The organism is Streptomyces caeruleatus, assembly GCF_001514235.1.
Lineage (GTDB): Bacteria > Actinomycetota > Actinomycetes > Streptomycetales > Streptomycetaceae > Streptomyces > Streptomyces caeruleatus.
This window is the reverse complement of the sequence record NZ_KQ948937.1, coordinates 59,870-117,540: the sequence shown is the minus strand read 5'-3', so window position 1 is coordinate 117,540 and position 57,671 is coordinate 59,870. Positions and strand designations below refer to the sequence as shown.

The window sequence follows — 57,671 nt, the reverse complement described above, 5'->3', positions numbered from 1 at the left end:
CGGCATGCTCGTCGAGATGCTGTCCGGGGACGGCCCGATGAACTACCACCGGGTCTCCTCGGTCCGGATCGGCGCCGCGGAGCCGTTCTCCCGCGAGCCGCTGCAGCGGGCCCTGCGGGAACTGGTCGCCCGCCAGGAGGCGTTGCGCACCGCCGTGGACACCGAGTCGTACTCGGTGCCCATGCAGCTGGTGCACGCCGCGGCGGAGGTCCCGCTGCGGGTCGTCGACCTGACCGCCGCGAGCCCGCAGGAGGCGGAGCGGGCCGTGCGGGAGGCGACGGAGGCGGAGAGCCGTACCCCGCTGGAGCACGCGGCGGCGCCGCTGCTGCGGCTGGTGGTGCACCGGTTCGCCGACGGGGACTGGCAGCTCACCGTCACCCAGTCGCATCTGATCATGGACGGTTGGACGTTCGGGGTGTTCCGCGCCGAACTGCTCGATCTGTACCGCACGTTCCGCGACGGCCTGGACCTCGCGCCGTACACGCCGCCGCCCGTGCGGTTCGCCGACACCGTCGCCGCCGAGCTGCGCGCCCTGGCCGACGCCGAGGACCGCGCCTACTGGAGCGGCGTCGTCGAGGAGCACACCCGGTTCGCCCTGCCCGCCGGCTGGGGCGACCCGGACGGCCCGGACGACCGGCACCGGGTCCATGTCCCGCTGCACGACCTGCTGGAGGGTCTGCGCGCGGTGGCGTCCGACGCCGGGGCGCCGCTGAAGAGCGTCCTGCTCGCCGCGCATGTGCGGGTGCTGGGCCGGCTCACGCCCGAGCGCCGGTTCTTCACCGGTCTGGTCACCCACTGCCGGCCGGAGGCGCCCGGCGCGGACCGCGTGTACGGCACGCATCTCAACCCGCTGCCGTTCCCCGTCGACCTGTCCGCGACGACCTGGCGCGAGCTGGTGCGACAGGTCCGCGACCGGGAGATCGAGGCCTGGCCGCACCGGCACTTCCCGATGCACGCCATCCAGCACGAGCTGGGCGACGGCAGCCCGCTCATCGACGTCCGCTTCAGCTACCACGACTTCACCGCGGCCGGTGCGGGCGTCGCGGCTCCCTCGGCCTCCGGCGACAGCGGCGGCTTCAGCCGTATCGAGGTGCCGCTGGGCGTCTCGACCGTGGAGGGAGGCCTGCAGCTCAACGCCGACAGCGCCTTCCTCGGCCGGGCCGAGGTGGAGCGGCTGGCCGCCATGTACCGGGCGGTACTGGAGTCGATCGCCGCCGGCGGCGACGGTGACACCCGGACCGCCCTGCTGCCGCCGGGCGAGCGGGACCAGCTGCTCGGCCCGTGGGCGAGCGCCCCCGGGGAGCCGGCCGGGCCGGTCTCCTGGACCACGCCCGAGGCATGGCACGCCCAGCTGGCACGGACCCCGGACGCGGTGGCCCTGGCCACCGACGCCACGACGATGTCGTACGCGGAACTCGATGTCGCCGCCAACCGGATCGCGCACCGCCTGCGGGCGGCCGGCGTCGGCACCGAGACCGTCGTGGGGGTGCTGCTGGAACGCGGCACCGAGCTGATGGCCGCGCTGCTGGGCGTGTGGAAGGCGGGCGGGGCGTATCTGCCGCTGGACCCGTCGTTCCCCGCCGGGCGCCTGCGCGACATGCTCGCCGACGGCGGCGCCGAGGTACTGATGAGCACCGGCGGCCTGGCGGAACCGGTGGTGTTCGACGGGCCGCGGGTGCTGGTCGACCGGGACCGCGAGGCGCTCGCGGCCCTGCCCGGGACGGCACCCGAGCAGGTCACCGACCCCGACTCGCTGGCGTACGTGGTCTGCACGTCCGGGTCGACGGGACGCCCCAAGGGCGTCCAGGTCACCCACCGGGGGCTGGCGAACTACCTGCGGTGGGCACTGGAGGCGTACCTGGCCGGTGGCGGCGGTGGCGCCCCGCTGTTCTCCTCGGTGGCCTTCGACCTGGTGGTGCCCAACCTCTGGGCGCCGCTGCTGGCCGGACAGCCGGTGCGGCTGCTGCCCGAGGAGACGGATCTGGACTCCCTGGGGCAGCGGCTGCTGGACGGCGGTCCCTACGGGTTCGTCAAGCTGACGCCCGGTCATCTGGAGGTCCTCTCCCAGCAGATCGCGCCGGAGCGGCTGGCCGAGGTGACGGACGTCGTCGTGGTGGCCGGCGAGGCCCTGCCGGTGCCGCTGGCCGACACCTGGGCGCGGGCGCTGGGCGAGGGACGGCTGCTGAACTCGTACGGGCCGTCGGAGACGACGGTGGCGAGTTCCGGCTGCGCCGTGCACCCGGTGGCCGCCGGCGTCCGCGCGGACGGGACGGTGCCCGTCGGACGGGCCGTCCCCGGGGCCCGGATGCTGGTCCTGGACGCCGACCTGGAGCCGGTTCCGCGGGGGGCGGCAGGCGAGCTGTACATCGGCGGGACCGGGGTGGCCCGCGGCTACGCCGGACGGCCCGACCTGACCGCCGAGCGGTTCGTGCCGGACCCGTACGGCGAGCCCGGCGGCCGGCTGTACCGGACCGGGGACCTGGCGCGGACGCTGCCGGACGGGAGCGTGGAGTTCCTCGGCCGTGCCGACCACCAGCTCAAGATCCGCGGTTACCGGGTCGAGCCGGGCGAGATCGAGCGGGCCCTGACCGCTCGTCCGGAGGTTGCCGAGGCCCGGGTCGTCCTGCGGGAGGGCACGTCCCCGGGCGACGGACGGCTCGTCGCGTATCTGACGGCCGCGCCGGACGGGGAGCCCGACGGCGAGGCGTTGCGGAAGTGGCTCGGCGACAGCCTGCCGTCGTACATGGTGCCGACGGTGTTCGTCCGGCTGGAGCGGATGCCGCTGACCGCCAACGGCAAGCTCGACCGGGCGGCGCTGCCGGATCCCGACGAGGAGGCGTCGGCCCGCCGGCCGTACGTCGCGCCGCGCACCCCGGTGGAGCGGACGCTGGCGGCGATCTGGGCCGAGGTCCTCCAGGTGGAGCGGGTCGGGGCGCACGACCGGTTCTTCGAGCTGGGCGGTCACTCGATCGTGGTGTTCAAGGTGATCGCGGCGGCCCGCCGGGCCGGCGTCCCGCTCTCCCTGCTCACCATCTACCAGGACGACAGGCTGGAGGCGGTGGCCGCGGCCGCCGAGTCGGCGGAGGTCCAGGAAGCGCCCCCGGTCATGGAGGCGGCCCCGGGCACGGAGGCGTCTGCGGTCACAGAGGCGTCTGCGGTCACGGAGGCGCCGGTCAAGGAGGCGTCCCCGGCCCGGACACCGGCGGCCGAGCGGCCCGCCGCGTCCGCCCCCGCCCCGGCCCCGGGCCCGGGCCCTCTGCACGACATGCCGAACGTGCCCGGCGCGAGCGTCGCCGTGATCCGGGACGGCGAGCTGGTGTCCGTCGAGGCCCACGGTGTCCTGGCGGCCGGCGGCAGCGACCCGGTGACCCCCGAGACCGTCTTCCAGGTCGGGTCCCTGAGCAAGCACCTCACCGCGCTCGGTGTGCTGCGGCTGGTGGACGAGGGAGTCCTGGACCTGGACGAGGACGTCAACGCCCGGCTGCGCGGCTGGCGGATGCCGGACGGCTTCCGCGTCACCCTGCGGCAGCTGCTCGGCCATCTCTCGGGCCTGGCCCCGACACCGGTCGTGCACCTCCCGCGCGGGCAGCGCACCCCGTCGCTGACGGATCTCCTGCACGGCAGCGGGCCGGGGGTGAGCATGGGCGCCCGGGCCGAACTGGAGCCGGGACAGGTCTTCCGCAAGGCCAACGTCCACTACTCGGTGGTCCAGCAGGTGCTGGAGGACGCCACGGAGCGGCCGTTCGCCGAGCTGATGGACGACGTGCTCATGAAGCCGCTGGGCCTGACGGGCAGCAGCTTCGACCCGGCGTTCCCCGAGCGGACGGACCGGCCCGTGGCCCTCGGCCACGACCCGGAGGGCCGGCCGCTCGACGGGGGCTGGCTGGTACGGCCCGAGCTGGCCGCGGCCGGCCTGTGGACGACGGCGACCGACCTCGCCAAGGTCGCGCTGGAGATCCGCCGTGCCCGCCTCGCCCGGCCGCTCGCGCAGCTCACCGCCGGCTCGGCCCGGGAGATGCTCACGCCCCAACACCGCCACAGCTCCTACGGTCTCGGCACGGTCGTCGACGACCTCGGCGCCGACGTCCAGTTCGGGCACGGCGGCGGGGGCGCCGGCTATCACGCCCTGGCCATGTGCCGGGTGGGGCCGGGCCGCGGGTTCGTCGTCCTCACCAACGGCGAGTCCGGTGCCGAGGTGGCCAAGCGCCACACCTCGCTCCTGGAGCCGGACGCCTCCGCAGACCGGTCCCGGTGAGCACCGCCGACGGGCCGGCCCTCGCGGCCGGCCCGCAGCGGCCCCCCGGGCCGCTGCGCGCCAACCGTGACTACCTGTTGCTGTGGCTGGGCGCGGGCGTCTCGGTGCTGGGCGACCGCACCGCCGCCATCGCCTATCCGCTGCTGATGATCTGGCACGGCGGCTCGCCCACCGACGCCGGCTTCGTGGCCTTCGCCGGGCTGCTGCCCATGCTGCTCGTGCAGTTGCCCGCGGGTGTGCTGGTGGACCGGCTGGACCGGCGCCGGACGATGATCGTCTGCGATGTGGCGGCATTGCTGGCGCTGGCCAGCGTGGCGGTGGCGGTGATCGGCGACCGGCTGTGGCTGGCCCATGTCATGGCCGTGGCCTTCGTCAGCGGCACGGCGTCGATCTTCTACCGGCTCTCCGAACGGGCGGCGGTCCGCAACGTGGTCCACCCGGACCATCTCTCCCCCGCCCTGTCCCGCAACGAGGCCAGGTCCCGGGCCGCGGGCCTGCTGGGCCAGCCGCTGGGCAGTTCGCTGTACGGGGTCGCGAGGTGGTCGCCGTTCGTGTGCGCGGCGCTGGCCCATCTCGCCGCCTTGATAAGCCTGTTGTGCATCCGGCGGGACTTCCAGTCCGAGCGCCCGCGCACCCCGCTGCGGCTGCGGGCCGAAATGGCCGAGGGCTTCCGCTGGTTGCTGGCGCAGCGCTTTCTTCGTGCGGCGATATCACTGGTCGCGGTCACCAACATCCTGTTCCAGGTGCTGTCGTTGGCGCTGGTCCTGATCGTCAAGGAGAGCGGCGGCTCCCCGGCGACGATCGGCGTCATCGGTCTGGTGTCGGGTCTGGGCGGCATCGTCGGTGCCGTGTCCGGTTCGCAGCTGGTGCGGCGGCTGCGGCCCGGCCCGGTGATGATCTCGATCTTCGGGGTCTGGACGGTGCTGATGCCGATGGTCGCGCTGACGGACGAGGTGTACGTGCTGGCCGCGCTGTTCGCGGGCACGTCCTTCGCCGGGGCGGTCCTCAACCTGCTGGCCGGGGTCTACCAGGTGCGGATGGCCCCGGACGAGATGCAGGGCCGGGTGGGCGGCGTCGCGGGCCTGCTGAGTTCGGGGGCCGGTTCGCTGGGCTCGCTGGCCGGCGGGTTCGCGCTGAGCTCCGTCGGAGCGAGAAGGACGGTGCTGGCGGTCGGGGTCGTGATGCTGGCGACCTTCGTGGCCACGGCACTGATCCCGGCGGTGCGCGGCGCCCGGCGCATCGACGAGAACGACACACCGGCCGGGGACCCCGGCAAGACGATGACGGAACCGGCCGGCTCATCGTCCGATTCCGCGCGATAACCGCGATATAGCCGCAGTATTGGCCGGTTCAGCAAGATCTCCGCGTGGCGGGCAGCGGGCGACGCGGCCCTGCCCGCGGGGGTGCCCGGGCCCAGGTCCACTGCCGACCCATTGGGAGAGTCGATGAACCACCCGTCGGATCCGTCCGTGGCCGAGCCGCTGCACGAGGTCGTCGCGCGCCGCGCCACCTCGTCCGCCCACGCCCTCGCGGTGGTGGCCGGAGGGCGTGCGCTGACCTACGGCGAGCTGGAGCGTCGCGCCAACCGGCTGGCCCACCTGCTGTTACGCGCGGGAGCCGGGCCGCAGGCGCCGGTCGGTGTCCTGCTGCACCGCGGCACCCGCCTCGCCGTCGCCCTGCTGGCCGTCTGGAAGACGGGCGCGGCCTATGTGCCGCTCGACCCCGGCCATCCCGCGGCCCGTACCTCCGCCCTGCTGGCGGACACGGGCGCCGAGGTGGTGGTGACCGGGCCCGAGACGGCGGACCGCTTCGCGGGCGGGGCGGTGCGGACGGTGGTGCTCGACGCCGACGCCGCGGCGCTCGACGGCCTGCCCCAGCACACCCCGGCGGTCGAGGTGTCCGGCGCGCATCCCGCGTACGTCCTGCACACCTCGGGTTCCACCGGCCGCCCCAAGGGCGTCGTGGTCAGCCACGCCGGTCTCGCCAACCAGGTCGGCTGGCGGGTGCGCACCCACGGGCTCGGCCCCGGCGACCGCGTCCTGCACAAGACCCCGCTGACCTTCGACGCGGCCGGCTGGGAGATCTTCGCCCCGCTGGCCGGCGGCGGCACGGTGGTGATGGCGCCGGAGGGCGCCGAGCACGACCCCGCCCTGCTGGTCCGCACGGTCGACGAGCAGCGCGTCACGGTCCTCCAGGTCGTGCCGTCGGTGCTGCGCATGCTGGTCGACGAGCCGGCCTGGCAGGACTGCACGACCCTCCGGCTGCTCTCCTGCGGCGGCGAGCAGTTGCACGCCGAACTCGTCCGGCGTTTCCTGCGGGCCCTGGGCGAGCACGGGGCCGACGTCGAGGTGTGGAACACCTACGGGCCCACCGAGTGCACCAACGAGGTCACCGGTCACCGCTTCGACCCGATCCAGCGTTCCGGTCCGGTGCCCATCGGCACCCCCGTCGACGGCATCCGCACGGTGGTCGCCGACCCCGACGGGCATCCCGTGGAACCCGGCCGGCAGGGCGAGCTGTACCTCGGTGGCGTCGGGCTGGCCCACGGCTATCTGGACCGTCCCGGGCTCACGGCCGAACGCTTCGTGCCCGACCCGTCCGGCCCGGCCGGCGCCCGGCTCTACCGGACCGGCGACCTGGTGCGGCAGCGGGCCGACGGCTCGCTGGAGTTCTGCGGGCGGACCGACCACCAGGTCAAGATCAACGGCGTCCGGATCGAACCCGCCGAGATCGAGGCCGCCCTCGCCGGGCACCCGGGCGTCCGGGAAGCGGCCGTCGTGCCGTACACGACGCCCCGGGGGACGCGGCTCGCGGCCTATCTGCTGTGCCGCCCGGAGGCCGGTCCCACGGCCGCCGAGGAGCTGCGGGAGTTCCTCGCCGGGCGGCTGCCGAAGACCCATCTTCCGTCGCAGTACGTGGAGTTGGCGTCGTTCCCCAGGACGTCCAGCGGCAAGTTGGACCGGTCGGCGCTGCCCGCCCCCGACGCGACGGGCGACCCGGAGGCGGTGCCCGCCACCCCGGCCGAGCGACTGGTCGCCGAGGTGTGGCGGGAGCTGCTGCGCACCGAGGACATCGGAGTGCACGACGACTTCTTCCGGCTCGGCGGCTCCTCCCTGCAGCTCACCCGGCTCGCCAACCGGCTGCGCGCCGCGACCGGCCGGGACGTCGAACTGCCCGAGCTGCTGCGGGCGACGACGGTGGCCGCGCAGGCCCGCCTGGTCACGGCGGACGACGACGGCGCGGACCGGGACGACGCACCGCCGGTGCGTCCGGTGCCGCGCACCGGCGGTCTGCCGCTCTCCCTCGGCCAGCGGCGGCTGTGGCTGCTGGAGCGGATCAACCCGCGCGGCCGCGAATGGGTGACCGGTCTGTTCCTGCGGGTGCCCGCCACCGACGGTGAACCGCTGGTGCGCCAGGCACTGGCCGAGCTGACGGCACGTCATGAGGCGCTGCGTACCCGGTTCGTGCCCGACAGCGGCCCGGACGGTGAGCCGGCGCAGGTGATCGACCCGCCCGGCCCCATGGCGCTGCGCCGCATCACCGCGCCGCGGGCCAGGGTCGGCGAACTCGTCGAGCAGGACGCCGCCGAGGGCTTCGACCTGGAACGCGGCCCCGTCGCCCGCGCGCTGCTGATCGGCGAGGCCGGGTCCGGCCCCGACGAGCAGACCCTGGTCCTGCTGATGCACCACATCGTCGGCGACGGATGGTCGGCGACCGTGCTGCGCGAGGAGTTCCACGAGATCCTCGACGCGCTGCGCGCGGGCCGCCGCCCCGCACTGCCCGAGCTGCCCGTGCAGTACGCCGACTACGCGGTCTGGCAGCGCGAGCGGCTCACCGAGGACGTCGTGGCCCGCGAGCTCGGCCACTGGCGGACGGTGCTCGACGGGGCCACCCCGCTGGCCCTGCGCACCGACCGGCCGCGGCCGCCCGCCCGGGACGCCCGGGGCGCCGTCGTCACGTTCGCCGTTCCCGCCGACGTCGCGGACGCGCTCACCGAGCAGGGGCGGCGCGCCGGCGCGACCCCGTTCATGGTGCTGCTCACGGCGTTCACGACACTGCTGGCCCGGTACACCGGGCAGTGGGACGTGGTGATCGGAACCCCGGTGGCCGGCCGGGAGCGGCCCGAGGTCGAGGGCGTCGTCGGGTTCTTCCTCAACAGCCTCGTCCTGCGCTGCCGGCTGGACCCGGCCGCCCCCTTCGAGCAGGCGCTGGAGCGGGTCCGGGAGGTCTGCAAGGACGCCTTCGGCCACCAGGAGCTGCCCTTCGAGGAGCTGGTCGCCGAACTCGCGCCCGAGCGCGACCTGTCCCGTACGCCGCTCTACCAGGTGGCGTTCGACTACCACGGCGAGGAACTCACCGGCTCGGCCGCCGACGCCGACGAACTCGACGCCGTGACCGAGGTGTCGTCGATCGCGAAGACGGACCTGACCCTCTATATGCGCAGGCAGCCCGACGGCACCGTGGTCGGCGCCCTGGAGTACGCCACCTCGCTGTTCGAGCGTGCCACCGTGGAGCGGCTCGCGGGCCACTTCCGGCAACTGCTGACGTCGGCCGCCGCCCAGCCGCTCGGCCGCCTCGACACCCTGGATCTGCTGCCGGACGGCGAGCGCGACGCCCTCTCCCGCCCGGGGCGGCACAACCACACCCCGGCGCCCGAGGTGACGGCGTCGGTGCCGGCGCTGTTCGCGGCGCGGGCCGCGGCGGTGCCGGACGCCACCGCGCTGGTCGCGGACGGCGCGACGGTGACCTTCGCCGAACTGGACGCACGGGCGAACCGGCTGGCCCGGCTGCTCCGTGAACTCGGTGTGGGCCCCGAGTCGGTGGTCGGTGTCCTGCTGGAGCGCGGCATCGAGCTGCCGGTGGCGCTGCTCGCCGTGTGGAAGGCCGGTGCCGCCTACCTTCCGCTGGACGCGTCGTTCCCCGCCGACCGTGTCGGCGGCGTCCTCGCCGACGCCGGGGCACGGGTGCTGGTGACACGGTCCGGGCACCGGGAGCGGCTCGGCGATGTCTTCGCCGGGCGGTTCGTGACCACCGACGGCGACGCGGACCTGATCGCGTCCCGGCCCGCCGCACCCCTGGAGCACCCGGCACGGCTGGACCCCGAACACGGCGGCGACCTGGACCTGTTGGCGTATGTGATCTACACCTCCGGCTCCACGGGCCGGCCCAAGGGCGTGCAGATCACCCATCGCGGGCTGGCCAACCACGTCCGCTGGGCGGTCGAGGAGCTGGCCCTGAAGGGCAGCGGCGGCGGCGCGGTGTTCTCGTCGGTGGCCTTCGACCTCGTGGTGCCGAACCTGTGGGCGCCGCTGCTCGCGGGACAGCCGATGCATCTGCTGCCGCAGGACCTGGACCTGGCCGAGCTGGGGCCGCGGCTGGCGAACGCCGCGCCGTTGTCGTTCCTCAAGCTGACGCCCGGGCACATGGAGATCCTCGCGCAGCAGCTCGATCCGGAGCGGCTGGCGGAGCTGGCCGAGGTGGTCGTGGTGGCGGGTGAGGCGCTGCCGGTGCGCCGGGCCGATGTGTGGGCGCGGACGCTGGGCGCGGGACGGCTCATCAACGAGTACGGGCCCACCGAGGCCTCCGTGGGCACCTGCGTCTACCCGGTGACGGCGCCCGTGAGCGGTGAATCGGTGCCCATCGGACGGCCGTTGCCGGGCGTGACGATGCATGTCCTCGACGACTCGCTGCGGCCCTCGCCGACGGGTGTGGTGGGCGAGCTGTACGTCGGCGGTCTGGGCCTGGCCCGTGGTTACGCGGCCCGCCCCGAGGCGACCGCCGCGAGCTTCGTACCGGACCCCTACGGACCGGCGGGGGCGCGGCTCTACCGCACCGGCGACCTGGTCCGGCTGCTGCCCGACGGGCATGTCGACTTCGTCGGCCGGCGCGACGGGCAGGTGAAGATCCGCGGCTACCGGGTCGAGCCGGACGAGATCAGGGGCGTGCTGGACGCACACCCCGCGGTCGCGGAAGCCGTCGTGATCGCCGTCCGGGACGCGGACGGCAACACCGGGCTGGCCGCGTACTGGGTGCCGGCCCCCGGGAGCGCGGAGCCGGCGCTGATGCGGGAGGAACTCGCCGCGCACGTGGCCGAGCGGCTCCCCGAGTACATGGTGCCGCGCGCGTTCACGCCGATCGAGCGCGTCCCGCTGAACGCCAACGGGAAGCTGGACCGGGCGGCGCTGCCCGAGCCCCAGGACGCGACGGCGGACGACCTGGTCGAACCGCGCGGGGTCGTGGAGGAGCGGATCGCGGAGATCTTCGAGAAGCTCCTCGGAACCCGGGCGGGCGCGCACAGCCACTTCTTCCGCGGCGGCGGCAATTCGATTCTCGCGATCCGGCTCATCGCGGAGATCCAGCAGGCGTTCGACATCGACTTCCCCACCCGAGCCGTCTTCGAGGGCGGCACCGTCGCCGAACTGGCCGAGGTGGTGGAGGCAGAGGTCCGTGCGGAGATCGATCAGATGTCGCAGGAGGACCTTGCCGCGGAGGCACTGGAGTGGGACGAGAACCGCATAGAAAGCGAGAACCCATGACCGAAGAAGACTATGTGTCCGCGCTCGTCACGTTCATCGGGGAGGAATTCCTCCAGGGCGACGACCGGGACCGGCTGAACGATGTGTCCCCGCTCATGGAATCGGGCGTCCTGGACTCGCTGCGGGTCGCGCTCCTGCTGACCTATATCCGTGACGAGCTGGGCCTGTACGTCTCGCCCGCGAAAATCGACATCGACCATTTCAAGGACATCCGGACCATCGCCGGAATGCTGCACGAGCTGTCGCTGGAAAACAACGCCCAGAAGGAGAAGGCATGAAAGCCGACTTCGACGTCGCGATCATCGGTGGCGGGCCGGCCGGCTCGACCATGGCCTCCTATCTCGCCAGGGCCGGACTCTCCGTCGTCGTGTTCGAGGGCGAGACGTTCCCACGGCCGCACGTCGGCGAGTCGCTCGTCCCGGCGACCACCCCCGTGCTGCACGAGATCGGCGCCCTCGAGAAGATCGACGAGGCCGGGTTCCCGAAGAAGTACGGCGCCTCCTGGACCTCCGCCGAGTCACGGGACATACCCCGCATGGGATACAGCGGCCTCAGCCACGGCTGGACCGCCGACATCGCGTTCGTGGAACGCGACCAGCCCGGCGTCGACCGCGACTACACCTTCCACGTGGACCGCGGCAGGTTCGACGCGATCCTGCTGCGGCACGCCGACGAACAGGGCGCCACCGTCCTGAACGGCGCCCGGGTGCTGAAGGTGGACTTCGACGACCCCGAACTGGTGCGGCTGACCGTCCGGCTGGCGGCCAAGGAGACCGACTACACCGCCCGGATGGTCGTCGACGCCTCCGGCCGCGGCACGCTGCTGGGGCGCCAGCTCAAGGTGAAGGTCGCCGACCCGGTCTTCGACCAGTACGCCGTGCACACCTGGTTCGAGGGCCTGGACCGCACCGCCATCGCCGCCGACGCCGCCCAGGCGGACCACATCTTCGTGCACTTCCTGCCCATCAAGGACACCTGGGTGTGGCAGATCCCGATCACCGACACCATCACCAGCATCGGCGTGGTCACCCAGAAGAAGCGCTTCGCCGCCGCGGCCAAGGACCGCGAGGGGTTCTTCTGGGACTTCGTCTCCAGCCGGCCCGAACTGCGCGACGCGCTGGGGAACGCCGAGCGGATCCGGGAGTTCAAGGCCGAGGGCGACTACAGCTACGCGATGAAGCAGATCTGCGGCGACCGTTTCGTGCTCATCGGGGACGCGGCGCGCTTCGTCGACCCGATCTTCTCCAGCGGGGTGAGCGTCGCCCTCAACAGCGCCCGGATCGCGGCCCAGGACATCATCGCGGCGCACGAGGCGGGCGACTTCGCCAAGAAGCGGTTCGAGACCTACGAGACCAAGCTGCGCCGCGCGGTGCGGTACTGGTACGAGTTCATCTCCATCTACTACCGCCTGAACGTCCTGTTCACCGCGTTCGTCCAGGACCCGCGCTACCGCATCGACGTGCTGAAGATGCTCCAGGGCGACGTCTACGACGGGGAGGAGCCCAAGGCCCTCGCGGCGATGCGGGAGATCGTGGCGGAGGTGGAGGGCAACCCCGGCCATCTCTGGCATCCCTACCTCGGCACCCTCCGGGCCCCGGCGTCGGCACCCGGCTTCTGACCGAGCGGGCCGTCCGCGGGCGGCCCGCTCATCACCACCACCAGGGGCGAGCATGCAGAGAGTTCACTTCACCGCGGCGGACCTGGCCCGTACCCGGCTGCGGAGCACGCTCGGCCCGGTCGCCGAGGGAGCCTTCGCCCTCGGTGTGCTGACCGGATCCGGTCACGCCGACTATGCGCGATGGCGTGACGAGGCCCGGCGCCGACTGCCGTTGCAGAGCCCGCCCTGGACGACTTCGGCCCGGCTGCCGCGCACCGTCGACGCCCCGGACGACCTGCTGTTCCTGCTGGAGCGAAGGCCGGTGACGAGCGGCGGGCCGCCCGTGGGGCTGACCCGCGCGGACGCGTTCCGGCTGGCCGTGGACATGTGGCGGGCGGCGGTCGTGCCGTACTGGGACCGCATCGGCGAACGGCTCGAAGCCGAGTGCGAGGCACGTGGCCGGATCATCATGACCGGCGGCGTCGAGGAGCTGCTCGCCACCCTGCATCCCAGAATCGTGTGGACCGGCTCGGTCCTGGAGATACCCGACGGCCCCGACCGCGAGATCCGTCTCGACGGCCGGGGCCTGTTGTTGTGTCCGTCCGTGTTCCTGCCCGGCAAGGTCGGCCGGGTCGTCGAGTGCGAGCCGGGCACCGGCATGGCGGCGCTCGTCTTCGCCGCCCCGCCCGCCGGCCACCGGGCCGCCGACCTGTGGGGCGGCCCGGAGCCCGACGTACAGGCCCTCGGCGCCCTGGTCGGCCAGACCCGGGCGGCCGCGCTGCGGGTGCTGATGACGGCCGCCTGCACCACGGGCCAGCTCGCCGAACGCCTGGGCATCTCGTCGGCGGGCGCCAGCCAGCACGCCGCCGTACTGCGCCAGTCGGGGCTGATCAGCACGCGCCGGGTGCGGAACAAGGTGCTGCACACGGTGACGCCCCTGGGTCTGGCGCTGCTCGGCGGCCGGCTGCGCGGGCGGACGCCGGCGGTCAGTGCTCCGGCCATGGCCGGAACTGCCTCAGGCCGTACAGCAGCGGGATCCGGTCACCTCGCCGGGTGACCCTGCGGATCTCCCCGTACACCGTCACATGGTCGCCGACCGGCTGGGCCGAGAGCACCGCGCAGTCCGCGACGGTGTGCGCGTCCCGCAGCAGATGCGGCCCCGCGGCCTGCGGGTCCGTCTGCCAGGCGACCTTGGCGAAGCGCTGCGGATCACCGGAGGCGAACAGCTCGGCCGTCGGCCGGGCGTCGGCGCGCAGCAGGTTCACCGCGAAGGTACGGGACTCCAGCACACCCTCCAGCGTGGGGCTGCCGGCCCGCAGGCACACCAGCAGCACCGGCGGCTCCAGCGACACTCCGCACAGGGACGAACAGGTCATTCCGCGCTCTACGCCGGCCGCGTCGGTCGCCGTGACGACGGCGACCCCCGTGGGAAAGCCGCTCATCAGCGTCCGGAACGCGTCGGGGGTCGCCGAGAGCTCGGTCCGGATGGTCGATTCGCTCATCGCGCTCCGCTTTCTGCCGTACGGCCGCCCGTGGAAGGCCCGCCGTGGCGGGCCCGCCACGGTGCGTCAGCCCAGCTGGGTGAAGTAGTCGTAGGCCGCGGGCAACGTCCTGGTGAGCTGCTCGGTCTTCTCCCGGATCGCCTCGAACTCCAGCTGCGCCGCGGTGGGATCGGCCAGGGCGAGCGCGGGGGACGGCTTGACGTCGATGCCGCCCATGCCGAGCAGGATGCACATGTACGAGTACGGCGGCAGCCCGTGGTAGTAGGGGTACACCGTCTCGCTGTCCGGCAGTTGGGTCCGCCACTTCTCGATGCGCTCGGCGAGCCCGTCCGGCAGCGGGCGCGTCTTCGTGTCACGCCAGTACTGCGTGTCGGAGCGCTTGGCCGCGGCGTAGTGCAGGGCCAGGAACTCCCGCACGCCGTCCATGACATGGGCGACGGCGTCGTTGTACCGGTCGCGGTGGGTGGGGTGGAAGTCGGCGCCGGGGAAGTTCTTGGTGAGCTGCTCGATCGCGTGGTGGATGAAGAAGATGCCGGTCGACTCCAGCGGCTCGACGAACCCGCTCGCCAGCCCGACGGCTACGCAGTTGTTCACCCAGGAGTTGCGGCTGCGGCCGATGCGCATCCGGATGTGGTTGGCCTCGACGTCGGCCGCCGCGGGGCCGACGAACTCGCGCAGGGTGCGCTCGGCCTCCTCGGGGGAGACGTAGTCCTTGGCGTAGACGTAACCGGTGCCGACCCGGCCCGTCAGCGGAATCGTCCAGATCCAGCCGGCGTCCTGGGCGGTGGCCGTGGTGCACGGACGTATGCCGCGCCGCTCCATGTCCATCGGGACCTGGAGGGCGACCGCGCTGTCGTTGGGCAGCGTGTCCTGGTAGGAGATGAACGGCTCCTGAAGGGCCTTGTTCAGCAGCAGGCCGCGGAAGCCGGTGCAGTCGACGAACAGATCACCGGTGAGCTCGCCGTGCCCGGCCGTACGGACCGAGCTGATCCAGCCCCGCTCGTCGAGGTCCACGTCCTCGACGTCGTCGATCACATGCCGGACACCGCGCTCCACGGCGTACCTCGTCAGGTACTTGGCCAGCAGCGCGGCCTCGAAGTGGTACGCGTACGGGAACTGCGTCTTGCCCTGGTGCTCGGACATCGTCAGGCCCTGCATTTCCTCCGCGTTCTCGTCGAACGGGGAGTCCAGCAGGGTGCCGTCGAGCCTGCGGGGGCTCAGCCCGGCGTCGATGACCGAGGCCATCACGAAGCAGTCCTTGTCGAACCGCCCGGTCGGACCGTCCTGCAGCCACCAGTCGGTCAGCGGGTGGCCGTTGACCGACCGCATCTGCTCGAACGGGTGGTAGAAGTAGTGGCCCTTCTCGCGCCAGTTCTCGAACCGCACCGCCAGTTTGTACGTGGCGTTGCAGGCCGGCATCCAGTCCTTCTCCTTGAGCCCCAGGAACTCGAAGAAGTGCCGGATGTCGCTGAAAGTCGCCTCCCCCACGCCGATGGTGCCGACTTTCCCGGACTCCACCAGCGTGATGTCGATCCGGTCGCCGAAGGCGGCCTTGAGATAGGAGGCGGTCATCCAACCCGCCGTACCGCCTCCCACGATCACGACTCTGTTGAGCATGCGCGCATCCCCCATCCAGTTGGGCCACAGAGGCCGGACAGAATTCGAGATTAGGTTCACGGCTCAACCCCCGGAAGGCCCTTAAGCGACCCCTGAAAGTCGCAGGTGATACCCAGTGCATCGCCGACCGCAATCCGCCGCAATTCACCCGCCCGCGCCCGCGTATTCCAGAACTGGGGTTTACGATCCCGGCGCACACTTTCCCGGAATCTTCGAAGAAGGAGTTCTCGGATGTTACGCACCATCAAGGCGGCCGGCCTCGCCACGGCGGCGGCCCTGGCCCTGACGGGCGTCGCCGCCACCCCGGCGGCGGCGTCGGTCTCGGCTCAGGCGCCGGTGACCGCGGCCTATCAGGACTGCGACACCTTCGAGGTCGACGCGAGGGGCTTGGGCTACCAGCCGGGCCAGACCATAGTCGTCGAGCACAAGATCCACGACGGTTTCGGACAAGTGCCGGACAAGACCCTGCCGAGCGACACCCTGACGGTCAAGGCCGACGGCACCTGGGCGACGGCCAAGGGCGACGAGGGCGGCCCCGGCTTCTGGTACGTCGTCACGGTCAAGGACACCCAGGGCAATCAGCTGGGCACCGACGACAGCTACTGCGGTATCTGGTGACCCGCTGACGGCACGCACTCTCCTCGGACACCCCGACGAAGGAGTTCTCGGAATGCTTCGCACCATCAAGGCGGCCGGTGTCGCCGCGGCGGCGGCCCTGGCCCTGACGGGCTTCGCCGCGGCCCCGGCGTCGGCGGCGGCGCTGCACACGGGCGGCTACCTGGACTGCGACCTGTACTCGGTGGACGCGTGGGGCAGCGGCTACACGCCCGGCCAGACGATCGTCGTCCACCACCTCGGCGACTTCACGCCGGCGCAGGACACCCTGGTCGTCGAGGCCGACGGCACCTGGTACGTCGACGACCGGCCCTTCAGCGGCTGGGCGTACACGGTCGAGGTCCGCGACACCCAGGGCAACGTGCTCGACAGCCAGTGGATCCACCAGTGCGGGATCTGGTGACGGACCCGCCGGCTCCGGTACCCGACTGAGACTGCCCCCCTCTCCCGGCGGAGAGGGGGGCAGTCCGGCGTGCGGTGGGCTCAGCGCTCCGACAGCAGCTCCGCGACGTGCTCGCTGATCGCCACCACCGTCGGCTGGTGCCACAGCAGTGTGGCGGGCAGCTTGTGGCCGAACCGCTTCTCCAGCCGCCTGCGGATGACGATCGTCATCACCGAGTCGAGGCCCTGCTCCACCAGCGAGCGGCGCACGTCGAGCGACGCCACCGGCAGCCGCATCTCGCCGGCGATCTGCCCGGCGATCTCCTCGGTGAGCCGCTCGCGCAGCTCCTCGTCCGACAGCCCGGCGAACAGGTCTCCCCCGTCCTGGCCGGCACCGGCCGCCGCGGGCTCCGCCGTGCCGATCTCCCGCAGCAGCGGCAGCGGTTCGGTGCCGGCCTCCAGCGGGATCGTGCGCAGCACCGGGAAGTGCCCGGTCCCCCGGCGCGCCGCGTGGTCCCACGCCGCGAACGCCTCCGGCAGCGAGATGTCGGTGACGCCCCGCTCGCGCAGCTCCAGGTCCACGACCTCGTTGACCGCCATGCCCTGGCCGCGCCAGGACGTCCAGCCGAAGCTCGTGGTGTCACCGCGATGGTGGGCCAGGGCGTCCAGGAAGGCGTTGGCCGAGCCGTAACTGGCCTGGCCCGGCAGGCCGAGGAGCTGGCCGCAGGACGAGAAGAGCACGAGGAAGTCCAGGCTGCCGGCCGGGAACAGCTCGTGCAGCACCCACGCGCCGTGCGCCTTGGGCCGCAGCACAGCCCGCAGCGACTCCTCGTCCACGTCCGGCACCATCCGGTTGTCGAGCACACCCGCCGCGTGCACGACGCCCCGGATCGGCGGCATGCCGAGGGCGTCCGGCGTGAGCGTTTGGCCCGCCGCGTCCGCGTCGGCGATGTCCAGGGCGACCACGCGCACGGTCACCCCGAGCGCCTCCAGGGCCCGTACGCCCGCGATATGGCTCCGCGTCACCTCGTCGGTCACGCCGTCCCACTGCGCGCGCGGCGGCAGCCCGCGCCGGCCGGCCAGCACCAGGCGCCGGGCACCCCGTTCGGCCAGCCAGTGGGCGACCTGAAGGCCCAGCACACCGAGACCACCGGTGATCAGATACGTACCGTCGGACCGGCAGGCCACGGCGTCGCCCCGCTCCTCCCGCTCGGTGCGCACCAGCCGGGACACCTCGGCGGCACCGTCCGCCCGCAGCGACACCACGTCCTCCCGCGGCGCCGCCCGCACCAGGTCGAGCAGCGGACCCGCCACCGCGTCCGCGGCCCAGGTGCCGGCCGGCGGCAGGTCGACGACGCCGCCCCACAGCTCGCCGTGCTCACCGGCGACGACCCGGCCGAGGCCCCACAGGGCGGAGTGGGCCGGCCCGGTCGTGTCCCGGCTCTCGCGCACCCCTGTGGTCACCGCCCACAGCCGGGGGAAGCGCACCGTGTCCGGCGCCGCCAGCCGCTGCGCCGTCTCCAGCAGCAGCCAGGCGCCCGCGGCGGCGGCGTCGGGCACCGCGTCCTGGGGGCCCGGCTGCGGCGGCAGCACCAGTACGTCCGTGTCGGCGTCGAGCCCGGCCTCCGGACCGTCGAGGTCGGCGGGCCGCTTCAGGGCGAGGAACCGGCGTCCCCCGGCGGTGACCCGCTCGCGCAGGGCTTGCGCCAGCGGATGGTCGACGGCGCCGATCAGCACCATGTCCCGCCCGGCGGGGGCCGCTTCCGGCGCCGTCCCCGGGGCGAGCGGACGCCACACGACGTCGTGGACGAGGACACGCGGATGCGCGGCCACCAGCGACTCCTGGCCGATCGTCGCGTACCGCACGCCGGTCAGCGCGGCCAGCACCCGGCCGTCGGTGTCCGCGATCAGCACGTCGACCGTGTCGGCCGCCGCGTCGTGGGTGACCCGGACGTCGGCCACCGCCGGCACGGCCCCCTCGACGCGCAGCCCGGCGACGCCGGCCACCATCCGCAGGGTCGCCGGGCCGGGGTAGGCGCGGGGGGCGACGGACAGGGCGGCGTCGAGGAGCGGGGCCCAGGTCGCCGCCGCGCGCTCCGGCTGCTCGGGACGCACGCGGGCGTGCAGGGCGCCCTCGGCGAGCAGCAGGTCCTCGACGGTCCAGTCGAAGCCCATACTCGGGACGCCGACCGAGGCGAGGTGCCGCTGGATCTCGCCCGGGTCGGCCGCGGCGAGTCCGTCGGGGAGCGCGGGCAGTTCGCCCAGGGACGTGCCCGGGGCCGGCCCGGTGGTGGCGGTCGTGTGGGTGAGCCAGGTTCCGTCGCCCTCGGCCGGCCGGGAGGACAGCTGGAGCCCGTCGTCCTCGTGCACGACCTGGAGTTCACGGCGCTCGCCCACCGCCAGCGGCAGTCGCAGCGCGACCTCCCGCAGCGCCCCGGAGGTCGTCCCGCCCGAGGCGGCCAGGAAGGTGTTGAGGAGCACGGCGGCCGGGACGATCTCGGTGCCGTTGATGGTGTGGCTGCCCGGATAGGGCCGGTTGGCGTCCTCCAGGAGCGTCCGCCACAGCCGCAGGGGGCGGCCGGAGACGGCCACGGGCTGGCCGAGCAGATGGTGCGCGTCGACGTCGTGGCCGCGGCCCTGCCCGGCGCCGGGGAAGGACGTCTCGCGCCAGTGCGGCCGGCGCTGCCAGGCGACCCGGGGGAGAGTGACCAGCTCACCGGCGGGCTGCAGCCGGGCCCAGTCGAGCGCGACACCGTGGGCGTGCGCGGCGGCCAGGGCGGACAGCAGGGTCTCGGGCTCGGGCCGGTCACGGCGCAGCGAGGAGCCGACGAAGGCGTCCTCGATGCCCTCCTCGGCCAGGGTCTCGCCGATCGAGTGGGCCACCACGGGGTGGGCCGAGATCTCCAGGAAGGCGCGGTGGCCGTCCTCCGCCGCGGCCTTGGTGGCCGCCGCCAGCCGGACGGTGTTGCGCAGGTTGGCCGCCCAGTAGGAGCCGTCGGCGGCCGGAGTGGTGCGCGGATCGGCGTACGCGGTCGAGTACATCGGGCAGCGTGCCTCGCCCTGCCCCAAGTCGCTCGCGGCGGCCGAGAGTTCGTCGAGGAGCGCGTCCATCTGCGGGCTGTGGAAGGCGACGTCGGAGGCCACCCGGCGCATCTGCACGCCCTCCGCCTGCCACGCCTCGACGAGGGCCTCGACCCCGGCGATGTCGCCCGAGATCACCGTGGACAGCGGCGACGCCGCGATGGCGGCCACCACGTCGGTGCGGTCCCCGAGTCGCTCGGTCGCCTCCTCCAGGGAGAGCGACGCCATCGCCATCGCGCCCTGCCCGGCCACCCGGCGCAGCAGCTTCGAGCGGCGGCAGATCAGCCGGGCGCCGTCGGCGCGGGAGAGCAGGCCGCAGGTCACGGCGGCGGCTATCTCGCCGACGGAGTGGCCTATGACGGCGTCGGGCTCGACTCCGTAGGACCGCCAGACCTCGGCGAGTCCCAGCTGGACCGCGAAGATCATGGTCTGGATGCGGTCCACGGTCGCGAAGTCGCCGTCCAGCAGGACCTGCCGGGGGGAGAAGCCGATCTCCTCGCGGAAGACGGGCTCCAGTTCGTCGATGACGCCGGCGAACACGGGCTCCGACGCCAGCAGTTCGCGTCCCATGCCCGCCCAGTGCGAACCGTGTCCCGAGAACACCCACACCAGGCCCTTGCCCGGGTCGGCCGGGGCCGTGCCGACGGCCGCCTCGCGCGACGCGTCGCCGTCGGCGATCGTCCGCAGCCCGGCCGCCAGTTCCTCCCGGTCACGGGCGACGACCGCGGCCCGCGCGTCCAGGTGCGAGCGGCGCAGCGCCAGGGTGTGCCCGAGGGAGTCCAGGCCGGTCTCCCGGCCTTCGTCGGCCAGCCATCGGGCGAGTTCGCCGGCCTGGGCGCGCAGGGCGGCCGGCGACCTCCCGGACAGCGGGAACAGCCGCGGTCCCGCCTGCGGTGGCGGGGCCGGTGCGACGGCGGTGGGCTCGGGTGCCTGCTCCAGGATGACGTGGGCGATGGTGCCGCCGTAGCCGAAGCCGGAGACACCGGCGCGGCGCGGCCGGCCGCGCTCGGGCCACGGGGTCCGCTCGGTGACGACGCGCAGTCCGGCCGAGTCCCAGTCGATGGCCGGGTTGCCCCGGGTGTGGTTGAGGGTCGGCGGGATCTCGCCGTGGGCGAGGGCGAGCGTCGCCTTGAGCAGGCTGGCCGCGCCCGCGCCCGCCTCCAGGTGGCCCACGTTCGGTTTGACCGAGCCGATCAGGACCGGCTCGTCGGCGGGCCGTCCGCTGCCGTACACGGCGCCGAGCGCGCCCGCTTCGAGGGGGTCGCCGAGCCGGGTGCCGGTGCCGTGGGCCTCGATGTAGTCGACCGATGCCGCGCTCACGCCGGTGCGGCGGAGGGTCTCGGTCAGCAGGCGCTGCTGGGCCGGTCCGCTGGGGGCCATGATGCCGTTGGTCCGGCCGTCCTGGGCGACGTGGCTGCCGCGGACGACGGCGAGCACCCGGTCGCCGTCCCGCTGGGCGTCGGCCAGCCGCTTGAGCACGAGGACCGCGCCGCCCTCGCCGCGCCCGTAGCCGTTGGCCGAGGCGTCGAAGGGCTTGCAGCGGCCGTCGGGGGCGGTGGCGCCGGCGGACTCCAGGGTGGCGGACAGACCGGGCGAGATGATCAGGTTGACGCCGCCGACGAGCGCGATGTCGCTCTCCCCGGCGCGCAGGCTCTGGCAGGCCAGATGGGTGGCGACCAGCGACGCCGAGCACGCCGTGTCCACCGCGACGCTGGGGCCGTGCAGGTCGAGGGCGTAGGAGATCCGGTTGGCGGCCGCGCACATGGCGCTGCCGATGCCGGTCCAGGCCTCGATCCTCGGCAGGTCCTCCAGCAGCCGTCGTCCGTAGTCGTCGGAGCCGATGCCGACGAACACGCCGGTGTCGCCGCCGGCGAGGCTCTGCGGTGGGATGCCCGCGTCCTCCAGCGCCTCCCACACCACTTCCAGCAGCAGCCGCTGCTGCGGGTCCATCAGCTCGGCCTCGCGGGGCGTGAGGCCGAAGAAGGCGGAGTCGAACCCTTCGATGTCGCTGATGAAGCCGCCCGGCACGTCGGCGCGACGGACCACGGCGCTGTGCTCGGGCCCCAGGTCCCGGTAGATCTCCCAGCGGTCCTGGGGCATGTCACCGATGCCGTCGCGGCCCGACAGCAGCATGTCCCAGAACTCGCCTGGGGAGTCGGCGTCACCCGCGAGCCGGCAGCCGGTCCCGATGACGGCGACCGGTTCCGGCGGGGTCACGGATGAGGTGGTGCTCTGCGCCCCGGCCACGGCCGCGGACTCGTCTCGATCGGACACGACTTCGGTCTCCTTAAGCCTTGGTCAACCGCACCACGGGGCGATGTCACGGATCCGCACGACAGCGCACGACAGGGTGACGCCCGGCCCGACGCCGAGCATCAACAGGTGGTCCCCGGCGCCGAGTTCGCCGGTTTCCACCAGGTGGTCCAGGGACACGATCTGGTCGCTCGCGCCGAGATGGCCGACCGTCCGGCCGAACTCCCAGGTCGACTTCTCCATGGGCAGGCCGAGCGCGGCCATGCAGCGCTGCTCGACGATCTCCCGGGAGTAGTTCATGTACGCGACCCGGGTGACGTCGGCCATCGCGATGCCGGCTTCGGACAGCGTCCGCTCCACCAGCGCCAGCGTCATCCCGTGCACCTTGACCAGCGCCCCGGTGCCGGTGCCGTCGGCGAGGGCGGCGCGCTTGAACTCGGCGTTGCGGGCCCGGAAGTCGAGCGGGCGGCCCACGGTGGGGCCGGGCGGGAACAGCGGTTCGTCCCCGCGGTGCATCTGCTCGGCCTCGGACACGGCGACCGAACCCACGGCGAGCAGCTGCGCGAAGGACGGCTCGGTGGTGAGGAGGACCGCGCTGGCGGCGTCCCCGGCCACATAGCCCGGGCCCATGCTCCAGCGGTTCATCATCGGGGTGCCGAAGTTGTCGGAGGCGACGAGCAGCGCGGCCGTCGCCGGGCCGCCGTCCGCCGGCGCGGGCCGGCCCCGCAGATAGCCGGCGCCCAGCTGCAGCGCGGCGAACATGCCGTTGCAGCCCTGCCGTACCTCGACGGAGAGCACCTCGTCACCGACCAGGTGCCGTTGCAGGTAGTACTGCGGCTGCCAGCCGTCGGGACCCTGGTGCCAGGAGTCGGCGTACAGCAGCACGGCGGTGTCCTCGGGACGGTGACCGCAGCGCTTGTACGCCTGCTGCGCGGCACGCAGGGCCATTTCGGGCGCCGGGGTCCGGCCGGCCACGGCCGCTCCGGCCAGCTCGTGCAGTTCGACCTCGACGGCGGGGTAGTCCCCCTGTGCGACGGCCTCCTCGATGGGGACCGGGTCGGGCACGAAGGTGCCGAGCCCCTTGATGAATACGTCGGGCGTCCGCAAGGCCGCCTCGCCTCCTCGGGATGGGGTGGGGATGGTGCGGGCGATTCGTGCCGGCCGGTCAGGGCGCCTCGGGGAGGGCCTGAAGGGTGTGCACCAGCCGGGTGAGCAGCCGCTCGGCCTCGGCACGGGAGAAGACGTCGGGCCGGTGGCCGAGCCGCAGGGTGAGCGTGCGGCCCGACAGGGCGACCAGCCGCAGCGGGTAGTGGGTGCCGTCCGTGACGTCGAGGGCGGCCAGCCGGAGCCCGTCGACCCCGGTCGGGCCGCCCGCTTCCAGGGAGCCGTTGACGAAGGTGATGGCGGTGTCGAAGAGCGCGCCACCGCTGTAGCGGAGCCCGGCGCCGCCCTCCGGGTCCGCCGCCTGCCGCTGGATGTCGGTGAGCGCCAGATGGTGGTGGGGCACCAGGGACAGCTGCTCCTCCTGGAGCCGGGCCAGCGTCGCGCTCATGGCCTCCCCGGCCCGCAGCCGCAGCCGGACCGGGACCGTGTTGGTGAGCAGTCCGACGATGTCCTCGACGCCCGGCAGCTGCGCCGGACGCCCGGAGACGGAGGTGCCGAACAGCACGTCGTCGCTCCCGGTGATCCGGGCGAGCAGCAGCCCCCACGCGGCGTGCACGGCGGTGCTCAGCGTGACGCCGTGCGCACGGCAGTACGCGGTGAGCGCTTCGCTCAGGCCGGCGTCGAGTTCGTGGGTGAGGTGCTCCTGGTGTTCCCCGGCCGGTCCCGGCACGCCGTCGGCGACCTGGGTGGGGCCGGTCAGGCCGCTCAGCGCGGTGGCCCAGGCCCGCCGGGACGCGGACCGGTCCTGGGCGGCGAGCCAGGCCAGGTAGTCACGGGGCGTGCGGGCGGGGGGCAGCCCGGCCCGGTCGCCGCCACGGCCGTACAGCGTGAACAGTTCGCGTACCAGGATCGCCGTGGACCAGCCGTCCCACAGGATGTGATGCGCGGTCAGGATCACCCGGTGCCGGTCGTCGGCCAGCTTCAGCACCAGGAACCTCAGCAAGGGGGGCGCCGTCATGTCGAACGGGCGGGCGCGTTCGTCCGCCGCGAGGCGCAGCGCCTCGGCCTCCCGCTCGTCCTGCGGCATTCCCGACAGGTCCCGCTCCGCCCACGGCGGCCGCAGCCCTTCGCAGACGATCTGTACGGGCTCCTCGGTGTCGGCGTGCCGGAACGCCGCCCGCAGCCCCGCGTGCCGCTCCAGCAGCGAGGTGGCCGCCACGCGCAGGACGGCCGTGTCCAGCCGGCCGTCCAATTCGAAGCGCAGTTGCGCCGCGTAGGAGTCGACGCCGCCCCTGGACAGGAGGTTGTGGAAGAGCAGGCCTTGCTGCAGGGGCGTCAGCGGCAGTACGTCGGACATGCCGGGGTGGGCGGCGACCAGCGCGTCGATCTCCGCCTGGTCCAGCCGGACCAGTGGAAGGTCGGCGGGGGTGAGTCCCGCGGCTCCGGTCGCGGCGGTGCCGTCGATGGCGTCGGAGCCGTCGGTGCCGTCGGCCGTGCGGCCGACCATGCGGGTGTGCGGGGCGAGTTGGGCGACGGTCGGGTACCGGAAGACGTCGCCCACCGCGAAGTCGACGCCGGCCCGGTGCGCCTGGGCGACGAGTCGCAGCGCGAGGATGCTGTCGCCGCCGCGGCCGAAGAACGAGTCCTCCGCACCGAACCGGTCAAGGCCGAGCACCTGCGCGAACAGCGCGCACAGGATCTCCTCCCGGTCGTCGCGCGGCGGCCGTCCGGTGCCGGCGGCGGAGAGGTCCGGCGCGGGCAGCGCGCGACGGTCCACCTTGCCGTTCGGCGTGACGGGCACGGCGTCCAGTTCGACCACGATCGGCACCATGTGGTCCGGCAGCGAGCGCGCGGCCCGGCGGCGCACCTCGTCGAGGTCCAGCACCGCGCCGGGCGCGGGCACCACATGGGCGACCAGCCGCTTGCTGCCCGGCCGCTCCTCCCACACGGTCGCGACCACCGCCCCGACCGGCTCCTGGCGTGCCAGCACCGCCTCGATCTCACCGAGTTCGACGCGGAAGCCGCGGATCTTGACCTGGCTGTCCGCGCGCCCGACGTACTCGAGCTGTCCGTCGTCCCGCCAGCGCACGAGATCGCCGGTGCGGTACATGCGCGATCCGGGCGGCCCGTACGGACACGGCACGAACCGCCGCGCCGTCAGCTCCGGCCGGCGCAGATAGCCCCGGGCGACCCCGGCTCCCGCGATGTACAGCTCCCCCACCGCGCCGGGCAGCACCGGCAGCATGCCGGCGTCCAGCACGTACACCTGGGAGTTGGCGATCGGAGCGCCGATCGCCGGTGCCGCTCCGGGATCCAGCGGCGGACTCACGGTGGTGGTGACCGTCGCCTCGGTGACGCCGTACTCGTTGAAGATCCGCCGGCCGGTGGCCCACCGGCGCAGCGTCTCGGGGTCCGCGGGCTCGCCGCCGGTGATCAGCACCCCGAGCTCCGGCAGGTCCTCGGACGGGACCCGGGTCAGGAAGACCGGGGGGATCGCGGCCTGGGTGATCCCGTGCTCGCGCAGCAGCGCGGCCAGTTCCTCGCCCGAGACGGTCCGCCCCTCGGGGGCCAGCACCAGCCGGCCGCCCGCCAGCAGGGTCGGCCAGATGTCGGCCATGGCGACGTCGAAGCTCGGCGACACCAGTTGCAGCACCCGGCTTCGGGCGTCCAGCCCGTAGCGCCGTACCCGGTCCTCGACCAGGTTCCGCAGCCCCCGGTGCGGCACGACGACGCCCTTGGGTACCCCGGTGGAGCCGGACGTGTAGATGACGTACGCGGACTGGTCCGGGCCGGGGTCCGGCAGCCGGCCGGCGAGGCGGGCCCGGCCCGGGGCGACGTCCGTGTCGTCGAGGAGGATGCGCGCGGTCCCCTCGGGCAGCCTCGTCTCCTCGCTCGTCGTGATCACGTAGGCGGGGGACGAGTCCTGGAGGGTGTGCAGGAAGCGTTCCGTGGGATAGGAGACGTCGACGGGGACGAACGCGGCGCCCGCCTTGAGCACGGCCAGCATGGCGACGACGAGCTCCGGTGACCGGGGCAGCGCGAGGGCCACGAGGTGTTCGGGGCCGATGCCCCGGCCGGCCAGCTCCTGGGCCAGCAGCTCCGAGCGCGCTTCAAGTTCCCCGTACGTCAGGGTGGCCGGGCCGTGGACGAGCGCGACGGCCGACGGGGCGGCGGCGGCCCGCTGCCGGAAGAGCCGGGGCACCGTCTCGTCGTCCAGGGGCAGCTCGGTGGCGTTGCGGTCCACGAGGAGCCGCTGCCGCTCCGCCGCGCCGAGCACGTCGATCGAGTCGAGGGCGGTCGCCGGAGCCGCGGCGACGGTGCGGATGAACGCCAGCAGGCGCTCCTGGTGCCCCGTGAGGCTGTCCAGGTCGTGGGTGTCGGGGTTGCCGTCCAGGACCAGGGACATCGCCTCGCCGCCGGGCTCGGGGCGGAAGGTGAGGAACAGGTCGAGGACCGGGCCCGAGGCCAGGTTGTGGCTGGTGGCCGGGGCCTGCCCGAAGCGCAGCGGTCCGCCGTACGGCATGAAGTTGACGATCGGCCCCATCAGCGCGCCCACCCCGTCGTGCGGGGCCAGTTCGCGCTGCAGGTCCTCCAGCCGGAAGCGTTCGTGTTTCAGCGCCTCGCCGACCTCCCGCGTCAGGCGCGGCACCAGATCCGTCAGGCTCTCCCCGGGGGCGACGGCCAGTCGCACCGGGACACTGTTGGTCGCCATGCCGGGAATCCGGCGCGCCGCGACAGTGCGCCGTCCCGTCACCGGCACTCCGAGGACGACGTCCTGACGGCCGGTCACCCGGTGGACGTAGGCCCCGACGACCGTCATGAGCAGGATCTGCCACGTGGTGCCGGACACGAAGGCCGTCTTGCGCAGGAGTTCCAGGTCGGCTTCGGGCAGCGCGGTCGTCAGCCGCAGCCGCAGCCGCTCCTCCGGCAGCCCCGGACCGGGACCTCGGCGGCCGGGCATCCGCAGCGGTTCGGGCCGGTCGCCGAAGTGCTCCACCCAGTACGCGCGGTCCGCCTCGAAAGCATCGGACGCACGGTATTCGGCCTCGTCGTCGAGAAGGTCTTTCAGGGGACCGAATACCGGGGCGACGTCGGTGTCTCCCGCGGCCAGCGCGGAATATATCTCGGCCAGTCGCCGGCCGAGCAGATGAACCCCGTATCCGTCGATGACGACATGGTGAATCCGGTAGTAGAAGAAGAACCTGGTGTCGGAGAGCTTGATCAGGGCGAAGGACGAAATGGGGCCCCTGCTCAGATCGACCGGACGCCGGACGTCGTCGCGCATCCACCGCTGCGCCCGCGCCTCGGCGTCGTCGGCCGCCGAGAGGTCGACCAGCGGCAGGCCGGCCGTCTGTTCCGGCTCCACGACCTGCCACAGGCCGTCGTCCTGGACGATGCGGTCGATGCGTACGACATCGGCCTCGGCGCTCAGCGCCGCCCAGGCGGCGCGGAACAGGGCGACGTCGACCGGACCGTCGACAGCGATGTACTCCGCGCAGTTGTAGGTCCGCCCGGTGGAATCCATCTGGTGGGCGAACCACACCCCTTGCTGGCCGGCGGACAAAGGAAGCCGGACAGCGTCCCGGTCGATCATTCTCGACTCCGTCGCTCGCTGTTTCCAGGAATCCCGCGCACAGAGCTGCACGGTAAAGACCACCCTGGACATCGCGGCTATAGACCGCCTATACAACGTCCGGTTCCGAGCGGACGGAAGGGGCGGGAGAGGACCGATAGACCGGTTAGCGAAGAAATATAGACGCCGTCTGAAGGGTCGGACCGACCAAGGTCCCGCCGCGAGGAGAACCCATGACGGACGGTTACAGTGCCTGGGCGCCGCTTGTCGTCACCCCGGCCGACATCGGGGCCGAGGCCGCCCCGGGCGGCCTGATCGGCCATCTGCGCGAACTCGACGGTCTGGACGCCCTGTTGGTGCGGGAGAAGGCCCTGGTCTTCCGCGGTTTCCAGGTCAGCACGGCCGAGTTGGACACGGTGCTGGACCTGCTGCTGCCGAATCGGCTGGCCTACGTCAACGGCAACTCGCCCCGCACCAAGGTCGGGCAGAACGTCTACACGTCGACGGAGTACCCGCCGGAGTACACCATCTCGATGCACAACGAGCTGAGCTACGCCCATCAGTGGCCGTCCCGGCTCGTCTTCTTCTGCGAGCAGGCCGCCGAGACGGGCGGCGCCACGCCCGTCGTGGACGGGGTGCGCTGGCTGGCGGCGCTCGACCCCGAGGTGCGCGAGGGCTTCGCCGGCGGGGTGCGCTACGCGCAGAACCTGCACGGCGGCACGGGCTTCGGCAAGAGCTGGCAGGACACGTTCGAGACGGACGACCGCGACGAGGTCGAGCGGCTCCTCGCCGGCACCGGAGCGGACCACGCGTGGACGCGGGACGGCGGGCTGCGGGTGAGCCAGATACGGCCTTCGACGCTCAGGCATCCGGTGACCGGTGCCGAGGTCTGGTTCAACCAGGCCGACCAGTGGCACGCCGCCGGGCTGGGCGACGAGACGGCGGCCGCGCTGCACCGGATCATGCCGGAGAAGGACCTGCCCCAGTCGGTCGCCTTCGCCGACGGCTCGCCCATCCCGGCGGAGTACATCACGCAGATCCGCGACCGCGGTCTGGAGAGCGCCGTCGACGTCGACTGGCGGAGCGGTGACGTGCTGCTCATCGACAACATGCTGGTCGGTCACGGCCGCCGGTCCTTCACCGGCCGGCGCCGGGTCCTCGTCGCGATGTCCGACTGAAGGGGCGGGAGCAGATGCTGATCGCAGCGGAGCCGGTGCCGCCCCTGGGGGGCCATCCACTGGCCATGTTCCTGGTTCAGGTCGTCCTTCTGCTGCTGGTCGCGACCCTCCTGGGGCGGCTCGCGGCGCGCTGCTCGCTGCCGCCCATCGTCGGCGAGCTGATGACGGGCGTCGTCCTGGGGCCGTCCCTGCTCGGTCACACGCTGCCCCAGGTGTCCGACTGGCTCTTCCCCGACGTGCCGGAGCAGGCCCATCTGCTGGACGCCACGGGCCAGTTCGGCGTTCTGCTGCTGGTCGGCCTCACGGGTCTGCAGATGGACACCCAGCTGATCCGCAGGCGAGCCGCCACAGCGGTACGGGTCAGCCTGCCCGGCTTCGTCATTCCGCTGGGCCTGGGTATCACCGCGGGCTGTCTGCTGCCGGCGGCGATGCTCGCGGAGGGCTCCGACCGCACGGTCTTCGCCGCGTTCCTCGGCATCGCGATGTGTGTCAGCGCGATCCCGGTCATCGCCAAGACGCTGATGGACCTGGGTCTGCTGCACCGCAACGTCGGACAGCTCATCCTCATCTCCGGGACCGTCGACGACGTGCTGGGCTGGCTCGGTCTCTCCGTCGTCACCGCGATGGCGACGAGCGGACTGGACGCCGGCAGCCTGGTCCGCACGGTCGTCTTCCTCCTGCTGTTCCTGGCGGGCGCGGCGCTGATCGGCCGTCCGCTGGTGAACCGCACCATGCGGGCGACGGCCAGATCGGCCGAGCCGGGGGTCACCCTCGGGGTGGCCGTGGCGCTCGTCATCGCGTTCAGCGCGATCACCCACGCGATCGGCTTCGAGGCCGTCTTCGGCGCGCTGGCCGCCGGGGTCCTGATCCGCGGGGCGGGCAAGGACGTCCTGACCCGGCTGGCACCGCTGCGCACCTTCGTCGTGGCCGTGCTGGCGCCGCTGTTCTTCGCGACCGCGGGGCTGCGGATGGATCTGACCGCGCTGGCCGATCCGACCGTGCTGTTCACCGCGCTGGTCCTGCTCGCCATCGCGGTCCTCGGCAAGTTCGCCGGCGCCTTCATCGGCGCCTGGGCCAGTGGCCTGAGCCGCTGGGAGGCCATCGCGCTCGGAGCGGGCATGAACGCCCGCGGGGTGGTCGAGGTCATCGTGGCCATGGTGGGTCTGCGCCTCGGGGTGCTGAACACGGCCATGTACACCGTCATCGTGCTGATCGCGGTGGCGACCTCACTGATGGGTCCGCCGATCCTGCGCCGGGCCGTGGGCCGCATCGAACTGACCGCCGAGGAGGAACTGCGCAGGTCCGAGCTCCGCTCCACCCTGCACAAGGACGACCTCAAGCCTGTGGAACAGGCGTAGCCCCACCTCAACCGCCGTACCGGCCGAACCCCGCCGTACCGGCCGTACCTCGCCGTACCGGCCGTACCCGCCGAACCCGCCGCACCCGTCGCCCCCGCCGAACCCGCGCGAAAGGCAGCCATGAACCAGCCCGCCCCCTCCTCCTCCGCCCCCTCCTCCTCCGCCCCCTCCTCCGCTCCCTCCCCCGTCCCTTCCCCCGCCCCTTCCTCCGCCCCTCCCCTCGTCCCTTTCTTCAGCGTGATCCCGGGCGCCCAGGTGCACGAGGTGATCAACGGGAAGGAGGCCGAGGTCACGCGGATCGTCGAGGCCGCCTACCGGCTGCACGGAACCGGCCGGACGGTGAATCCCGACTCCTACTTCCTGCGCTTCGAGGACCGCCCGTCGTCCCGCATCATCGCCCTGCCCGCCTCGCTGAGCGGCGAGGAGCCCGTGCACGGGATCAAGTGGATCTCCAGCTTCCCGGAGAACGTGGCCGCCGGAATTCCGCGCGCCTCCGCGGTCCTGATCCTCAACGACGCCCGGACGGGCTATCCGTTCGCCTGTCTGGAGAGCTCCATCATCAGCGCGGCGCGCACCGCGGCCTCCGCCGCGCTGGCGGCCGTCGAGCTGAGCGGGCAGCGGGGCGGGCGCCCGGCCCGGGTGGGGTTCTTCGGCACCGGGCTGATCGCCCGCTTCATCCACTCCTACCTCGTCGGCAACGGGTTCGTCTTCGACGAGCTGGGCGTTCACGACCTCTCGGCCGAGCACGCCAAGGACTTCCGCGGCTACCTCGAACGCACCGAGCAGGGAACGGTCACCGTCCATGAGACGGCGGAGGAACTGGTCAGGTCCTCCGATCTCGTCGTGTTCGCCACCACCGCGGCACACCCGCATGTGAGCGACCCGGACTGGTTCGCCCACAACCCGCTGGTTCTGCACGTCTCGCTGCGGGACCTGGCACCGGAGATCGTGCTGGCGTCGCACAACGTCACCGACGACATCGAGCACTGCATGAAGGCCAACACCTCGCTGCATCTGACCGAGCAACAGGTCGGCGGTCGCGGGTTCGTGGCCGGCACCCTGTTCGACGTACTGACCGGACAGCTGGTGTGCCCGCCGGACCGGCCGGTCGTCTTCTCCCCGTTCGGCCTCGGAGTTCTGGACCTGGCCGTGGCGCACCACGTCTACGGCGAGGTGCGCGGGAGGGGCGCCCTGCACACGGTGCCCGACTTCTTCAGCGAGCTGAAGCGCTACGGGTGACCGATCCCGTTCGCCGCGAGGAAGGACTCGGGGTGCTGCAGAAAGTCGTCGCCGATCGCGTCGTGGCCCGGCAGAGCGACCAGGACCTCCCGCTCCATCTCGTCGACGCTGCCGGTGAGGATCGCCTGGTACGTACGACGCAGCGCGGAACCGGGATCCACCCCGAGCTCCTCGTCCAGCAGCTGCCGGCCCTCGTGGAAGACGGTGAAGGCGTCGGCCTGCCGGTCACTGGCGTAGAGGGCCAGCATGAGCTGCGCCCGCAAGCGCTCGCGCAGCGGATGCGCGTGCACCAGGCCGACCAGCTCCGAGGTGAGCTGGGCATGGTGACCGAGGGCCAGGTTCGCGGAGATGCGGGTCTCCAGCGTCTCCATGTAGGCCTCCTCGATGCTTGGTCTCTCGGTGTCCCCGAGATGCTCGGTCACATCGGTGAGGGTGGGTCCCCGCCAGAGGCCGAGGGCGGCGCGCAGCAGCTCGGCGGCCCGGGCGAATCTGCCCTCCCGCAGTGCGGAGCGGCCGGAGCGGGACAGCATCATGAAGTCGCCGTAGTCGAAGCGCCCGGAGGTGATCCGGAGCATATAGCCGGACCCTTTGCGTATTATCTCGGCGTGGTTTTCCAGATGCTGGCGGAGCCGCGAGGCGTAGGTGTATATCTGCGCCTGGTAGGTGCCCGGAGGCTGTTTCCCCCAGAGCGCCTCGCCCAGCCGGTGGTCGGGGAGCACGCGTTCGTCGGCCAGTAATAAGGCGGCGAGCATGGTGCGCTGCTTGGTTCCATTGAGCGGAATCTCTCTACCCGCTGCCCATGCTCCCACCGGGCCGAGAATGCGAAATTCCATCACGTTTGAACTCCTCCTTGGTCACATCAGAGTCAGATGGCACACGAGGGTAACGTTGTCAGAGCTGTGGAAATGGAGAGCAAGCACGGCACTCGCACGTGCGGTATATTTCGAAATATGCGTCCCGGGCGGCTGAATACCGAGAGAAGACGTCGGCGCCGCGCTACGGCATATTGATCACTGTGGTCGTCGGGTGGGCAGTGCACGCACGAACACACAAAAGTGACATCGGTCCCCGTTTCCCCGTTTCCCGTGCCGAAATCCACACGGGTCTCTGCGGTCGATTCATCGCCCGCTTCAGCGACTGTAGGCATGGCCGGGAACGGGAGTCAAGGATCATCAGATGAAAGCGGAACGACCTTCACCCCCACGTTCGGGCCTCTCAGGTGGCCAAATCGAGCGGGGCGGAATCGATTGAACACACATGTAGTACACAGGTCGTCACAGTATGTCTGAAACATGCTGGTAATGACCCGCAGCGCAAGGAATATTGCCTGCCCAGGAAACCGCAAATCCCGGTTGGCAGGTACCTGCAATGAAAATTTGGCAGGTATGTTTGTCGGGCGGCCGAGCGCCCGGCCGGAGCCCCAGGCCGACGGCTTCGCATGCGGGAGCCGATGAAGGCTGTGAATTGCCCGTGCCCCGGGAGACGGTGAACCGCAGCAGGGTTCCATCCCTCAATAGACCTCGTATAGGTCAAATATTGCAGCAATTGCGAGAATCGCTGCACGAGACGACGAGAGCCTCTATACGAGAATGGGTTGCATTACGTGACGGCTATCATCTCGAATCCCATGGACTTCAATGTCGAGGATCTCTACGTCGATCTGCGGCCCAGCGTGGGACGCCGGCTCTTCCTGAAGTGCGAGGGCTTCAACTTCGCCGGTTCGGTCAAGCTCAAGGCCGCCACCGAGATGGTGGAGGCGAAGGAGCGCGGCGGGGAACTCGTCCCCGGGGCGACGCTGATCGAATCGTCCTCGGGCAACATGGGCGTCGCACTGAGCGTCGTGGCGGCGAGCCGCGGCTACCGGTTCGTCTGTGTGACCGACGTGCGCTGCACGCCCGCGGCCCGGCGGCTGATGGAGGCCCTCGGCAGCGAGGTCCACGTCATCACCGAGCCGGACCCGGACGACGGGTTCCTCGGAGCCCGGCTGTCGTACGTGCGACGACTGTGCGCCGCGAACCCGGACTACCTGTGGCTCAACCAATACGCCAACGACGGCAACTGGATGGGCCACTACCGGACCACGGGCGCCGAGATCGCCAAGGCCTTTCCCACGCTCGACGTGCTGTTCGTGGGAGCGGGGACGACCGGAACGCTGATGGGGTGCGCCCACTACTTCCGGGAGAACCAGCCCTCGGTCACCGTCGTGGCCGTCGACGCCGTCGGCTCCGTGACGTTCGGCACGCCCTCGGACCGGCGCCTGATCCCGGGCCTCGGCACCAGTGTGCGGCCCGGGATCCTCGACATGTCGTACGTGGACGACGTCGTCCATGTCTCCGAGGCCGAGACGGTCAGGATGTGCCGCAGGCTCGTGAGCCGCGGCTTCCTCTTCGGTGGCTCGACGGGAACCGTGGTCAGCGGCGCGCTCGCCTGGATGGCGGCCAACGGCATGGGCGATGACGTCACCGCGGTCGCCATCGCGCCGGACCTCGGAACGAACTACCTGGAGACGATCTACAACGACGAGTGGCTGGCCCGGTCGTACGACCCGCCGCCCCTGTCGGACCAGCCCACGTGGACGAACCGGCCGAGGTCCGCCCGGCCGCGTACCACCCGTTGACCCCGGACCAGGAGCGGAGACATCTCGGATGACCCCGGAAACCGCCATACCCCAGCCGACCGGCCTGCCCGTGTCGTCCCAGCCCGGCCGGCCGCCGATCATCCGGACACCGCGGCTGACCGACCAGGCCTCCGCGCAGGCCTGGGTCACAGAGCACGTCGAAGCCATCCGGGACGAACTCCTGCGCCACGGACACCTGTTGATCCGGGGCCTGCCGATCGAACGGCAGGAGCACTTCGCGCAGCTGCGCGACATCCTGGTGCGGCAACGGGCCGCGTACAAGGAGAAGGCCACGCCCCGCAGCGACTACGGCGCCGACGTGTACTCCTCGACGGACCTCCCTCCGATCCAGCCGATCCGCCAGCACAACGAGAACAGCTACACCCTGGACTTCCCCGGCCTGCTGCTCTTCTGCTGCCTCGACGCCCCCGACGTGGGCGGCGCCACCACCGTCGCCGACGTCCGCCAGGTACGCGCGGCCCTCCCCGCCGACCTCGTGGACCGCTTCCGGACCACCGGCTGGCTGCTGACCCGCAACTACCACGTCCACGCCGGCCTCCCCTGGCAGACCGCCTTCGCCACCGAGGACCGCGAGGAGGTGGCCGCCTACTGCGAACGCAACCTCATCGGCCACTCCTGGCAGACGGACACCGGCCTGCGCACCGTCCAGCGCCGCTCGGCGCTCGTCAGCCATCCGCGGACACACGAGGAGGTGTGGTTCAACCACGCCGCGTTCTGGAGCCGTTGGTCACTGGACAAGGACGTCCAGGAGGTCATGGAGATGACCTACGGCACGGACGGCCTCCCCTTCGACACGTCGTTCGGCGACGGCGAGCCGCTGACGTCCGAGGCCGTGGACCTCCTCAACGAGGCCTACGACTCCGCCACCCGCCGCGAGAGCTGGCAGCCGGGTGACCTCATGCTCGTCGACAACGTCCTCTCCTCCCACGGCCGCGACGCCTACCGCGGCAGCCGCAAGATCCTCGTCGCCATGGGCGAACCCATCCCCCTCACCGACTGCGACCCCACGGTCGACCCGGCTGCGGGCCTGGTCGCCTGACCTGAGCCCCAGCAACAAAGAAACCGCAGGTCAGAAGTGCCCGCTCCCCCTCCCGTCACCGTCCTCAGAGCAAGTCCAGGGCGTCGAAACCGTAGCTGGGGCTGAGGTAGCCCCCACCGCCCGCCGAGCCGCTGGCGGCGTCGATGCGCAGCGTGTTGGTGCCGGTCAGCAACTGGGCGGCGGGAATGACGTATTCGTAGGTGTGGTTGTTGCCGCGGTAGCTGCCGACCGTCAGGGTCCGGGTGGAGGGTTCGGCGGCGGCGGCCGGGAGCGCGGATGTCCAGGTGTTGTTGACGGTGATCTGGGGGCGGCCGTTCGCCTTGGCCGTGGTGATACCGATGCGCAGGGTGCGGTCGGCGGCGGCCTGGGCCGCGGTGAGGGTGAAGGAGACCTGCAGGCCCTGGTTGATCTCCTTGAACTGGTAGGCGGGCCAGGCCGAGGCCGTCGAGGTGCCGATGACGAAGGTGCCGGCGGTCCAGGCGGCGGCGCGGGAGTCGGAGGGGTGGGCGTAGGTGACGTGGGAGGCGTTCCTGAAGCCGGCCGGGGTGCCGTTCCAGTCGCCGATGCGCCAGATGGCGGTGTCTGCGGCGGGATCGCCGGTGATCGTGATGGTGTGCAGGGTCGTGGCCGCGCCCGCGGTGACCGTGACGTTCTCGGTGTGCACGGCGAGTTCACCCTTGTAGACGGTGAGGGTGTAGGTGCCAGGAAGGATGCCCTTGACCGTGTACTTGCCGGTGCTCGCGTCCACCTTCGCCCAGTACTGGGCCCCGGCGTTGGCGACCCCGACGACGTAGGGGTACGACGTGTCCCGCCCCGCGAGCCCGTTGCCGACGATCCGACCGCGCCCGCTCGCGCCGGTCCAGCCGGTGAGGCCGAGGGCGTCCACCCAGGCGGTGTTGTCGCGCCCGGACACGGCGGTGGTCGGCGCGGACCCGTCGGTGAAGGCGAGGACGTACGGGCCGTGCAGACCGAACCGCTCGGCCTCCGTCTGGCCTTCGGCGTAGTAGAGGTGCTCGTAGAGCCCTGCTCCGGACTCGTTGCCGTGGCGCAGGAGTTGGCGGACGAAGGGGCCGCCGGAGTCCTTCTCCTTGTTGGAGCGTACGACCCAGATCGAGGCGGCGGAGGCACTGAAGCCGAAGTAGTCGTAGTCGATGGTCCGCAGGTTGGCGAAGTGCTTGGACCTGGTGGTGCCGTCGGCCTTGGCGAAGACGTCGGCGGACTCGATGACGGTGTCGGAGTTGGACCAGGTGTCCGGGTAGGTGGTCGGGAAGATGCCGGGCTTGAGGCGCGCGATGTAGCGGCTGGCGGTGACGGAGGTGTCGGCCTTGTAGGTGAAGAGGTAGATGTTGTTCTCGCCGCTGCGCGCCGCGTAGTAGTGGATCAGGGTGCCGTGGACGACCTTGATGAGGACGACTCCGGTGGCGGGCGTGGAGATCGTCACCGTCGAGGCGCCGAGGCCGCTCTCGATGTGGGAGTTCCGGCCGCCGTAGCCCTGGTACTCGGTGCCCTTGTAGACGAAGGACGAGAGGTCGCCGTTGCCGTGGTCGACCTTGAAGACCAGGCCGGCTCCGGTGTCGACGACGTAGTGGGTTCCGTCGTCGGTGTAACCGAAGCCGGCGGCCGAGGCGGTGACGGGAGTGGCGAGGGCCAGGGCGAGTCCGGCCGCCGAGGCGAGGACGGTACGGCGGGAGATCGGGCTGTCGAACGACATGCGGACAACTCCTCTGGTGCGAGGGGGGTTTGGGAAGCGGCGCGCCCAAGCCTGCCCGCCCGAGCGGCTCCACACGGAGATCGACAGCCGATGATCATAAAGATGTAACAGCACGCCACATTCGGTCCCAACCCGTGGGATTCGACCGTGAACTCGCTTGATCATGAACGCTTCTTTTCACTTCTGTGGCATTTGGCGATCGGAAGGGTTGGTTTCCGTACGCTTCTGGCCGTCCACAGAAAGGGATCTCCCGATGCGCTACACCTGGGCCACCGTTGTGGTGAGCCTCGCCGCCGCGGTCACCACCGCACTGCCCACCGGCGCCGTCGCCGCACCGAACCACCAAGGTCCGTGCCACCACCGCCAGTTGCTGGCCCGCGACGACTTCCGGCACGGCACCGGCCAGTGGACGGCCGAGCTGGAGAAGGGCGGCAGCGTCACGGCGAAGAACGGCGTGCTGGACGTCGACGTGCCCGCCGGGGCCTCGGTGTGGTTCAAGCGGCCGTTCTCGGGCCGGTACGAGATCGACTTCACGGCGACCCCGGTCTCGGCGGGCGGTGTCAACGACCGGGTCAGCGACCTGAACTCCTTCTGGAACGCCCGGGATGCGCGATCCCCGCAGAACCTGTTCGCCACCACCCGCAGCGGCGCCCTCGCCGACTACGACCAGCTCACCACGTACTACGCGGGCCTCGGCGCGAACTCCAACACCACCACGCGCCTTCGCCGTTACGTGGGCGTGGCGGGTTCCCGGCCGCTGGTCTACGACTACACCTCGCCGCTGCTCACCGCGAACGAGCCCAACCGCGTCCGGCTGATCTCCGACGGCAAGCACATCCAGTACTGGGACAACGGCGAGCTGGTCTTCGACTACACCGACGAGGACCCGTACACCAGCGGCTGGTTCGCCTTCCGCACCACCTGGAGTCACTTCCACATCACCGACTTCCGCGTCTGGCGGCTCGGGGGCGGTCACGGTGCCTGAGATATCGCGCAGAGACGTACTCAAGGCGGCAGCCGCGGCGACCGTGGCGACCCAGCTCTCCTGGGCGCTCGCCGCCGACCCGGCCGGGGCAGCGCCGGCCGAAGCCGCCGCCGCCGACCCCGTGAAGCTCACCTGGCTGGAGGGCGGCACGCCGGCCGAGGCCCCGGGCACCACCTTCGGCGTGGCCTGGCCCCAGGGCACGCTCCGCGCCGACCAGACCTTCGCCCTCACCGCCGGCGACGGCACCGCGGTCCCCGTCCAGTCCTGGCCCACCGCCTACTGGCCCGACGGCACCCTGAAGTGGACCGCCCACGCGGTCGGCGCCACCGCCGGGCCCGCCGAGAACTACACCCTGAGTGCGGGCACGCCCGCGAAGGCGGACACCGCGCTCACCGTGGACACCCGGGGCGGCACGATCGACGTCGACACCGGCGTGATCCAGGTCAGCATCGCCAAGGCCGGCGCGCACGACGTCGTACGCAGCATCAAGCGCGGCGGCACCGAGATCGCGGGCAAGGCCGAACTGGTCGTACTGCGCCAGCCGGAGATCGACGACGACTACGACGGCAGCGGCGCCGGCAGCCGCTGGGAACGCTTCACCGGCCGCGTCGGCGCCGTCACCGTCGAGCAGTCGGGACCGGTGCGCGCCGTCATCCGCCTGGAGGGCGAACACGCGCGCGGCAGCCGCTCCTGGCTGCCCTTCGTCATCCGCCTCTACCTGTACGCCGGGTCCGAGGCGATCCGCGTCGTCCACACCCTCACGTACGACGGTACGCAAGAACCCGGCAAGGCCGGCGGCGACTTCATCAAGGGCCTGGGCCTGCGCATCCGCGTCCCCCTCTCCGACGAGCCCTACAACCGCCACATCCGCCTCGCCGGCGCCGACGACGGCTTCCTCACCGAGGCCGTCCAGGGCATCACCGGCCTGCGCCGCGACCCCGGCGCGGCCGTGCGCACAGCGCAGGTCAAGGGCGAGAAGCTGCCGGACATCTCCACCTGGGACACCCGGGTCTCCTCCGCCCTGCGGTACGTCCCGACCTGGGGCGACTACACCCTGTCCCAGCTCTCGGCCGACGGCTTCACCGTCCGCAAGCGCACCAAGGCCGGCCATGGCTGGATCCACACCACCGGCGGCACCCGCGCCCCCGGCTTCGGCTACGTCGGCGGGACCAGCGGCGGGCTCTCCTTCGGTCTGCGGGACTTCTGGCAGAAACACCCCGCCCAGCTCGACGTCCGGGGCGCCGCCTCCGACGAGGCGACCGTCACCCTCTGGCTCTGGTCGCCCGAGGCCCAGCCGCTCGACCTGCGCTTCTACCACGACGGTCTCGGCGAGGACACCTACGACGAGCAGACCGCCGGGCTGGGCATCACCTACGAGGACTACGAGCCCGGATTCGGCACCCCGTACGGCATCGCCCGCACCTCCGAGCTCTACCTGTGGGCCAACGCCGCCACCCCCACGGCCGACACGCTGGTCGCCCAGAAGGACGCGCTGACCGCCCCGCCGCAGCTCGTCGCCGCCCCCGGGGCCCTGCACAAGGCGGGCGTCTTCGCCGGGCTCTGGTCCCCCGTGGACCGCTCGACCACGGCCAGGAAGACCGTCGAGGACCGCCTCGACCTGCTCTTCACCTACTACCGGGACCAGCGCGAACAGCGCCGCTGGTACGGCTTCCTGGACTACGGCGACGTCCAGCACACCTACGACCCGGCCCGCCACACCTGGTGCTACGACGTCGGCGGCTACGCCTGGGACAACTCCGAGCTCTCCACCGACCTGTGGCTCTGGCTGGCCTACCTGCGCTCCGGACGGGCCGACATCTACCGCTTCGCCGAGGCCATGACCCGCCACACCAGCGAGGTCGACGTCTACCACCTCGGGAAGTGGGCGGGCCTGGGCACCCGGCACGGAGTCCAGCATTTCGGCGACAGCGCCAAGCAGGTCCGTATCTCGACACCCGTCTACCGCCGTCTCTTCTACTACCTCACCGCCGACGAGCGCACCGGCGACCTGATGCACGCCCAGGTCGACGCGGACCAGACCTTCCTGACCCTGGACCCCAACCGCAAGGTCCGCACCGACGGCTACACCCCCGGGGACCGCCACGCCCTGTCCATCGGCTTCGGCACCGACTGGAGCGGCCTCGGCTGGGCCTGGTGGACCGAGTGGGAGCGGCGCGGCCCCAAGTGGCGGACAGCGAGGAAGAAACTGCTGGCCAGCGCCTCGACCATCGCCGCCCAGCCCAACGGCTTCGTCCAGGGCAGTGGTCTGTACGACCTCGACACGGGCGCCTTCGCCATCCAGACCGCCCCGGTCGTCGCCGTCTCCCACCTCTCCGCGAGCTTCGGCCTGCCCGAACTGGCCGCCGAGCTGATCGATGCCCTCGACGAGAACGACATCCCCGGCTTCCGGGCCGCCTGGCTGGACTACTGCCGTTACTACAACGCCACCCCCGCCGAGCAGAAGGCCCGCTACGGCGCGAGTTTCAAGGCAAGTCTGGTCCAGGGCCACTCCCGCCTGGACGCGTACGCGGCGAGTCTGACCGGCGAGGCCGCACTCGCCACCCGGGCCTGGACCAAGTTCAGAACGGGCGACGGCTACCCGGACGCGAGCACCTCCTGGGCGACCACGAAGATCAACGGCCCCACCGTGCTCAACGCCGGGACCGACGCCCCCTGGATCAGCACCAACTCCACGGCGCTGTACGGCCTCGCGGCCATCCAGGACCTCGCCCTCGTCGGCGACGTACTCGACTGAGGCCGGGGCCCGCACCCGAGCGGCGCGGGCCCGCACGCCCCGCGTCCAGCGGTGCGGTACAGCCGGACGAGGGTGGCGAAGTCAGGCAGCCCCGCGTCTATTGGCATCGCCGTTCGCTGCGGCCGGGAGGTCCCCGACGTGCCCCGCGCCCGACCGCTCCGCCGCCCCGGTCAGGCCCCTCGCCACACAGGTTCGCGGCCTTGCGCGAAGGCCCGGGGGCCCTCGACGGCGTCCTCGCTGCGCCGTCGCTTCTCCTCCCAGGTGTACGACGCGGTGAACGCCTCTTCCAGCGGCATGTCCAACGACCGCGACACGGCCTCCTTGAGGGACCGCACGGCCAGCGGCGCACTGCGCAGCAGGGCGTCCGTCCAGGCCGCGACGGCCTCGTCGAGTGCCCCGGCCGGGACGACCTCGTTGACCAGGCCGAACCGGAGTGCCTCGGCGGCGCTCATCCGGCGCCCGGTCAGGAGGTAGCCCATGGCGGTCTTCAGGGGCAGTTGCCGCGCCAGTCGGAAGGCGCCGCCCGCGCCGGGCACCAGGCCGAGCGTGGCCTCCGGCAGGGCGAAGACCGCCTGGTCGGAGGCGACGATGAGATCGCAGGCGAGGGCGAGTTCGAACCCGCCGCCCAGCGCGTAGCCGTTGACGCGCGCGAGCACGGGCTTGGACAGGTCGAACCGGTCGGTCAGCCGGGGCCAGCCTGGCTGCCCTCGGCTGCCGAACGTGGTCGGCGGAGCCCCCTCCCGGTCCAGCCGGGCCCGCTCTCGCAGGTCCTGTCCGACCGAGAAGGAGCGGTCGCCGGCACCGGTGAGGACCGCGACGCGGATCTCGTCGTCGGCCTCGATGTCGTCCCAGACCAGGGCGAGCTCCTCGTGCATGCGCTGGTCCATCGCGTTGAGCACCTCGGGCCGGTCCAGCGTGACCCGGGCGACGCGGTCCTTCTTCTCGTACCGCACACCGGAGTTGCCGCCACCGATCACCGCGGTCGCCCCTTCTGGTCGGCGGCGGAGAAGCGGCCGACCTTGTCGAGCACATCGGCGCTGTAGAGCCGCAGGGCCTGCTGGAGCGCGAACTCGGCCATGTAGCGGCGGAACTCGTCCGGCGGCTCCTCCGCGAGATTCAGCATCCGCCGGTTGGCGAGCACCGCGCTGCCCCGCAGGCGTTCGACGCTGCGCTCCACGGCGAGGTCCAGATCGGCATGGTCGTGCACCTCGTCCACCACCAGCCGGGCGGCGGGCTCGCTCGCCCATATCCGCCGCCCCTCCAGGACGACCTGCCGGGTGAGCCGTGGTCCTGCGGACCGGCTCAGCCGGTAGTTGGCGGCACCCGGGATGATCCCTTCCTGCGCGGCGGGGAGGCTGACGTAGGCGTCCGAGGCGGCGATGACATGGTCGAAGGCGAGCAGCAGCTGGGCTCCGCCGCCGATCGCGAAGGAGTCGACGACGGCGACCCAGGGCTTCTCGACGGTCCGGGAGCGCCAGTTCGTCTCCTCGTCGCCGAGGATTCCCCGTATGAGCTTGTGGATGTAGCCCAGTTCGCGACGGAGCAGGAAGTCGACCAGCGAGATGTCGCCGCTGTGCAGAGCCTTGAGATTGATGCCCGCGCTGAACACGCGCCGTCCCCGGTAGCGGGGGTGGGTCATCTCTCCGCCGCGCAGCAGGCCGACTTCGACGGCCGGGTCGAGCAGGGCGAGGTCGACGGCGGTCTCCATGTCGTCGACCTGTGCGTTGTCCTCCGCGTTCAGGGCGTCGTCGCGGCACATGGTGAGGCGTGCCACGGCGCCGGTGCGTTCCATCCGTACGGAGCCCAGGTCGATGCTCCCCGTCTCCAGGAACTCCGGCAGGAGGGCGCGGGCGCGGGGGGTCGGACGCAGCATCGCGTCGAGCAGGTGCGGACCGGCCTGGGGCGAGCGGAGCACCCGGCTGAAGAAGATGCCCTGGTCCAGCTCATGGCCCTCTTTGTGGGCCTGGGGCCGGCCTCGTTCGGCGGCGAGCTGCTCGGGGGTCGGCACGAGACCGGGGAAGGCCGCCGCGGCGGCGTCCGCCAGTTCCCGCAGCCGCAGATGGCGGGTCCTCCCGTCGGTCAGCTCGTCGTAGACCGCGTCGGTGTGGCTGTCCATGAACGCGGCGCGCAGGGTCCGCATGGCATCGCCCGCCGCCTCGGCGACAGCGCGCTGCCGCGGTGAGCGGTCCGCCGGACCGGGCAGCTCGGCCAGTCGGGCCTCGGTGCGCGCCGCAGTGCGTGCGAGGGTCTGCCGGGCCGGGCACAGGTCGGAGCGGACCTGGCGCAGGTCGTCGGTCGGGGCTACGCGCGTCTCGCCGGGGGTCATGCGTCCACCTCCGCGATGGAGCGCCGCAGCGCGCGGTCACAGGCTGCCAGGTGCACGCCGAGCGCGTCCTCGAAGCTGGTGACGGAGGCGTCGAACATCAGCTGCCGCCGGATGGCCAGTTCGGTGCCCGAGACCGCGCCGGTCCGCTCGACGGCGCGGGCCAGCGCTCCCGGTACGTCGTCCGTCAGCTCGTCGACCAGATGCAGGGCCAGGGCGTCGGCCGCCTCGACGGGGGTGCCGTAGAGCACCGCACGACGGACGGCGGTGGCGTTCGCCGCGCGCCCTGCCAGCCGGTACAGGGCCATGCCGGGCCAGGTCGCCCCGCTCTCGACGGGAACGACCAGGCGTACCGATTCGGTCGCGATGCGGTAGTCGGTGGCGAGCAGCGCGTCCAGGGCCGTTCCTCCGCACGCGCCGTCGGCGACCGCGATCGTGAGCGCCGGCAGTCCTTCCAGACGGCGCAGTGCGCGTTCCCATTTGTTCACCAGGGACACCGTCAGGTCGCTCGACCACGACGCGTGCGGGACCCCGGAGACCCGGACGACGACGCTGGTCCGTCCCGCACGGTCCTCGGCGCTGTCGCAGACGGCGCCGACCGCTGCCACGACCTCCGGCGACAGGGGGTGCCGCCCGTCGATCCGCAGGGTGAGGCTCTCGTGTTCCGGCTGGATCTCGGCAGCCATCGGGATCTCCATGACGTGATTCACCTGCTCCGTAGTCACCACTGCACCAGCGCAGTCTCGATGGTCGAGCCCGGGCCCATGGTCATCAGGACGCCGTGGTCGCCGCGCCGGACGGTCCCCTCCTGGAGCAGCCGCTCGTAGGAGAACAGGAACGAGCCGCTCGACAGATTGCCGTAGTCCCGCAGGACCCCAGTGGTGTGCCGCACGTCGTGCCGCGTGAGGCGGAGATTGACCCGCACCGCGTCGATCACCTTCTTGCCCCCGGAGTGCACCAGCCAGTGGGCGATGCCGCTGCGCCGCAGACCGGCGTCCGCGAGCAGGTGGTCCACGACCCGCTCCGCGTGGGCGCCGACGACGTAGGGAACGTGCGGGTCGAGGTAGAAGCTGAACTTCCCCTGCTCGTCGTCCCAGTCGTAGCGCATGGCGCCGATCGCGTCGGTGATGAGGTGGCTGGCGAAGCCGAGGATGCGCGGGCCGCCCCGCTCGGACGGTATGCCGCCCAGGTCGCGGTAGGCGGCGTCCGCGAGGTCCGCGGTCAGGGCGATCGCCGCCGCCCCGTCGCCGAACAGGCTGTTCACCACCGCGGTGCGCATCGTCCCGTCGATGACGTACGCCGCCGAGCAGGCCTCCACACACAGCATGACGGCGACCTTGCCGGGGTTGGCCACGGCCCAGCCGGACGTGGCGTTCAGGGCGTTGAGGCCGGCGTTGCAGCCCATGCCCACCACGTCGACGCGGCTGGTCGAGGGCAGGATGCCCATCTCGCGGATCAGGTGGGCGCTGAGGCCGGGGGTGAGGAACCCGGTGGTGGTGGTGCAGCACAGGTAGTCGATGTCCGCGAGGTCGAGGCCGGCGCGCTCCAGGCAGGCCCGCACGGCGCGCGCCCCCATGTCCAGGGCGAGCCGCTTGTGCTTGGCGAGGAGTTCGCCCTGGGCCTCAGGGCGCACGGCACCGTCGGCGTCCCGGGGCGGGACGGTGAGGAAGCGCCGCTCGATCGCGCTGTTGAGGAAGACCGAACGGACCTTGGGGTCCGTGATGTCGAAGATGTCGAGGAGCTCTTGCTGGGAGTACGACTGGTCGGTGACGGCGGTGCCGACACTCATGATCCGAGCGGTGGCCCGCCCCGTCGCCGGGTCGGCGATCGGCAGGTCGAGCAGGCCGGTACCGGGAGCGCTCAAGTCGACGGTCATTGGAACGTCCACCCCCACATACGCGACCTGCCACGGACTGGACGCATTGCTGCTGACACTGGAGCCGCCTTCTCTGTCTGCCGGGAGGAAATCAACCGGCCTTCGCTGATTCGGACTTGATGAACCGGGTGAGGCGTGCGACACCTTCGGAGATGTCGGCCTGGGTCAAGTAGCTGACGGACAGCCGCAGACTTTGTTCGCCGCCGCTCCCGGGATGGAAGTAGGACATGGGCGTCCAGATCACCCCGTGCTCCTCCGCCGCACGCGCCAGCGCCGCGTCGTCCGTACGGAACGGGACGTCGACCGTCAGGAAGAAGCCGCCGTCCGGGCTGTTCCAACGGATGCCGAGGGCGTCCCTGTCCTGCCGGGGGAGGCACTCGTCGAGCCGCGCGAGGACGGCCTTCATCGCCTCGCCGTAGTACGCGGAGGTCTCGGTGTTGAGGTCGGAGGTCCGTCCGTCGACGGCGAGCAGCATGCCCGCCACCACGGCCTGGCTCAGCGGCGAGGTGTTCACCGTGACCATGCTCTTGATCCTGGTGAGGTCGTCCGCGAGGAGCCCTCGCGTGCCGTCGGCGTCGACCACGACCTGGTCGGCGACGGCGAAGCCGACGCGGGCTCCCGGGAACAGGGTCTTGGAGTACGAGCCGAGATGGACGACGCGCCGGTCCCGGTCCAGGGACTTGAGGGTCGGCAGCCGGCGTCCGGGGCTGACCAGCCGGTAGGGGCTGTCCTCCAGGACGAGGAAGTCCTCGCGTGCCGCCAGTTCGAGCAGCGCGTGCCGCTCCGGCAAGGACATGGTGGTGCCCGAGGGGTTCGAGTGGTCCGGGACCACGTAGAAGGCGCGCGGACGGCGGCCGCGCGCCTTCTCGGCGGCCAGCGCGGCCGCGAGCGGGGCGCAGCGGAAACCGTCCCTGCCCTCCTCGACCGCGGTCGGTTCGACGCCGAGCAGACGTGCGGCTCCGGTGATCCCCACGTAGCAGGGGCTGGAGACCAGGAGCGCGTCGTCCGGCCGGGCGAGGAGCGCGCGCAGCGCGAGGAACATCGCCTCCTGGCACCCGACCGTGACCACGACGGACTCCGGCCGTACGTCGATGTTCTCGTCCTTGCGCAGCGAGTCCGCGATCAGCTCCCGGATCCGGCCGCCGGTCGGACCGTACTGGAACAGCGCGTCGCGGATCTCGCCGGGCGTCGCCCCGTCCTGCGCCAGGTGGTCCAGGTAGCGGCGCAGGTGCGTGAAGATCTCCTCGACGTCGAAGAAGCCGTCGTACGGGCGGCCCGGTGCGAACGAGATCGCCTCGGGGTAGCGGTGGGTGATCTCGTTGAGGAATGTCATCGTGTCGAGCACCGGATCGCCGACGCTCGCGTGCAGATCCTCTTTCCGCAGGGTTGCGGCGGCCATGCGCATCAGCCCCCTTCCTGTCGGCCGTGTCAGCCGATGTCGAGCACACCGGTCGGGTCGTTGCTGCTGCCGGACGGGCGCAGGTCCTCGGGGTCCACGTAGTCGCGGGTGCGGCGGATGATGGTGGTGCTGTTCTGTCCGTAGCGGTGCGGCTCGCGAAGGTTCGTGATCTCCAGGCGGCCCTTCTCCCGTCCGCGCAGGGACTCCAGATAGCGCAGGACCGCACGGCCCTCCGGGTAGGTCATCAGGTAGTGCGCCACGAACACGCCGCCCGCCGGATTGACGAGATCCCAGTACTCACGGACAAAGGCCAGCGTGTCCCAGGTGTCGATCCAGGCGAAGTCGACCATGCCGACGCTCTCGCGCACCTTGTCGCTGGAGCCGCGCAGGTCGCCCTCGATGATCCGGCAGGTGCCGGCCAGGTCGAGATCCTCCAGGACCTGCAGCGCGCGGGGCGCGGAGGAGGAGGCGTCGGTCATCCGGTCGATGCAGACGAGCTGCGGCTCGTACGGCTCGTCGTAGTACGGGGCGTGGGCCATGGGCTGGACGGTGTCGGATTCCGGAGTGCCGAGCAGCGCCCGCTCGGACGCGAAGGCCGCCTTGTTGTCGGCCAGGGCCCGGGCGAGGAACGGAGTGGTGTATCCCATTCCGACCTCCAGCACCCGCTGCGGCCGGAGGGTGCGGATGAGCCAGTAGAGCAGCGGTGCGGTGGCGTCCGTGCCCATCTCGGGCACGTGCAGGGGCTTCACGGCGGAGACGAACGCATCATCGATCATGCGGCGAACCTTCCGGTGCGGAGTGCTTCGGGTGCGAAGTACGGATGTGGTGGTGTGCCGACCCCGGGCTCGGTCAGTCGGCCGGTGCTGCCTTGCCCGCGTGCCAGGAGTGCCAGAGCCGGGCGTAGGGCCCGCCCTGGCCCAGGAGCTCGTCATGCCGGCCGGCCTCCGTCACCTGGCCGTCCTCCATGACCACCACCCGGTCGGCGTCGTGTGCCGTGTGCAGCCGGTGCGCGATGGCGATGACCGTGCGCCCTTCGAGGACCTGGGCCAGGGCGCGTTCCAGATGGCGGGCGGCGCGCGGGTCGAGCAGCGAGGTGGCCTCGTCGAGGACGACGGTGCGCGGGTCGGCCAGGACCAGCCGGGCCAGGGCCAGTTGCTGGGCCTGGCCCGGGGCCAGGGCGGTGGCGCCGGACCCCACTTCGGTGTCCAGCCCGAGCTCCTCGGCCCACTGCCAGGCATCGACGACCCGCAGGGCCTCTTCCAGCGCCTCGTCCCGCGCCCGGGGCCGGGCGATGAGCAGGTTGTCGCGCAGGGTGCCGCGGAAGACGTGGTGCTCCTGGGTGACGAGCATGACCAGCTTGCGCCGTTCGGACAGCGGCAGTTGGGCGAGCGGCTTGCCACCGACGGTGATGGTTCCGCCGGAGGGCGGCTGGACACCGGCAAGCAGTCGCCCCAGGGTGCTCTTTCCCGCCCCCGAGGGGCCTACGATGGCCAGCCGTTCGCCCGGCTCCACCTTGAGGTTGACGTCGGTGAGGACGTCGGTGCCTTCACGATAGGCGTGCCGCACCCCGCTGACGACGATGCCCTGGCCGCTCTCCTCGACGGCACCGGGCCGCCCATCGCCGGAGGTCTCCGAGACCGCCTCGACTCCGAGGATCCGGGCGAAGGACGCGCCGCCCACCTGGAGTTCGTCCATCCAGTACAGCAGCCGGTCGACGGGGCCGATGAGCTGCTGCACGTACAGGGTCACGGTGGTGACGGCGGCCAGGGAGACATGGCCGCCGAGGTAGAGGAGTCCGCCGATCAGCAGCGTGCCCGCCACCGGCAGCATGTAGCCGGTGTCGGCGATGGGCAGGTAGACGCTGCGCAGATACAGGGTGCGCCGCTCGGCCTCGTACGACTCGGCGATGTCCTTGTTGACCCGTGCGAAACGGCTGTCGGCCAGACCGAACGCGTCGACGGTGCGTGCCCCGTCGACGGTCTCGCCCAGACCTCCGGTCAACTGGGCATAGGCGGCGTTGGCCCGCAGGTAGCCGGCGCGCGCCCGCCTGAGGTACCAGCGCGTGGAGAGCCACAGCACCGGCACGGCGATGAGACAGGGCAGGATCAGCACGGGTGCGGTCAGCACGATCGCGCCCAGGGTGAGCGCGACGGTGGCGAAGGCGACCAGGGAGTCCGGCACCGCCATCTGCACGGTGTGGGCCAGTACGTCGATGTCACGGGTAGTGCGGGTGATCAGCTCACCGGAGCCGGCCTTCTCCACGGTGGACATCGGCAGGGTCAGGACCCGGCCGACGAACTCCTCCCGCAGCCGGGCCAGGACCTTCTCGCCGAGCTTGAGGGAGGCGAGGATGGCGAAACGGGTGAGGGTGGCCTGGGCCACCACGGCCGCACAGATGACGAGGGCGATCGAGGTGACGTCGTCCACCGCGCCGTCCGCCTCCTGGACGAGGTGCCCCAGAAGCTGGGGCGCGACCAGGCCGGCGAGGGTGGCGAGGACGTGCAGGGACAGTGAGAAGGCCAGTTCACGAGGGTGTTGGCGCATCAGACGCCGCGCCTGCGACCGCACTTCTCGGGATGTCGCGACGGGAAGGGCGCTCATGACACGGAGACCTCTCTGGTGACGACGGAGCGGTAGCGGGCGTCACGGAGGAGTTCGCCGTGGCTTCCCTCCGCCGCCACGCGGCCGTCCTCGACGTAGACGACATGGTCGGCCTGGTCCAGGACCATGGGGCTCGTCGTGAAGACGACCGTCGAGCGGCCGTCGCGGTGCCGGGCCAGCCGGGCGGCGACCCGAGCCTCGGTGTGCGCGTCCAGGGCGCTGGTCGGCTCCACGAGCACCAGAACGTCGGGGTCGTGCGCCAACGCCCGCGCGAGGAGCAGCCGTTGCTGCTGTCCGCCGGAGAACTCGCGGCTGCCGCTGATCTCCTGGGACAGCCCGTCGGGCAGCGCCTCCACGATGTCGTTCGCGGAGGCCACATCAAGGGCCGTGTCCAGGTCGGCGGCCGCGGTCCCCGGCCCGGACGAGAGTTCCGCGCCCAGCTCTCCGGAGAACAGGCGGGCCTCGTGGTCGACCACCATGATCTTGCGGCGCACGGCGGCCAGCGGATACGCGGACAGGGGTACGCCGTTGTAGGCGGCCCCGGAATCCTCGTAGCGCCCCACACGGTCGGCCAGCGCATGGGCGTCCCCGGCGGAGGCGCAGGCCACGGCGGTGAGCCTGCCGGGCGTGATCCGCAGCCCGGACGCCGGGTCGGACAGGTCCGCCCGCGCCGACAGCTCGGCCGGGTCGCGGTCACCGGAGGTCAGAGCGCGTTCCAGCAAGAGCAGGTCGACGACCCGTCGGCAGCTGACGACGGCACGGGTGAGCTGGTCGACCATGGTGGTCGCCCGGCGCAACTGCTCGGCGAGGAAGACGGCGTAGCCGTAGAAGGCGATCAGTGCCCCCGCGCTCATCCGCCCCGTGGCGACGAAGTGCGCGCCCAGCCAGACGATGGCGGTGACCAGCAGCCCCGGGAACAGCAGCCGCCCGGCCACCACGCTCGCCTCGACGGTCGCCACGCGCACACCCTCGTGGCGCACCCGCTGCGACCGCTCGCGGTAGCGGCCGGCGAAGATCTCCTCGCCCCCGATCCCGCGCAGCACCCGCAGGCCCTCGATGATGTCCACCGACAGATCGGTGAGCGCGCCCTGCTCCTGGCGCAGATTCTGCTGGTGCCCGTGGAGCAGCCGCATCAGACGGGCCACGCCCCAGGCGATCAGCGGCACGCCGAGGAGCGCGACGAGGCCGAGCTGCCACGACAGGGTCAGCATCAGGACGGCGACCACGACGATCGAGACGACGGCACCGCCACCGCGCGCGGTGCTCTCAAGGGCCGCGCCGATCCGCGTGATGTCCGTCGCGCCCACGCTGACCACGGAGCCGGCCGAGGCCCGGCGCGGCAGTTCGGCGCCCAGCCCGGCCGCCTTGCGGGTCACGAGCTGCATCGTCCGGAACGCGGCGCCGAAGCGATTGGTCAGGGAGCAGCGATCACGCAGCGTGCCGGTGATGGCCTGGACGACGCCGAGTCCCATCACCACGCCGCTCCACAGGACCAGGGCCTGCTTGTCCTGATCGACCAGTCCCTGGTCGACGGCCTGCCCCACGGCGTAGGGAACCAGCGCCTGGGCGAGGGTGCACAGCACACCGTGCACCACGGCCAGGGAGGCGGCGGCGGGATGGCGGGTGGCGAGCCACAGCAGATAGCGCTGGGGGGATCTCAGGTCGGGCCGGCCCGGATCGGGTTCTGGAAAGTGATGCATGACGTCCAACACGTAGTCGTGGAGCGGGACAAGCGGGGGATGACGGCTTCAGGACTTCAGGGCTTCAGGACTTTAGGGCTTCAGGGCTTCACGCCCATGCTCAGCCCGTGCTCGTAGGGGAGTCCGGTGGCCGTGCGGACGTCGGTGAAGCCCACGCGGCTCAGCCATGCCTCGTAGTCCTTGGCGGGGTAGGCCATGCCCTGGCCGGATGCCAGCACGTTGAAGTACAGGCCGAGCCGGGCGGAGAAGATCCCGTCGGTTTCGTCGTCGGAGACGTTGTATCCGTAGACGAAGACCCGGCCGCCCGAGGGCAGGGCATCATACGCCTTCTTCAGCTGGCCGAGGATCACGTCCTCGGAGAAGATCTCCAGCACATGGCTGAAGAGCACGCCGTCGGCGCCCTGGGGGAAGGGGTCCACGAAGATGTCCCCGGGGCACAGTGCGACCTGACCGCCGAATCGGGCCGTCGTCTTGTCCTCCGCCAGCCTCGAGACGCTCGGTATGTCGAACACCGTGATCCTCATGTCGGGATACCGGTCGCTGAGTCTGGCGGAGGTGGTGCCGTCGCCGCCCCCGATGTCGAGCAGATGCCGTACGGAGGAGAACTCCTGACGTGCCACCAGCGCGTCGACGGAGCGCAGCGTGAACGCGCTCATGGCGCGGTGGAAGACGGCTTCGAGTTCCGGGTTGCGGGACAGCCGCTGGTAGAGGGTCGGTTCGTCGCCCGGATGATCAGCCAGCGCCGTGTTGGTTCCCGCACGCAGCGCCATGGTCATGTGGCCGAAGGCCGGGTAGTAGATGTCCCGCCAGCCGAGCAGGATGTGGCTCCAGCTGTCCTCGGCGTCCGAGGCGAGGAGGTCCTCGGCCACCGCGGAGTTCGCGTAGCGGCCCTCGTCCCGGGTGAGCAGCCCGGTGGCGCAGACGCCCTGCAACAGGACCCGCAACTGGTGGGCGGGAACGTCGACTTGCTCGTGGATCTCCTGGAACCCGGCCGGCCCCTGCCGCGACAGAAAGCCGAAGATGTCCAGGTCCACCGCCGTGGCGACCGCGTTGAAGAGGGCGGGCGCGTTGACCAGGAAATGGAAACGTTCGAGAACCGGATCGTCCTCGTGCGAGACATGCATAAGACCTGAGTTCCCTTGCCCTAGATACGGTCGGAGCCGCCGACGGACTGCTCGGAGACGGCGAACAGGGTTTTCAGCGTCCGGTCGCAGCTCCACGCGGAGCTCAGATCCGCCGCGACGACGCAGTACATGACGCCGTTGTTGTTGTCGAAGGCGTTGGTCAGCACGACACCGGTGCGGGTCGCGGGATCGTAGGCGAGACCGGCCTGCCGGAGCGTGTCGAGGGCGGCGGAGAAGGACGGCGTCGACCACCCCTCGGGCCACACCCGTTCCAGAATGACCCGGTCCTTACCGAAGCCGTCCCCGACGGCGAACCGTCCTATGCGGCCGTGGATATGGGTGGACCCGGTGACCCGACCGTTGTACTCCGTGAACAGGACCTCCCGTTCCGGCGTCACGATGGTGTCCGGCCCCAGGACGCCCCGGTATCCCAGCGCGCGCAGTGCCTCGCCCAGTCTGCGGCCGCCCTCGACGATCCGGCCGAGCACCTCCGGCTCCAGGCCCTGGGACGGCATGATCTGCCCGACGGCGTACGGCGCCGACAGCAGTTCGCCGTCGCCGGTGAACTCCACGCCCTCGTCGGTGACGAGGAACTCCGAGAAGTACGCCGAGCTGTCGCGGACATAGCGCTCTGCGACCGGGCGCCCCCTGCCGCCGGACGTCAGCCAGTCCCACCGCTCCCGCAGATAGGCCCTGACGTCCTCGCGGCCGGCCACCCGGATCACCCGGCGGGCGCCGATCGGACGGAACTGTTCGCCCGTGGTGAGGATCTCGTTGCCGCGCCCGCCCGACATGTAGTCGTGCTTGACGACCACGGGGCCCCCGTCCAGCAGCTCCAGGATCGCCTCCTCGGCGACCTCCGGACTGGTGCACACGGCCCCTTCCGGCATCGGCACGCCCGCGCCGCCGGCGATCGTACGGAACACGGCTTTGCTGTTGACCAGCACTCCGCCGGCCTGGTCGACGAATCCGTAGCCGGGCATCGCGGACCGCACACCGAGGGTGCGGGCCAGGCGGGCCACGGCCGCGTCGGGCCACAGCGCCGACAGATGGCTCACCTCCCGGTCGCCGATGGCCGCCGCCAGCGAGGCGACGAACTCCGGGTCGGCGAGCCGGGCGGGGGAGAGCGTGCCCTCGCTGCCCTCCCGCGTCGGCGGTACGACGATGCTCAGCGTCTCGCGGCGCACTCCGGTCAGAGCGGTCACGTACGCGAGGAACGCCTCCTCCGGGTGCGTCGGCAGGACCAGGGTGTCGCCCTCCTCGGCGAACCAGGCGATGCGCTGCACCCACCACCCCGTCCAGCCGCGGTCGGTGCGCACGTCCTCGCTGAAGTCGTTGCCGACGAGGACCCGGGTCGTCCGCCCGGGGTCGCCGTCGGAGGCACGAACGCGTTCCCGTGCCGCAGGCAGGACCAGCATCATTTCTCCCGTTCGATCACGTGGGCCAGCGTCGCGATGGTGGGGGCGGCGAGGAATTCCGTCAGGGGTACCTCGACACCCAGCTCGTCCTTGACGGCGACGAGCAGGTCCAGCGTCCGTATCGAATCCCCACCGCTGGCCATGAAGTTGCCGTGCAGCTCCGGCGAGGCGATGCCCAGCACCCGGCACCAGATGCCGGCCACCGCCAGCTCCGTCGGTGTCCTCGGTGTCTCGGCGCCGCGGGACACGGCCTCTTCGGGTGCGGGGAGCGCGGAACGGTCCAGCTTGCCGGTCGGGCCGAGGGGCAGTCGCTCCAGGGCGACGATGCGCCAGGGCACGGCGTGTTCCGGCAGGATCCGCGCCAGATAGCCACGGAGTTCGTCCACGTCCGGCAGAAAGGCCGTCGCGGGCGTGACATGGGCGACCAGCCGGGCGCCGGACTGCCGGGTGTCGACGGTCAGCACGGCCTCCGCGACCGTGGGATGGCCGCGCAGCACCGCTTCGATCTCGCCCGGCTCGACCCGGTGGCCGCGGATCTTGATCTGCCGGTCCTTGCGTCCGCGGAAGACCAGCGCCCCGTCGGCCCGGCGTCGCGCCAGGTCGCCCGTTCGGTAGCAGCGGGTGCCGTCGGCATCGGTACGGAACGCCGCGGCCGTCACCTCGGGCTGGTTCCAGTAACCGGAGGCGATGCGTTCACCGCGGATCTCCAGCTCGCCGCAGAGCTCCGTGGGGTGGCCGTCGGGGTCGACGAGCCGGACCTGCACCCCTTCGACGGGGTGTCCGACCGGCAGCACGGTGCCGCCGAGGTCGGCCCGGCCCGCCAGGTGCTGCACGGCCATCGTGCACTCGGTCGGCCCGAGTCCGTTGACCAGGCGGCTGGTTGCGGGGAAGGCCGCGAGGAACCCGCGCAGGTCCTGCTGGGTCGCCTCCTCGCCGCCGAGCACCACCACGCGGACGGATCGCAGCGCCGCGACGGGCTGTGCTGCCTCCGGCGGGGGGAGGTCACCGAGCAGGTGGCGGAAGAGCGTCGGGGTGCAGTGCACCACGGACGCCTCGGCGTCGGCGAGCCGGTCGCGCAGCTGTGCTGCCGGCAGCAGGGGGTCGAGGACATGCAGGGTCGCTCCGGTCAGCAGTGCCCCGTACAGATCCATGACGGCCGCGTCGAAGTTGTAGCGCGCCAGCAGCGGCACCTGGTCACCGGGCCCGATGCGGATCCGGGTGGCATAGACGAGGGCGTGCGCGAGGACGTTGCTCTGTGTCTGCATCACGGCCTTCGGCCTGCCGCTGGAGCCGGAGGTGTGCAGGAGGTAGGCGAGGGCATCGGGGTCGCCCCCATCCAGGTCCCCGGGATCGGGGTCACCGGCACCGGGGTCACCGGCGTCGGTCGGGTCCGCCGTGGTGTCGGGGCCGCTCAGGTCGAGCGGGACGACGTGGATCCCCCGGGACAGGGAAGCGGCTCGGTCCGCGAGGTCGGGGTCGCAGACGATCGCGTCGGCATCGGCGTCCAGCAGGAGCCGGGTGAGGCGGCTGTCCGGCTGCCGTGGATCGAGCGGGACGTACGCCGCGCCCGTCTTGAGCACCGACCACACCCCGGCCACGGAACCGATGTCGTGTGCGCACAGCAGTCCGACGACCCGGCCCGGCCCCACCGCCCGGGGGATACGCCGGGCCGTACGGCTGGTGCTGCGATCCAGCTCCCGGTAGGTGAGGGTTCCCGAGGGACCGGTCACGGCGATCCGATCCCCCTGCGCGGCGGCCGTACGGCGGAAACGGCCGACGAGGGTCTCGTCCCGCTCCGCGGGCGCCGGGGCGGTGAAACCGTCCGGCGTCGGCAGCGGCCAGGCGTCCGCCGCGCTCGGTGTGTCCTGCACCCGCAGGTCCCGCACGGGCTGTTCGGGCTTGGCCACCGCCTCCGAGAGCAGCGCCGCACAGTGGCCGAGCATCCAGGCCGCGGTCGTACGCATGAACAGGCTCGCGTTGTAGTGGAGGGACAGGACGGTGTCCGCTCCGTCGCGCTCCATGGACAGCGCGACATCCGGTGCCGCCCGGCGCACGGCCTGCGGGGACACCGGCCCGGTGACGGCGCGCAAGGGCACGGACGCCCGGGTGACCAGCGGCTTCCGCAGGACGTCGACGACGTGGTCGTAGAAGCGGCGGAGCTCGGCGGCGAACGGGGCCTCGGGGCGGAGCTCCACGCGCAGCGGGACGATACCGGTGCCGGCCGGCGCGTCGGCGTTCGACGCCTCGGCGAACCGGGCCGCGTCCACACCCAGCAGAAGGTCGCGCTGTCCTGTGTGGCGGTTCAGCACGGCGGCCCACCCGGTGAGCACCACCACCGTCGGAGGAACGCCGGTCCTGGCACTCAACTCGTCCAGTCGCGCCACCGTTTCAGCGGGGAGCGACATGCTCTCGGTCTCGCCTCGGAACTCCCTGGCGGTCAGTCGTGGCCGGTCGGTCGAGAGCTCGAGAACCGGTGCCGCGTCGGGTAATACCTGCCGGTCACTGGCCCCGTACGGCTCAGCGCCCTCCATGATGCTCACCTTCGACCTTCGTGCGTCTGGACTGTTCGCCAGGCTCGCGGCCCCGACCGGCGCCCCGTGGTCCCGCTGGCGGGGGCTGTCGCCGGTCCCGCGGCCGGATCCGTGGCGGTCGTCGGAGTTGACGGGATATCAGGCGTCCGCGGGCCCGACGGGCGGGTGCGCGGGCCGTACGGCCCGCCGGGACCGGTTCGTCATCGCCAGGCGGCGTAGTAGCGCCGCAGCCGGGCCCACTTCTGGTCGGTCATGGTCACCAGGAACTCCGCGGGAGGGGTGAACTCCGCGTCCAGGTCGTCGGCTGTCCTACGGTACTTCTCAGTCAGCGCTTCCTCGATGATCGCGGGCCACTCGCCCGTGATGGTCCACTTGCGCTCGTAACCGGTGGCGACCATGTGGGACACGGCGCCGGCCACCACCTGCTCGCGGGTCCCGGGGGCGAGCGGCGCGCGGGCGGGGGCGAACGGGACCAGCTCACCGACCTGGCCGGTGCCGTTCTCGATCAGGTCCGCCATTTCCCGGGCGAGCAACGGCGACTGGTGCAGACCGTCGCGGTAGGTACCGCTCGCCATCCACAGGCCGTCCACACCGGTGGCCCCGAACAAGGGGTAGCCGTCGGCGGGGATCGGCCGGTTGCCGACCTGGGTGGCCACCAGGGCCGCCTCCTCCAGGCCTGTGTGGAGCTGGTCGATCGCGCAGTCGACCAGGAACTTCAGGTCCTTGAGGTCGGCGTGCTCACGCGGGGTGTCGGAAATGATGTTCGTGGCGCCGAGGTAGAGGGTGCCGTCGCCGCGGGGCACGCAGTGCAGGCCGCAGGCGAGCGCCCGGTTCGGGGTCCGCAGGACCGAGCGGGGCAGCGACCCGTCCTTGGTGCGCACGAGCGCGGAGACGCCGTAGCCGCTGACCATCGGGGGAATCCTGCGGTGCAGGTCCTCCAGGTCCGCGAGCAGCTCCACGGAATTCGCGCCCGCGGCCACGATCACGTGCTGGGCGCTGAGCCGCCGGCCGTCGGCCAGGACCACACCCGTCACGGAGTCGCCGTCCGTGACGAGCGAGGTCACGTGGTCCTCGAAGATCACGCCCCCGGCCTTGATCAGTGCCGCGTCCAGCTTGGCGAGCAGCCGGGCGGTGTGCACGGCGTGCTCGCGGGGCATGAAGAGCGCCCGGAGCGGACGGAACAGTTCGTTGGGCTCCATCCAGTCGATGCTCTCGGCGTCGACATGCTCGTAGGGCTCGTCGTACTCCTGCAGGGCCGCTTCGATGACCGCGAAGTTGGTCGTGTCGATCGCGGCTGTTCCCACGGAGTTCAGGAAGACGAAGGTGCCGTCCGCCGTGATGATTTCGGAGTCATCGCCGGAGTGCACCGAGAGTTCGTCCAGCCAAGTCGGCCAGAGATGTCGAGCCTGATAGTCCAGGGAGAGCTTGGAGCGCCCGTGCTCGGTCGCCATCAGCGGTTCGGTCACTTCACCGAAGCAGCCGAGCATCGCACCGGCAGCGGTTGACGCCGCGTGCCCGCGATCCGAACCCCCGATACGGGCGACACTTACCCCTCGGCGGGCCAGTTCGAAGGAAATGGACGATCCCAGTGCGCCATTTCCGACGACGATGACATCGTGGTTTCCAGGCATCCGTGAGCTCCTCTTGAATCAACTTCCGGATTTCGCGATCGGCACACCGTGACTTGCTCAAGGGCGCAAAATGCCCCAATTTGCAGTTGCCGCGATTCACTTGCCGGCATCGACGGCGCCTCGACCTGCGACTGAACGAACCAGACACCCCTGCTGAACAGTTGCCATGCGCCCGTTCGGCATCTCGAACGCCGATTGGGCAGCCGACCAGAATGTAGAAGGGTCCCTCCGTAAACGTCAACCCCGCCGAAACTTTCGAAAGACATCCAAGTAAGTTTTGGCACGATCGTTGCGGGCAACATGCAGTCGCTCAAGGTAATCCTGAGGCCTTGACCCTGCCCCGAGATCCCTTTAGCGTCGCTCACCGAGAAAACGGCCATTTGCAACTTCCGGGGAGAGCACCCATGAACGAAGCGGATATCCGGGAAGCATTTTCCGAGATCTGGCGCACATCTTTGGAGAGTGAATCGACAAGCGATGACGCGGATTTTTTTGATTCGGGCGGCACCTCTATCCAGGCCGTACATCTCGCAGCGCTCGTACAGGAGCGGTTCGAAATCGAATTCGACGCCCTCGAAGTGGTCGTCGCCCGCAGTGCCGGGGCGATGATCAAGATCATCACCGACCGACTGGCCGAGGCGGCCGGTCTGC

35 protein-coding genes (2 of these 35 running past the window's edge) are annotated in these 57,671 nt (G+C 71.7%); 16 read left to right on the top strand and 19 right to left on the bottom strand.

Going from position 1 to position 57,671, the window contains the following annotated elements; translation table 11 throughout:
• From AQJ67_RS34780 to AQJ67_RS34755, 6 genes are all read left to right on the top strand, one after another.
• Positions 1-4,255: the 3' end of a non-ribosomal peptide synthetase gene (locus AQJ67_RS34780; RefSeq protein WP_244190678.1), read on the top strand. It extends 7,514 nt beyond the left edge of the window; the window shows 4,255 of its 11,769 coding nt (coding positions 7,515-11,769); the start codon falls outside the window, past its left edge; it ends in the stop codon at positions 4,253-4,255.
• Positions 4,252-5,577 carry an MFS transporter gene (locus tag AQJ67_RS34775; RefSeq protein ID WP_062723332.1) on the top strand — a complete coding sequence of 442 codons (1,326 nt, stop codon included), beginning with the start codon at positions 4,252-4,254 and terminating at the stop codon, positions 5,575-5,577. Before AQJ67_RS34780 ends, AQJ67_RS34775 begins: the two co-directional genes overlap by 4 nt.
• A gap of 123 nt (positions 5,578-5,700) precedes the next feature.
• Positions 5,701-10,791 (top strand): non-ribosomal peptide synthetase, encoded by a 5,091-nt coding sequence (locus AQJ67_RS34770; RefSeq protein ID WP_062723331.1) that lies wholly within the window; start codon positions 5,701-5,703, stop codon positions 10,789-10,791.
• A complete protein-coding gene (locus AQJ67_RS34765) occupies positions 10,788-11,069 on the top strand; it encodes a hypothetical protein (RefSeq protein ID WP_062723330.1) in 282 nt (93 codons plus the stop codon). The genes AQJ67_RS34770 and AQJ67_RS34765 overlap by 4 nt, the downstream gene beginning before the upstream one ends.
• Positions 11,066-12,409 carry an NAD(P)/FAD-dependent oxidoreductase gene (locus tag AQJ67_RS34760; protein WP_062723329.1) on the top strand — a complete coding sequence of 448 codons (1,344 nt, stop codon included), beginning with the start codon at positions 11,066-11,068 and terminating at the stop codon, positions 12,407-12,409. Before AQJ67_RS34765 ends, AQJ67_RS34760 begins: the two co-directional genes overlap by 4 nt.
• A 52-nt stretch (positions 12,410-12,461) precedes the next feature.
• A complete protein-coding gene (locus AQJ67_RS34755; protein ID WP_062723328.1) occupies positions 12,462-13,445 on the top strand; it encodes an ArsR/SmtB family transcription factor in 984 nt (327 codons plus the stop codon).
• Here the strand turns inward: AQJ67_RS34755 and AQJ67_RS34750 are convergent.
• Positions 13,375-13,890 (bottom strand): flavin reductase family protein, encoded by a 516-nt coding sequence (locus tag AQJ67_RS34750; protein WP_062723327.1) that lies wholly within the window; start codon positions 13,888-13,890, stop codon positions 13,375-13,377. The two genes, AQJ67_RS34755 and AQJ67_RS34750, sit on opposite strands and share 71 nt — an antisense overlap.
• A gap of 66 nt (positions 13,891-13,956) precedes the next feature.
• Positions 13,957-15,507, bottom strand: coding sequence for a tryptophan halogenase family protein (locus AQJ67_RS34745; protein WP_079056343.1), 1,551 nt, complete (start codon positions 15,505-15,507; stop codon positions 13,957-13,959).
• A 231-nt stretch (positions 15,508-15,738) separates the two neighbouring features.
• Between AQJ67_RS34745 and AQJ67_RS34740 the strand changes: the two genes are divergently transcribed.
• A complete protein-coding gene (locus tag AQJ67_RS34740) occupies positions 15,739-16,125 on the top strand; it encodes a hypothetical protein (protein WP_062723326.1) in 387 nt (128 codons plus the stop codon).
• A 52-nt stretch (positions 16,126-16,177) separates the two neighbouring features.
• Positions 16,178-16,525: a hypothetical protein gene (locus AQJ67_RS34735; RefSeq protein WP_062723325.1), complete on the top strand. Its 348-nt coding sequence runs from the start codon at positions 16,178-16,180 to the stop codon at positions 16,523-16,525.
• A gap of 80 nt (positions 16,526-16,605) precedes the next feature.
• Here AQJ67_RS34735 and AQJ67_RS34730 read toward each other — a convergent pair whose 3' ends face one another.
• Genes AQJ67_RS34730 through AQJ67_RS34720 form a run of 3 tightly spaced genes read right to left on the bottom strand, consistent with a single transcriptional unit; the run spans position 16,606 to position 27,535 of the window.
• Complete coding sequence (locus tag AQJ67_RS34730; protein ID WP_244190674.1) at positions 16,606-21,858, bottom strand: type I polyketide synthase; 5,253 nt, start codon at positions 21,856-21,858, stop codon at positions 16,606-16,608.
• Between the two features lie 24 nt (positions 21,859-21,882).
• Complete coding sequence (locus AQJ67_RS34725) at positions 21,883-22,944, bottom strand: ketoacyl-ACP synthase III family protein (RefSeq protein WP_062723324.1); 1,062 nt, start codon at positions 22,942-22,944, stop codon at positions 21,883-21,885.
• Between the two features lie 58 nt (positions 22,945-23,002).
• Complete coding sequence (locus AQJ67_RS34720) at positions 23,003-27,535, bottom strand: non-ribosomal peptide synthetase (RefSeq protein WP_062723323.1); 4,533 nt, start codon at positions 27,533-27,535, stop codon at positions 23,003-23,005.
• A 212-nt stretch (positions 27,536-27,747) separates the two neighbouring features.
• Between AQJ67_RS34720 and AQJ67_RS34715 the strand changes: the two genes are divergently transcribed.
• The 3 genes from AQJ67_RS34715 (at position 27,748) to sbnB (ending at position 31,289) form a co-directional block, all read left to right on the top strand.
• Complete coding sequence (locus tag AQJ67_RS34715) at positions 27,748-28,692, top strand: TauD/TfdA family dioxygenase (RefSeq protein WP_062723322.1); 945 nt, start codon at positions 27,748-27,750, stop codon at positions 28,690-28,692.
• A 14-nt stretch (positions 28,693-28,706) separates the two neighbouring features.
• Positions 28,707-30,050, top strand: coding sequence for a cation:proton antiporter (locus AQJ67_RS34710; RefSeq protein WP_062723321.1), 1,344 nt, complete (start codon positions 28,707-28,709; stop codon positions 30,048-30,050).
• A gap of 120 nt (positions 30,051-30,170) precedes the next feature.
• Positions 30,171-31,289, top strand: a complete 1,119-nt coding sequence (gene sbnB, locus AQJ67_RS34705; RefSeq protein ID WP_079056341.1) for a 2,3-diaminopropionate biosynthesis protein SbnB — start codon at positions 30,171-30,173, stop codon at positions 31,287-31,289.
• On the opposite strand, the gene AQJ67_RS34700 is transcribed toward sbnB, so the two are convergent.
• On the bottom strand, positions 31,280-32,122 hold the full coding sequence (locus AQJ67_RS34700; protein WP_079056340.1) for an AfsR/SARP family transcriptional regulator: 843 nt from the start codon (positions 32,120-32,122) through the stop codon (positions 31,280-31,282). The genes sbnB and AQJ67_RS34700 overlap by 10 nt on opposite strands.
• Positions 32,123-32,916: 794 nt before the next feature.
• On the opposite strand from AQJ67_RS34700, the gene sbnA reads away from it, so the two are divergent.
• Positions 32,917-33,906 carry a 2,3-diaminopropionate biosynthesis protein SbnA gene (gene sbnA / locus AQJ67_RS34695; RefSeq protein WP_062723320.1) on the top strand — a complete coding sequence of 330 codons (990 nt, stop codon included), beginning with the start codon at positions 32,917-32,919 and terminating at the stop codon, positions 33,904-33,906.
• 28 nt (positions 33,907-33,934) lie between these two features.
• Complete coding sequence (locus AQJ67_RS34690; protein ID WP_062723319.1) at positions 33,935-34,966, top strand: TauD/TfdA family dioxygenase; 1,032 nt, start codon at positions 33,935-33,937, stop codon at positions 34,964-34,966.
• Between the two features lie 64 nt (positions 34,967-35,030).
• Here AQJ67_RS34690 and AQJ67_RS34685 read toward each other — a convergent pair whose 3' ends face one another.
• Positions 35,031-36,677 (bottom strand): rhamnogalacturonan lyase B N-terminal domain-containing protein, encoded by a 1,647-nt coding sequence (locus tag AQJ67_RS34685; protein ID WP_062723318.1) that lies wholly within the window; start codon positions 36,675-36,677, stop codon positions 35,031-35,033.
• Between the two features lie 253 nt (positions 36,678-36,930).
• Here AQJ67_RS34685 and AQJ67_RS34680 point away from each other — a divergent pair, with 253 nt between their 5' ends.
• Positions 36,931-37,662: a DUF6250 domain-containing protein gene (locus AQJ67_RS34680; protein ID WP_062723317.1), complete on the top strand. Its 732-nt coding sequence runs from the start codon at positions 36,931-36,933 to the stop codon at positions 37,660-37,662.
• The gene (locus AQJ67_RS34675; RefSeq protein WP_062723316.1) at positions 37,655-40,417 is read left to right on the top strand and encodes an exo-rhamnogalacturonan lyase family protein; all 2,763 of its coding nucleotides are present in this window, start codon (positions 37,655-37,657) and stop codon (positions 40,415-40,417) included. The genes AQJ67_RS34680 and AQJ67_RS34675 overlap by 8 nt, the downstream gene beginning before the upstream one ends.
• A gap of 170 nt (positions 40,418-40,587) precedes the next feature.
• Here the strand turns inward: AQJ67_RS34675 and dpgD are convergent, their stop codons facing one another.
• From dpgD to AQJ67_RS34615, 12 genes are all read right to left on the bottom strand, one after another.
• Positions 40,588-41,394, bottom strand: coding sequence for an enoyl-CoA-hydratase DpgD (gene dpgD, locus AQJ67_RS34670; protein WP_062723315.1), 807 nt, complete (start codon positions 41,392-41,394; stop codon positions 40,588-40,590).
• A complete protein-coding gene (gene dpgC, locus AQJ67_RS34665; protein ID WP_079056339.1) occupies positions 41,391-42,743 on the bottom strand; it encodes a (3,5-dihydroxyphenyl)acetyl-CoA 1,2-dioxygenase DpgC in 1,353 nt (450 codons plus the stop codon). The genes dpgD and dpgC overlap by 4 nt, the downstream gene beginning before the upstream one ends.
• A complete protein-coding gene (gene dpgB, locus AQJ67_RS34660; RefSeq protein ID WP_062723398.1) occupies positions 42,740-43,426 on the bottom strand; it encodes an enoyl-CoA-hydratase DpgB in 687 nt (228 codons plus the stop codon). The genes dpgC and dpgB overlap by 4 nt, the downstream gene beginning before the upstream one ends.
• Positions 43,427-43,461: 35 nt before the next feature.
• A complete protein-coding gene (dpgA, locus tag AQJ67_RS34655; RefSeq protein ID WP_079056338.1) occupies positions 43,462-44,616 on the bottom strand; it encodes a 3,5-dihydroxyphenylacetyl-CoA synthase DpgA in 1,155 nt (384 codons plus the stop codon).
• A 91-nt stretch (positions 44,617-44,707) separates the two neighbouring features.
• A complete protein-coding gene (locus tag AQJ67_RS34650; protein WP_244190673.1) occupies positions 44,708-46,015 on the bottom strand; it encodes an aminotransferase-like domain-containing protein in 1,308 nt (435 codons plus the stop codon).
• A gap of 29 nt (positions 46,016-46,044) precedes the next feature.
• The gene (locus AQJ67_RS34645) at positions 46,045-46,791 is read right to left on the bottom strand and encodes an O-methyltransferase (protein ID WP_062723313.1); all 747 of its coding nucleotides are present in this window, start codon (positions 46,789-46,791) and stop codon (positions 46,045-46,047) included.
• A gap of 73 nt (positions 46,792-46,864) precedes the next feature.
• Entirely contained in the window at positions 46,865-48,559 is a 1,695-nt protein-coding gene (locus AQJ67_RS34640) for an ABC transporter ATP-binding protein (protein WP_244190672.1), read from the bottom strand.
• A gap of 53 nt (positions 48,560-48,612) precedes the next feature.
• The gene (locus AQJ67_RS34635) at positions 48,613-50,316 is read right to left on the bottom strand and encodes an ABC transporter ATP-binding protein (RefSeq protein WP_062723311.1); all 1,704 of its coding nucleotides are present in this window, start codon (positions 50,314-50,316) and stop codon (positions 48,613-48,615) included.
• Between the two features lie 80 nt (positions 50,317-50,396).
• Entirely contained in the window at positions 50,397-51,440 is a 1,044-nt protein-coding gene (locus tag AQJ67_RS34630) for a methyltransferase (protein ID WP_062723310.1), read from the bottom strand.
• 20 nt (positions 51,441-51,460) lie between these two features.
• Positions 51,461-52,861, bottom strand: a complete 1,401-nt coding sequence (locus tag AQJ67_RS34625; RefSeq protein ID WP_159058883.1) for a preATP grasp domain-containing protein — start codon at positions 52,859-52,861, stop codon at positions 51,461-51,463.
• Positions 52,858-55,389: a non-ribosomal peptide synthetase gene (locus AQJ67_RS34620; RefSeq protein WP_159058882.1), complete on the bottom strand. Its 2,532-nt coding sequence runs from the start codon at positions 55,387-55,389 to the stop codon at positions 52,858-52,860. Before AQJ67_RS34620 ends, AQJ67_RS34625 begins: the two co-directional genes overlap by 4 nt.
• A 200-nt stretch (positions 55,390-55,589) precedes the next feature.
• A complete protein-coding gene (locus tag AQJ67_RS34615; protein ID WP_062723307.1) occupies positions 55,590-57,020 on the bottom strand; it encodes an NAD(P)/FAD-dependent oxidoreductase in 1,431 nt (476 codons plus the stop codon).
• Positions 57,021-57,424: 404 nt separating this feature from the next.
• Between AQJ67_RS34615 and AQJ67_RS34610 the strand changes: the two genes are divergently transcribed.
• Positions 57,425-57,671: the 5' portion of an acyl carrier protein gene (locus AQJ67_RS34610; RefSeq protein ID WP_062723306.1), read on the top strand. The gene runs 17 nt beyond the window's last position; the window shows 247 of its 264 coding nt (coding positions 1-247); the start codon lies at positions 57,425-57,427; its stop codon lies off the right edge, out of view.

Bases quoted from the DNA above. Each gene is read 5' to 3' on its own strand.
- AQJ67_RS34770 (WP_062723331.1), top strand. From the start codon at position 5,701: ATGAACCACCCGTCGGATCCGTCCGTGGCCGAGCCGCTGCACGAGGTC.
- AQJ67_RS34765 (WP_062723330.1), top strand. From the start codon at position 10,788: ATGACCGAAGAAGACTATGTGTCCGCGCTCGTCACGTTCATCGGGGAG.
- AQJ67_RS34760 (WP_062723329.1), top strand. From the start codon at position 11,066: ATGAAAGCCGACTTCGACGTCGCGATCATCGGTGGCGGGCCGGCCGGC.
- AQJ67_RS34755 (WP_062723328.1), top strand. From the start codon at position 12,462: ATGCAGAGAGTTCACTTCACCGCGGCGGACCTGGCCCGTACCCGGCTG.
- AQJ67_RS34750 (WP_062723327.1), bottom strand. From the start codon at position 13,890: ATGAGCGAATCGACCATCCGGACCGAGCTCTCGGCGACCCCCGACGCG.
- AQJ67_RS34745 (WP_079056343.1), bottom strand. From the start codon at position 15,507: ATGCTCAACAGAGTCGTGATCGTGGGAGGCGGTACGGCGGGTTGGATG.
- AQJ67_RS34740 (WP_062723326.1), top strand. From the start codon at position 15,739: ATGTTACGCACCATCAAGGCGGCCGGCCTCGCCACGGCGGCGGCCCTG.
- AQJ67_RS34735 (WP_062723325.1), top strand. From the start codon at position 16,178: ATGCTTCGCACCATCAAGGCGGCCGGTGTCGCCGCGGCGGCGGCCCTG.
- AQJ67_RS34720 (WP_062723323.1), bottom strand. From the start codon at position 27,535: ATGATCGACCGGGACGCTGTCCGGCTTCCTTTGTCCGCCGGCCAGCAA.
- AQJ67_RS34715 (WP_062723322.1), top strand. From the start codon at position 27,748: ATGACGGACGGTTACAGTGCCTGGGCGCCGCTTGTCGTCACCCCGGCC.
- AQJ67_RS34710 (WP_062723321.1), top strand. From the start codon at position 28,707: ATGCTGATCGCAGCGGAGCCGGTGCCGCCCCTGGGGGGCCATCCACTG.
- sbnB (WP_079056341.1), top strand. From the start codon at position 30,171: ATGAACCAGCCCGCCCCCTCCTCCTCCGCCCCCTCCTCCTCCGCCCCC.
- AQJ67_RS34700 (WP_079056340.1), bottom strand. From the start codon at position 32,122: ATGGAATTTCGCATTCTCGGCCCGGTGGGAGCATGGGCAGCGGGTAGA.
- sbnA (WP_062723320.1), top strand. From the start codon at position 32,917: ATGGACTTCAATGTCGAGGATCTCTACGTCGATCTGCGGCCCAGCGTG.
- AQJ67_RS34690 (WP_062723319.1), top strand. From the start codon at position 33,935: ATGACCCCGGAAACCGCCATACCCCAGCCGACCGGCCTGCCCGTGTCG.
- AQJ67_RS34685 (WP_062723318.1), bottom strand. From the start codon at position 36,677: ATGTCGTTCGACAGCCCGATCTCCCGCCGTACCGTCCTCGCCTCGGCG.
- AQJ67_RS34680 (WP_062723317.1), top strand. From the start codon at position 36,931: ATGCGCTACACCTGGGCCACCGTTGTGGTGAGCCTCGCCGCCGCGGTC.
- dpgC (WP_079056339.1), bottom strand. From the start codon at position 42,743: ATGACCCCCGGCGAGACGCGCGTAGCCCCGACCGACGACCTGCGCCAG.
- dpgB (WP_062723398.1), bottom strand. From the start codon at position 43,426: ATGGCTGCCGAGATCCAGCCGGAACACGAGAGCCTCACCCTGCGGATC.
- dpgA (WP_079056338.1), bottom strand. From the start codon at position 44,616: ATGACCGTCGACTTGAGCGCTCCCGGTACCGGCCTGCTCGACCTGCCG.
- AQJ67_RS34650 (WP_244190673.1), bottom strand. From the start codon at position 46,015: ATGGCCGCCGCAACCCTGCGGAAAGAGGATCTGCACGCGAGCGTCGGC.
- AQJ67_RS34645 (WP_062723313.1), bottom strand. From the start codon at position 46,791: ATGATCGATGATGCGTTCGTCTCCGCCGTGAAGCCCCTGCACGTGCCC.
- AQJ67_RS34640 (WP_244190672.1), bottom strand. From the start codon at position 48,559: ATGCGCCAACACCCTCGTGAACTGGCCTTCTCACTGTCCCTGCACGTC.
- AQJ67_RS34635 (WP_062723311.1), bottom strand. From the start codon at position 50,316: ATGCATCACTTTCCAGAACCCGATCCGGGCCGGCCCGACCTGAGATCC.
- AQJ67_RS34630 (WP_062723310.1), bottom strand. From the start codon at position 51,440: ATGCATGTCTCGCACGAGGACGATCCGGTTCTCGAACGTTTCCATTTC.
- AQJ67_RS34625 (WP_159058883.1), bottom strand. From the start codon at position 52,861: ATGATGCTGGTCCTGCCTGCGGCACGGGAACGCGTTCGTGCCTCCGAC.
- AQJ67_RS34620 (WP_159058882.1), bottom strand. From the start codon at position 55,389: ATGGAGGGCGCTGAGCCGTACGGGGCCAGTGACCGGCAGGTATTACCC.
- AQJ67_RS34615 (WP_062723307.1), bottom strand. From the start codon at position 57,020: ATGCCTGGAAACCACGATGTCATCGTCGTCGGAAATGGCGCACTGGGA.